Origin of the sequence: Kocuria soli, assembly GCF_003797835.1 — a bacterium.
GTDB classification, from domain to species: domain Bacteria; phylum Actinomycetota; class Actinomycetes; order Actinomycetales; family Micrococcaceae; genus Kocuria; species Kocuria soli.
Map to the genome: position 1 here is coordinate 57,672 of NZ_RKMF01000013.1, position 53,581 is coordinate 111,252.

Genomic DNA, 53,581 nt, shown 5'->3' on the forward strand with positions numbered 1-53,581 from the left:
CGCTGGTCGTGGCGCTGGCCAGCCTGGTGGGTTCGTACGCCTACCTCCTGGACGTCGTCGCCGCCTTGCCCGTGGCCTGGGCCGGCGTGGTCCTCGGCTGCGGTGTGGCCAACCAGGCCGTTCCCGCCATGGCCTACCGCTTCGGGTGGGACCTCGACGAATCCGGGCGCAAGCTCAACTACCGCAACCCGGACCGCAGCGTGGCTTACGCGGACGCCTACGTGGCCCCCGACGTCGACACCACCGCGCGGACGCGCTCCGCCGTCGTTCCGAAGGGTACGGATCACGACGTCGCGCCCGCCGAGATGACCGACGAGTACGACGACGGACCCATCACCGAGGAGATCCCGGTGATCCGCCACAGCGCCGCCTGACCCACTGGCCCACCGCCGGGCGTGAGACTCCAGTTCACGCCCGTGTGCCAAAGGACCGGGGCCGGATCCTTCGAAGGATGCGGCCCCGGTCCTTTTCATGGCTCACCGTGAGATCGGCGCGGGCGCGGGTGGGACGCTCACCGTTCGATCTTCTTGTGCAGGGGCCACCAGATCACCCGCCCGAGGTCGTAGGACAGCGCCGGTACCAGCAGAGACCTGACCAGCAGCGCGTCCAGCAGGACCCCGAAGGCCACGATGAAGGCCAACTGCACCATGAACACGATGGGAATGACCGCCAGGGCCGCGAAGGTGGCTGCCAGGACCACGCCCGCCGAGGTGATGACGCCGCCGGTCAGGACCAGTCCACGCAAGATGCCCGCCCGGGTGCCGTGGACCAGGGACTCCTCCCTGACCCGTGACATGAGGAAGATGTTGTAGTCGATCCCCAGCGCCACCAGGAACACGAAGGCGTACAGCGGCACGGACGCGTCCGAGCCCGGGAAGTGGAACACGTGGTTGAACAGCAGCGCCGAGACCCCGAGTGCCGAGGCGAAGGAGATCACCGTCAGGACGATCAACAGCAACGGGGCCAGGACCGAACGCAGCAGCAGCATCAGGATCAGGGTCACCACCACCAAGATCACGGGGATGATCAGGTTGCGGTCGTGGATCGAGGCGGTCTGGGTGTCCATGGCACTGGCCGTCTCACCGCCGACGACGATCGACGGGTCGATCTCCTTCAAATCGTTGCGCAGCTGCTCGACCGCGGCATTCGCCTGATCCGAGTCCGGCGCGACATTCGTGGTGATCTGGATCTGCACGTCCCCGTCGGAGACCGTGGGTTCCACGCCCTCGAACGGATTGGCCCCACCCGGAGCGCCCTGGAACTGAGCAGCCTGTTCCTCGGCGGCCTTGCCCAACGGCAGTGACCCCGACGGCGAATCGTTGGCGGTCACGGACACGGAATCCGTCACGTCCAGGTCCTCGGCGGCTTGAGCCACGCGGTCCTGGGTGTCCTCGGGGGCGATCACGGTGATGGGTGAACCCGTGCCGCCCGGGAAATGGGCGGAGAGTGCGGCTTGACCATCCGCGGCGGGTGAAGCACCCAGCAGCGTCTCCGACTGCTTGAGCCCCGACGCCTGCAAAGTGGGCGCGAACACCGCCATGGCCACCAGGGCGACCGTTGCCACGATCCACACCGGGCGGAAGCGCCGGGCCACGAACCGCCCGACGCCGGCCCAGAGACCCTTCCCTGTGACCGTCGGCAGCCCTTGCGGGCCCTCGTGGTCGACCACACGAATCGCGTCCGGGCGGTGGGGATCGTACTTGGGGCGGCTCGGCCAGAACGCTGCCCGACCCAGGATGTAGAGCACGGCCGGCAGGAACGTGAGCGCCGCCAGCATGGAGAAGGCGATGCCGGTTGCTGCTGCGGGCCCCAGCGCCTTGGTGGAACCGAGATCGGAGAACAAGAGGCACAGGAGTCCGGCCATAACCGTTCCGCCGGAGGCCAGCACGGGTTCGATCGTTCCCCGCAGGGCGGCACGGGTGGCCGCACCCTTGCTGCGATGCTCCCGCAGGGCCTCCCGGTAGCGGGCCGTGTAGAGCAGGCAGTAGTCCGTCGCGGCACCGACCACCAGGATGAACAGGATGCCCTGCACCTGCCCGTCGATCTGGATCACTCCGCCGGAAGCCAACAGGTAGACCACGATGATCGCCGCGCACAAAGCCGCCATGGCGGTGATCAGAACCAGAACCGGCAGGAACGGGGAGCGGTAGACGATCACCAGGATCACGAACACCACGGCAAGCGCCACCAGGAGCAGCACGCCGTCGATCCCGGAGAAGCCCTCGGCCAGCTCGGTGGCGAATCCCGCCGGCCCGGTCACATAGGTGTTCAGACCCTCCGGGGCGGTGTCTGACATCTCAGCGCGCAGGTCCGCGACCTGTTCGTCGAAGGTCGTCTCGCTCATGGGGACGAAGATCTGCAGTGCCGCGCCGTCCTCAGACTCGACGGGCGGGGACCCGGCCTCCTCGGCCAAGCCCTTGTCCACGAGGCCTTCGCCGAGCTCCTGTGCCCACTGCTTGTCCTCGTCCGTCAGGCCCCCGTCGCGCTGGGCCACGGCGATTCCGGGCAGGTACGGGTCGGCCACGAAATCTTCCGCCCGCTCGGAGACCTGAGTGGATTCCGCGGTCTCCGGCAGGAAGGTGGACTGGGAGTTCTCGACGACGTCGCTGATCCGCCCGAAGAACGGGCCGCCGAGCCCGATGACCAGAACCCACGCGACCAATGCCAGGGCGGGCAGCAGCACACGGACCCAACGGGGGCCTCGAGCGCGGCGCCCCTCGCCGGTGGTGGGCCTGTCGGCGCTCGGCTCAGTGGCAACGTCCTCAGGGCCGACGGACCCGGCGGCGCTCCAAGGGGGCTCGTGGTCCGTGGAACGCGGTGAGGAAGAGGGTTCAGGCGCCAAGGCTGACTCCGATGCGGTGAGAACTGCGGTGAGGACCGCGATGAAGACCGCGGTGAGAACGACGCGAATGCGGAAAGGGCGAGGCCCGTCACAGGCCTCGCCCTCACACTACGTGTAGTTCACGTTTCGTAGTAAATGGCTGCGGCGGCTCACGCCGCTTCAGGTGCCGGGTTCAGTTGAGCTCCATCGGGTTCGGCCCCAGACGGCCGTTCTCCCGCCCCAGTCCGGTCAGGCGCTCGAGCTGTTCCTCATCCAGCACGATGTCCAGGGCGCCCCAGTTCTCCCGGATCCGATCGGGGGTCACCGACTTGGGGAAGACGATGTTGCCGATGGCCAGGTGCCAGGCCAGGACGGTCTGCGCCGGGGTGGCCCCGACCTCCTCGGCGATCTGCGTGACCACGGGGTCCGTGAGCACCTCACCTCCCTGCCCCAGGGGGGACCAGGCTTCCGTGAGCACACCGTGGGAGGCGTTGGCTGCCCGCAGTTCGACCTGGGGGAAGTACGGGTGCAGTTCGATCTGGTTCACCGCGGGCACCGTGCCCGTCCCCACGAGTTCTTCGAGCAGCGGGGCCGGGAAGTTGGAGACACCGATCGACCGGGCACGGCCGCTCTCACGCAGACTCCGGAATGCTTCCCAGCTGTCGCGGTACAGGCCGTTCTCGGGGCACGGCCAGTGGATCAGGTAGAGGTCCACGTAGTCCGTTCCCAGGCGTTCCAGGGACTGGTCGAAGGCGGCAAGCGCCGAGTCGTAGCCCTGGTCCGTGTTCCACAGTTTGGTGGTCAGGAAGATCTCCTCACGGGGAACACCGGATGCGGCGATCGCGCGGCCGACGCCCTCCTCGTTGCCGTAGATCGCTGCGGTGTCGATGTGCCGGTATCCCGTTTCCAGGGCCGTGGCCACGGAGGCTTCGGCAACGTCGGGCTCGACCTGCCAGGTGCCGAAACCGAGCTGGGGGATGCGGTGGTCGTCGTTGAGAACCAGCGTGGGGGACGTGCTCATTTGGTGCTCCAATCGCGCGACGGGTCAGGCCGCAGAGTCTTGACCTCGGTGCAGTCAACCTGTCCAGTCAACCGCGCACGGACACCTTGCACAACTCGGCGGCCCGCTTCCGGACGTTCACAGCTTGGCCATCATGAGGGGCAAGGCCGTCCCCGACGGCAGGCGGACGGTGTAGTCCGCGTACGCGGAGAACTCGGTGGCCTCCGGATTGATTTCGACCACCGGAACACCCAGACCCAGCGCCGCCAGTGGCAGGGAAGCCGCGGGTTGGACGATCCCGGAGGTGCCGATGACCAGGACGAGATCGGCTTCCGTCATGGACTGTTCCGCGGCCTCGAACGCATCCCACGGCAGGGCCTCCCCGAACCACACGACCCCCGGCCTGATCCGCGCGTCGCACTCGAGGCACTCGGGAGGCTCAAGGGGCTGTGGGTCCGTGTCGACAGGAGCGTCCAGGCGCAGTTCCCCGATCTGCCAGCGGTCGGCCGGGCGCTCGCAGGACTCGCAGCGGAATTCGAAGAGCGATCCGTGCAGGTGCGAAAGCACCCGAGAACCGGCTCGCTCGTGGAGGTCGTCCACGTTCTGCGTGCTGATCGTGAGCTCAACGTCCTGCGCCCAGCGCGCAAGGGCACGGTGTCCGGCGTTGGGCTGCACTCCACGCACCATGCGGGCTCGCTGGACGTACCAGGACCAGACAACGGCGGGGTCGTCCTCCCACGCTTCCGGAGTGGCCAGTTCCTGGGGCGAGTAGCGGGACCACAGCCCGGTCTCGGGGGTGCGGAAGGTCGGCACGCCGGACTCCGCCGAGACTCCCGCCCCGGAGAGCACCGCCACGCGGCGTGCTGTTCGGGCCAGATCCAGGACGGCGGGGTCGAAGGCGTCGAGTTGCGAGTTCAGGCGGGCGGCGAGCTCGGCCAGGTCTTGTGTGCTCGAGACGGCGTGGCTCGGTGGTCCGGGATGGCCCGGGGAGGTGGAAACGTCGTCGGACATGACTCCACCGTAGCGGTGCTCCCTCGGAAATCCGGTCGGCCGATTCCAGACCTCCGTCGGTCCTGCCGAGGGTTGGTGCGGGGGGTCGTGTGGTGGAATGGATGCATGAAGTTTGACTTCCGGCGCCTGACCCCCGCACTGGTGACCTCGTTGGCCCTGCTGTTCCTCGCGCTGTTGTGCGCGAGCATCGGCTGGGTGATTCTCGCCTGGATCGTCGGCCTGGCCGGCCTGGCGCTCAACGTGATTGCCGTCGCCGTCGTGCAGATCGACGTGCCCATGGAGTCGAGTCGGACGACCAACGACCGCAAGGCCAGGCCCACGACAACGACCGTGCGCTCCAACCCCTCCGAGGACCGGGCCAAGGACGCACGGACCGCGCTGCGGGACTCCGCCGCGCGGACCGGATCGACCTCGACCTCGGTTTCGTCCTCCACCCCCACCTCCTTCTCGGCATCGGCATCGACGTCGAGTGTCACCGGGGACACCGCCGCCGCCGTCGGCGAACCGAAGATCACCAAGCGCTTCTGACGCTGGCCGACGCATGAGCGAATCCTCGGTGGGCACCGTCCTGAGCGTGAACGTCGGCCGGCAGCGCTCGAATCCGGTGCCCGGTCGGGTCGACACCGGGATCCACAAGGCCTCCGTTGCGGGGCCGGTCAACGTTCGTGCCCCCGGTCTGCGCGGTGACGGGGCGGGATCGGGATTCGTCGGGGACTACATCGGAGACGACAAGCATCACGGTGGAGACCATCAGGCCGTCTACGCCTTTGCACGGGAGGAACTCGATCACTGGGCCACGGAGCTCAATCGCGAGATCCCACCCGGATTGTTCGGGGAGAACCTGACCACCTCCGGTTACGACGTCGATGCCGCCGTCCTGGGGGAGATCTGGCGCATCGGTAACCTGCGGCTCCAGGTGACCGGTGGCCGTACGCCGTGCGCGACCTTCGCCGGTGTCATGGGGGAGCCCGGATGGGTCAAGACCTTCGCACAACGGGGACGGACCGGTGCGTATCTGATGGTCCTCGAGCCCGGGGCCGTCAGTGCCGGGGCCGAGATCGTGGTGGAGTCACGTCCGGACCACGGCATCACCGTGAGCCAGGCCTTCCGCGCCGGGACCACAGAGCGCGCACTGCTGCCCCAACTGTCGGACCTGGGGCCCTACCTGCTTCCGGAATTGCGAGCGAAAGCGGAGAAGGCAGCCGGGCGATCCCGCTGAGAGCGGTCAGTTGAGGGCCGCGCCCCGGTAGATCTTCTGTACGGCCTCGGGCTCCAGCCGGGTTTCGACGGCGGTGGTGGTCTCCGGGCTCCGGCGCAGGTAGCGCACCGGACCGTGCTGGCCGGCCGCCAGGCGCATCGCGTCCAACGTGGCGTAGCGCTGCACGGTCTTCGCCGTGAAAGCCACGCCCTGAACGGGGGAGACGGCCAAGGTGAGCCGGGCCCCGACGCTCGAGAAGTCGTCCTGGCCCCCGGATTCCTCGGGATGTCCGGATTCTTCGGCATCCGCGACCGTGGCGTGATCCGCGGCGTCGTCGGGAACCTCAGGATCGGAGCCTTCGGTGCCGAGCAGCTCGACCTCACGGATGACACCCACGCCGTAACCGACCGAGCCGGAAAGGTGATCACCCAGCACCTGGTGAGCCTGCGACATGACGGCCTTGACCCGAGAGATCCACACCAGGGCGGCAACCACGATCACGACGGCGATGACCGCCAGCCACCAGGCCGAACCCGAGGCGCGCCACTGCAACCAGGCCAAGGCGAGCACGGCTGCGGCCAGGATCGGCACCAGGAGGATCAGGACGTTGCCTTTGACGCCGCCGATGGCCTTCAGCGCTTCCGGGTCCGACCGGAGTTCGTCCATGACCTGGCGGTCGAACTCGCGTTCGGGAGTGCTGCCGCGCGCAGACAGGGGGGCGGGCCAGGTTCCGAGATCGTCCATGGCGCACATTCTGGCAGAACCGCAACACGCCGAAGGCTCCGGGTGGTGCATGATGAGGCCGGAATCACGCCGGAGCCCCTGCAGACGCGGCCCTGACAGGCGGCTACTAGGCAGGCAGCTGATAATTGTGGGCACATGTAGCTACCCGGCACTTGTTGATGCGTCCAACGCAGATATTAAGCACTATGATAATCGTCATGTCAGATACCCAGTGGCTGAGCTCGGACGAGCGTGAGGCCTGGTTGGCCCTTGTTTCAGTCATGTTCAAGACGCCCGGCACCATCGAGCGTCAACTCGTCGAGGACTCCGGACTGAGCTTCGCCGAGTACCTCGTCCTGGCGATCCTCTCGGAGGCGCCCGACCGGCGTCGTCGGATGTCCGACCTGGCGGCCGCGACCTACACCGCGCAGTCCAGGCTGTCACGCATCGTCACTCGCCTGGAGGCCCAGAACCTGGTCGAACGCTACGGCGACGGCGGTGACAAGCGGGTCGTCGTCGCCACGCTCACCGACCGCGGAATGGAGCGCGTGGAAGCCGCTGCCCCGGGGCATGTGGCACACGTCCGGAACGCTGTCTTCGACAAGCTGAGCGCCCAGCAGGTCCGCCAGCTCGCGACCATCTGCCAGACGCTCGCCGGTGCTTCGGACCAGGGGAAGGTCGAAGCCTCCCAGGCCTGAGCGCGGCTGAGACCGGCGTCACCCGGGCCCTCGGCGAAACCGCAATTCTGGCGGTGGAACCGGTCCTAGAGTGTGCGCGTGAGTATGCAAAATTCGCCGATGGCTCTGCTGCACAGCACTGCCCGGAGCCAGCAGTTCAAGGGCAGTCGCGTGTCCCGGGAGACGGTGGGCCGCATCTTCCGTTTCGCTGCCCCGCACCGGCGGATGCTGCTGCTGTTCCTGCTGGTGTCCATAGCCGTGTCAGGCCTGGGCGTGGTGACGCCCGTCCTGGCCGGAGACGTCGTCAACGCCATCACCGGTGGTGGGCCGGTGGACCTCGTGGTGCGGTTGGCGATCCTGATCGCGGTCGTGGCCATCGCCACGGCGGGGCTCGGCGTGCTGAACCGGTGGTTGTCCTCGACCATCGGGGAGGGTCTGATCCTGGATCTCCGGACGGCCGTCTACAACCACGTCCAGACCCTACCCATCGCCTTCTTCACCCGGACGCGAACCGGTGCGTTGGTGTCCCGGTTGAACAACGACGTGATCGGGGCGCAGCGGGCCTTCTCCAACACCCTCTCCGGGGTGGTGTCCAACCTGGTCTCCGTGGCTCTGACCATCGGGGTCATGCTCACGATCTCCTGGCAGGTCACGCTGCTCTCCCTGCTGCTGCTGCCGATCTTCCTGGTCCCCGCGCGACTCGTGGGTGGGCGGTTGGCGGACCTCCAACGGGAGGCGGCGCAGTACAACGCGGACATGTCCACCCAGATGACGGAACGCTTCTCCGCCGGTGGGGCCACGCTGGTCAAACTCTTCGGTGATCCGCACGCGGAGTCCCGAGAGTTCGCGTCCCGAGCAGGTCGGGTCAAGGGGATCGGCGTGCGCGTGGCCATGCTGCAGGCCACGTTCGTGACCGCCCTGACCCTGGTCTCTGCCTTGGCGCTGGCCTTGGTCTACGGCGTGGGTGGCGTGCAGGCCATCCTGGGCAATCTCGACGCCGGGCAGGTGGTCACCCTGGCCATGCTGCTCAGCCAGCTCTATACACCGCTCACCATGCTGGCCAACGCCCGGTTGGACATCATGAGCGCATTGGTGAGTTTCGAGCGGGTCTTCGAGGTCCTGGACCTCAAGCCGCTGCTGACCGAACCAGTGGATCCGCGCGCCATTCCGCAGGGCGCGGTTTCGCTCGCGTTCGACGACGTCGCCTTCACCTACCCGTCGGCGGAGCAGGTGTCCCTGGCCTCCCTCGAGGACGTGTCCGTGCTCGATGCGCGGACCAGTGAGGAGGTCCTCCACGGCGTCGACTTCACGATCGAGCCAGGTCAGACCGTCGCCCTGGTCGGGTCATCGGGTGCGGGGAAGTCGACCATCGCCTCCCTGGTTCCCAGGCTCTACGACGTCTCCGACGGCGCCGTGCGGTTGGGTGGCGTGGATCTTCGGGACACGTCCTTCGAACAGATCCGGCGCACCGTTGGGATGGTCACGCAGGATGGGCACCTGTTCCACGAATCCATCCGGGCGAACATGGCTCTGGTCAGGCCCGGTGCCACCGACAACGACATGTGGTCCGCTCTGCGGCGGGCGCGCATGGACCACGTGGTGCGCGAGCTGCCGGACGGGCTGGACACCGTGATCGGTGAGCGTGGCTACCGGCTCTCAGGGGGCGAACGCCAACGGCTGACCATTGCCCGCCTGCTGCTGGCCGCCCCGCGCGTCGTGATCCTGGACGAGGCCACCTCCGCTCTGGACTCGACGAACGAGGCGCACGTGCAAGCCGCGTTGGACGAGGCCATGACGGGGCGGACCGCCTTGGTCATCGCACACCGGCTCTCCACGGTGCGCAAGGCGGACGAGATCCTGGTGATCGAAGGCGGCCGCGTGGTCGAGCGCGGACCCCACGCGGATCTGCTCGCAGCGGGAGGGCGCTACGCGGAGCTCTACGAAACCCAGTTCGCCGAACAGGAGTGATACGCCGAGACCTCCGTCACGGCCCAAATCCGTGTCGATTGTGGGCTGTAACGGAGGTCTCGGTGGGGACCGGCGTCGGGCCGGGGGTCAGTGCCGTGGGTCGTGGTCGGCGGGAACCGCCTCGTGCCGCCCCGTGGCGGTGGACCCCGGGTGACGGGTGGACATCTGACCCTCCTTGCGACCGGTCATGGCCTTGATCGCGGTGATGACCAGAACCACCACGGCGCCCCAGATCAGGCCCAGGACGGCGGAGAAGAAGGTGTTGACCACCCAGGCCACCGCCCCGGAGAGGAACGGAACCGCATGGGCGGCGGCTTCCTCCGCGTGGTGGACGAATTCGTAGAGCGGGTGCCAGCCGAGTTCATCGAGGCCGACCAGGATGATGTGCCCGCCGACCCACAGCATGGCGACGGTGCCCACCACGGAGATCACCTGCAGGATCTTGGGCATGGCCGCGACCAGCAGACGCCCGAACTTCTGGGCACCGGCGGAGTCCTTGCCGGCCAACTTGAGTCCGACGTCGTCCATGCGGATCAGGGCCGCCACCGCGCCGTAGACCAGAGCGGTGATGGCGATGGCCACCACGATCAGGATGAGAAGGCGATTGAAGAAGGCCTCACTGGCGACCTCGTTCAAGGAAATCACCATGATCTCCGCGGAGAGGATCAGGTCCGTGCGAATCGCGCCGGAGACCATCTTGTCCTCGGGAGACTTGCCGCCGTCCTCGCCGTCGCCCTTGCTCTCATTCTGGCCCTCGTGAGTTTCGACGACGGATTCGATGTGGCTGTCGTGCCCGGAGATCGCGCCCCAGATCTTCTCGGCGCCTTCGAAGCACAGGTAGGTGCCACCCAGCATGAGGATGGGCGTGAGCGCCCACGGCGCGAACTGGCTCAGCAGCAGGGCGATCGGGAGGATGATGACGAGTTTGTTGAACAGCGAGCCCTTGGCGATCCGCCAGATGATGGGCAACTCACGCTGTGGATCCACGTCCTGGACGTACTGCGGGGTCACGGCCGTGTCGTCCACGACGACGCCGGCCGCCTTCGCGCTGGCCCGCCCCGCGGCCGCGCCGATGTCGTCGATGGAGGCCGCTGAGGCTCGCGCCAGTGCTGCGACGTCGTCGAGAAGGGCGATCAGACCGCCGCTCATCGGGTGCTCACCCGTTCGAACATGCTCATGGGGTCAAGCGTAAGGCCCTCTGTGACCTCGAATTGTTAAGTCGCCTGATGATGTCGGACGCGTGACATAGTCTGGTGCGGTCACTCGAGGTCAGGAAAACCTGCCATGGGCAATCACGCCATCAGCTTCCGAGAAGTGCGGAAGACCTACCCGGACGGCACCACCGCCGTCGACGATCTCACCCTGGACGTTCCGGAAGGGTCGTTGACAGTTTTCGTGGGCCCGTCGGGCTGCGGCAAGACGACCTCCCTGCGCATGATCAATCGCATGGTGGAGCCGACGGCCGGCACTGTGGAGGTCAACGGACAGGACGTTTCGACCGTTCCGGAAGCGCAGCTACGGCGCTCCATGGGTTACGTCATGCAGGCCTCGGGGCTGCTGCCGCACCGCACGGTGGTGGAGAACATTTCGACCGTGCCCCGGCTCCTGGGCCAGTCCAAACGCGCCGCACGGGAGCGGGCGGAGGAACTGTTGGAGACCATCGGGCTCGACCGTGGGCTGGGGGGTAGGTATCCCTCTCAGCTCTCGGGTGGACAGCAGCAGCGCGTGGGCGTGGCGCGCGCGCTCGCCGCGGATCCGCCCGTCCTGCTCATGGACGAACCGTTCTCCGCGGTGGACCCCGTGGTTCGCGCGGACCTGCAGCGTGAACTGCTCGATCTCAAGCAGCGCCTCAACAAGACCATCGTCTTCGTGACCCATGACATGGACGAGGCCGTTCTGCTGGGCGACCGGGTGGCGGTCTTTGCGCGGGGTGGGCGGTTGGCGCAGTACGCGTCCCCCGAGAAGATCCTGCGCGAACCTGCGGACCAGTTCGTCTCCGACTTCGTGGGCCGGGACCGTGGCTTCCGGGCGCTGTCCTTCGACACGCACGACATCCCCCTGTCCGGCGTCCTGACCGTTGACGGACAGGGCCACACGGCGGAAGTCGGCGGACCAGCGGGCGTGACCGACTGGGTGCTGGAGGTGAACTCCGCCGGGCAGCCCGTCGGCTGGGTCACCAGCACGCAGTCCGCAGAGATCACGGACCAGGCCCATCGCGTGGGTGGCTCCTTGCACCACCCGGGCGGTTCGCTCCGTTCGGCGCTCGACGCGGCTCTCTCGTCGCCCTCGGGATTGGCCGTGGCGGTCGACGACGACGGGCGGTTGCTCGGCGTTCTGCGGCCCCAGGACGTTCTGGAGGCCATCGACAAGGTGCGGGAGTCACGGCAATGACCTGGCTTCCGGAGAACCTGGACCTGCTCCTGCGTCTGACCGGGACCCATCTGTTCCAGTCGGTCCTTCCCGTGGTCCTGGGCCTGTTGATCTCCGTCCCGCTGGCCCGCATGGCTTCGGGTTCCCGGTGGCTGCGCCCCGTGACCATCAACGGCGCGGCGCTGCTCTACACGATTCCTTCGCTCACCCTGTTCGTGGTGCTGCCGGTGATCCTGGGGACCCGGATCACCTCGATCACCAACGTGATCGTGGCGCTGACCGTGTACGTGATCGCCATCCTGGTGCGCTCCTGCACGGATGCCTTCGAATCCGTGGACCCCGCCGTGCTGCAGGCGGCCACGGCCATGGGGTACACCCGCACCCAGCGGTTCTGGGCGGTCGAGCTGCCACTGGCGGTACCCGTCATGCTCGCGGGCGTGCGCACTGCGCTGGTGGCCAACATCTCCATGGTCTCCGTGGGTGCCGTGATCGGCGTCCAGTCGTTGGGAACGCTGTTCACCGACGGGCTCCGACGCAGCATCGCGGAGGAGATCCTGGTGGGCGTGGTCGTCACCGTCGTCCTGGCGGTGCTCCTGGACCAGGTCCTCCGGTTGGCCGGTCTGTTCCTGACTCGCTGGCAGCGCCCCGGTAGGGTCGACACCCGTACGCGTTTGGCCGCGACGGGGGGTGCGGCATGAACCTCTTGAGCGGAATGTGGCAATGGCTCACGGACCCCACCAACTGGACCGGCACGGGAGCCATCCCCGCGCGCATGTTGGAGCACGTGGCGTACTCGGGAGTCGTCATGCTCGTGGCCGTTCTGGTCGCGGTGCCCCTGGGCCTGCTGGTGGGGCACACGGGGCGCGGGGCCGGCGTCGTCATCGGCGTCTCTGGTGCCCTGCGGGCCCTGCCGACACTGGGTCTGCTGACCTTGTTCTCGTTGCTCATGGGTCTGGGGTTGGTCCCTCCGCTGCTGGCCCTGGTGATCCTGGCCGTCCCGCCGATCCTCACCGCCACATACGCGGGTGTCGCCGAAGTCGACCCCGCCGTCAAGGATGCCGCCAAGGCCCAGGGCATGACCCCCGGTCAGGTGCTCGGGCACGTGGAGGTTCCTTTGGCGCTGCCCGTGGCCATGGGCGGGATCCGTAACGCCGCCCTGCAGGTCATCGCGACCGCCACCGTGGCCGCCTACATCAATCTGGGCGGACTGGGCCGGTACCTGATCGACGGGTTGGCGGTCCGCGACTATTCCCGCATGCTGGGATCGGTGCTCCTGGTCGCCGTTCTCGCCCTGGCCGCCGACGCCGTGCTCGCCGCCCTCCAACGCGCCGTGAGCTCACCGGGTATTCGTACCTCCCCCACCGAAAAATGATGGAGAAATCATGACGACGACGTCACCCACCCCCGGCCCCCGTGCACCCCGGTTCTCGCGGCGCGCCCTGCTACCCGCGGCTGTTGCCGGAGTGCTCGTGTTGAGCGCCTGCGGTTCCTCCGACCCGTTGGCGGAGGACGACCAGAGCGCCGGGTCCGACGACGGTGCGGTGACCGTCGGCTCGGCGGACTTCCCCGAATCGCAGATCATCGCCGAACTGTACGCCGGTGTCCTGCGGGACGCGGGCGTGGAGGCCACCACCGAACCGGGAATCGGCGCCCGTGAGGCCTATGTGAGCGCGGTCGAGGACGGGTCGATCGACTTGGTCCCCGACTACACGGGCAACCTCCTGTTGTACGTGGACTCCGAATCCAAGGCAGCCTCCGCGGACGAGATCATGGCGGAACTGCCCGACGCGCTGCCCGAGGGGCTGACGGTTCTCGAGCCCTCCGAGGCAGAGAACAAGGACGCCATGGTGGTCACGCAGGACACCGCGGACGAGTATTCGCTGACCAGCATCTCGGACATGGCTTCCGTGTGCGGTGAACTCGTGATCGCGGGCCCGCCCGAGTTCCAGGAACGCGCCTACGGCCTGCCGGGGCTCGAGTCCAAGTACAACTGCGTGCCCGAGTCCTTCGAGCCCATCAACGACGGCGGAGGCAGCCTGACGGTGGACACCCTGACGCGGGGGGACGCGGATGTGGCGAACATCTTCACGACCACTCCCGCCATCGAGGAACAGAACCTGGTGGTTCTGGAGGACCCCGAGAACAACTTCATCGCCCAGCAGGTCATCCCGTTGGCCGCCGAGGACCGACTGCCCGAGGGAAGCGAGGACGCACTCAACGAACTGTCCTCGAAGTTGACCACCGAGGATCTGATCGAACTCAACCAGGCGGTCTCGGGCGACGGAGCCGTGAGCCCGCAGCAGGCCGCGCAGAAGTGGCTGGAGGAGAACGGGTACGACGCCGCTTGAGCGTGTCCTGTTGAGTGTGTACCGGCCGATGCGTCCGGTTACCCCCGAGCACGCCCTGACCGGGACCCATCCACAGGTTGTGGACAACTCTGTGGAGAGGATGTGGATACTTGTGGACGAGGCAGGGGTCTGCAAAAAGTAGGACTCGTCACTAAGATGGCGGCAGAACCGACCGCGGCGTGCACCACCCGATCCAGCGGAACCTTGTGCTGCAGCCGACATCACTCGACCTCGGAGTCAATGGCGATCCTGAGTCCGGTACGCATGGGGGCCTTGTGCGTCCTCACGCCGATCCCAGGGAGTCACCATCACTCAACACGTCCAGTCACACGTTCCCTCCGACCCGCTGAGTCTGGAGTACCTCCTGCCTGACACGGAATTGGGCAGCGGTGGCGGGGCACGCCGTGCTCGTCGAGGCGACGGGGCTGTGCAGGTCCAGGACCGTCCCCAGGAGCAGGATCCTGTGTTGGCGGACCTGCTGGACGTGGTCCGCGGGCGTCTCGGGGAAGTCGATCTGCGGCAACAGGCTCAGCGGGACGAGTTCCAGAGGCGCCTGGATCGCCATCTGCGGCCGCTCATCTCCATTGTCCGGGACCTCTACGGTGGCGGAGTTTCGCCCGAGGAGCTGCGTCGGGTGGCGGGAGACCTCGGGTCGCTGATCGTCCACGCCTGGGTGACCCGTTCCGATTACCTCCGCGGGGTCGATTCCGACCGGGAGAACCAGGCGCCGTGGTGGAACTCGCGCCACGCCGTCGTCGCCGCGTGTTATGCGGACCGGTGGGCGGGAGGCTTTGCCGGCGTCCGGGACCGCATTCCGTACCTGCGCGAACTGGGTGTGACGCACCTGCGGTTGCTCCCCCCGTTCCGTGCCTCCGACACCCATGACGACGGCGGTTTCTCGGTGGCCTCCTACCGGGAGACCAACCCGAATCTGGGCAGCATCGAGGAACTGGCGGAGCTGGGCCAGGTCCTGCACGAGAACGGCATTTCCCTGATGCTCGACGTCGTGCTCTCCCGTAACGCGCCCGAGCACCCGTGGTCATTGGCTGCGGCGCGGCACAACTCCTTCTTCGAGAAGTTCTACTGGATCCAACCGGACGGCCCCACCGGCGAGGCCTCGCAACGCTCCGTGTGGGCACAGGGGCCGGCGTGGGAGCGTGTGGTCCCCGACGACCCCACCGACCGGCGTCGGGTCCGTACCTCCGAACACGCCCACCAGTGGGACCTGGACTGGACCAACCCGCGGGTCTTCGTGGCCATGGCGGGAGAGATGCTGCACGTCGCCGGACTGGGAGCGCAGGTGCTGCGCGTGGGTTCCCCGTGGCACCTGTGGCGACCCGTGGAAGGCGCCGGGGATGTGCTGTCGCGCGGGCGAACCGTGCTCCGCGCGCTGGACGTGCTGCTGCAGATCGTTGCGCCGTCCGTGGTGCTCGAATCGAACGACCCGGCCGAGTTGCAGGTCCCGGCCGGCGGCGTCCACGTCGCCGATGGACTGGACCGGTCCGCGTTGATCTGGAGCTCGATCGCCACGCGGGACGCCACGCTGCTGGCCGAACACATTCGCCGGGACAAGAACCTGGTCCGGGGCAAGGGACGTCTGCAGCCGGTCCGCAACCATGACGCCCTCCAGTGGGCCTTCCCGGACGAACTCGTGGTGGCAGCCGGGCTGAATCCCGACGCCCACCGCCGGTTCCTGGGGGAGTTCTATTCCGGGCGTTTCGAAGGGTCATTTGCGTCCAACCCCGCGGTTCCGGCCCGTTCCGGCCGGGTGGGGGCGGCCGTGTGCGGGACGTCCGCATCCCTGGCGGGAGTACGGAACGAACCCGGCCCGGGGGCGGACCGGGTGATCCTGGCCCACGCAGTGGCCTTCTCCCTGGGGGGAGTGCCGGAACTGTGGCTGGGCGACGAACTCGGTGTGCTGGACGATCCCCTGTGGTCCCTGGAGACCGGGCACGACAAGGACCCGCGGTGGGCCAACCGCCCCCGGGTGGATCAGGCCACCATCGACTCCCGCCACGACCTGTTCTCCGTCTCCGGTCGGCTGTACGGATCGATCCGGCGGCTGCTGGAGTTGCGCGGTGCCGCCCCGGAGTTCGACGGGCAGGCCGTGATCGATTTCGACACGCGCAACGAACCGGTGCTGGGATACCAGAGGCCCGGTTCGGACGGCAGTGTCCTGCTGTGCCTGGCGAACTTCTCCGACTGGACGCAGTACGTCACCGGTGAGACGTTGTCCGGATTCCAGGCCCGGGCCCTGCGGCTGCAGGACGAGGCTGAACTGGACTTGCGTGACGGTGTGTTGTTGGAGGCCCACGGGTGGGCGTGGATCCGCTGCACCCCGCGTAGGTCCTTGGATGACTGAGCCTCCGCTACTGGCGGAAGGGCCTTGACCAACCGCCCCCGTGGTCGATTGGATTGAAGGGTTGGTTCCTACAGGAAGGGAAATCTCATGGCTGAGAAGTACGTTCTGCCCGAACTCGATTACGACTACGCCGCGCTGGAGCCGCACATCTCTGCGCGCATCATGGAGTTGCACCACTCCAAGCACCACAACACCTACGTGACCGGTGCGAACACGGCGCTCGAGAAGATGGCCGAGGCCCGCGAGAACGGCGATTCCGCCGGTGCCGCCAAGCTCTCCAAGGACCTTCAGTTCAACCTGGGTGGCCACGTCAACCACTCGATCTTCTGGAAGAACATGTCCCCGGACGGTGGTGGCAAGCCCGAGGGTGAGCTGGCTTCCGCGATCGACGACGCCTTCGGCTCCTTCGACGCTTTCCAGGCACAGTTCACCGCCGTGGCCACGACCATCCAGGGTTCCGGCTGGGCGATCCTGGCCTACGAGCCGATCGGCGGGAACCTGGTCATCGAGCAGATGTACGACCAGCAGAACGGTGTTCCGCTGGCGACCATCCCGCTGCTGCAGCTGGACATGTGGGAGCACGCCTTCTACCTGGACTACCAGAACGTCAAGCCCGACTACGTCAAGGCCTGGTGGAACGTCGTCAACTGGCAGGACGTCGCCCAGCGCCTGGAGAAGGCCCGCACCGGCGCCGCTTCGATCATCTGATCGATTCTTTTCTGCCAACCGCGGCCATCGACGTTCGTCGTCGGTGGCCGCGGTTCTTTCTTGCCCCGTCCACGCGTGAAGCCCCTCATGGGCGACCCTTACAGTGGGGGTGTGTCCCGAACAGTCAACACCGGGTCGAACGGGCTCTCGCGAGTTCACAGCGGGCCGTCCCCCACTTTGCCCGCCGGGCTCAGCCTGCCCGAGGCCTTCCACTGGCTTCTGGAGGCGGGACACAAGGACCTGCTCGGGGTTTCCGAGCAACTCCTGATGGTGGACAGGGAGCCCGCCAAGGTCTTGGCCCTTTTCGGTCACCGTGAGCTGTGGGCCTGGGCGCACGACCAGACCCAGGCCGTCATGGGCTGGCAGCCGTTGCCGTTCCTGGACGGGCGGCCCGTTCGGCTGCTGTGGACGCAGTGGACAACGCTGGGTGCGATTTCGGGGGCGATCTTCGCCCTGGGCGCCCCCGACGTCGAGCAGGCCACACCCGCGCAGGAACCTGCCGAGCGCCCCGGCGACATCTTCGCCGACGTTGTTCCCGGCACCAGCCCGGCCGCCACGGCGATCCGCGGGCAACTTGCCTCCTGGGTAGGAAGGTGCCTGTGCGTTCGCGTGACCGGACCCCGCGGTGTGGGGAAGGACTACGTCGCCCGCGCCTTGCTGAGCACACAGGAGCGCCTGGCGCCGGGTCGGTTGATGGACCCGTTGGTGGTGGACGACCCCAAACTCATCATCGGGGAGATCTGGTCCACCCGCGTGCGTGATGCCATCGAACGCGGGCGGCCCTTGTTCATCCGGGATCTGCACTCGGTCCCGGATCGGGACGTGCACGTCGTGTTCGAGTGGGTCACCAGGGCCGTCGCGTCCGCCACGCCCCTGGTGGTCAGCCACGCACCCTGGGCCTCGGATTTCAGCGCTCGCCGATGGGAGCAGGTCCTCCCGGAGCAGATTCGGATCCCGGAACTCGTGAGCCGCCCGGAGGACTTGCCGGAACTGGTGCGCGCACTCGGGCACGCGACCTTCGGGCAGCGCTGTGATCTCAAGCTGACGGCCGGCGCGTTGCGCCTCCTCAGCGGCGTGCGCTGGGTGGGCAACACCGCTGAACTCGAGGCGGTGGTCATCGACGCACGACGACGCAGTGGCACGGACCGCCTGTCCGAGAACTGGATCCGGCTGCCGTCCGGGGCAACGGGCGGTGCCGGGCTGGCGGATCTGGAACGCCGTGCGGTCCAGGACGCGCTGGAGCGCACGGGCGGCAACCGCACGGCAGCGGCCGCGCTCCTGGGGATCTCCCGTTCCACACTGCACCGGCGGCTCAAGGCGCAGGGTGTGTGAACGGTGCTTTCGAAAGCGGCTCACGGTCCCGGCACGTGTGAGCCGAGACCGTGAGCACTCTCAGTGTTTGTGGTGATCCTGCGGGTATTCAGTGGTGTTCAGAACGGTCAGGCGAGAGTTGAACGGTAGGACCAAGGGCTCCTGGGTGGTGTCGTCCCAGCCGAACATGCGTCCGATTGAACGTTGTTCGCGGAGATCGATCAGCAGCACGGATTCGATGGTCATGACGTGCTCGGTCCAGAAGAAGATGTACAAGTCCTCGGCCACCTCGAACGTCAAGGTGCGGTCGACGTCGGCCAGCCCCTTCTCGCCACCGCGCAGGCAGTGCCACACGAAGGTCCCGGCGTTGAGATAGATGTGCTCGTACGCCTCGACGTCGCTGTAGCGGTAGTAGATCCGTTTGCCGACCAGTGCCGTCGAACGGTGGTGGAACGGTGCGTCGGTCCCCTCGATACGGGCCTGAGTGAACTCGGTGCTGCCCTTGACGGCGCTGCTCTCCAGGTGCAGCGCGGAGACCGCAACCGTGGCCGCGCCGATGTTGCGGTCCACGATCACGGTCACGTCGCACATCTGTTGAGCTGCGCCGTGGACGAAGTCGATGATGAATATCCCGGGGCGGGCTTCAATCGCCTTGTAGGTGGCGTCCGCACTTGCGTCGTCGTCCGAACCGGTGCCGGTGGTCCAGGTGAGCGACGAGGCATCGTTGAAGGCCAGGACGAAGTGTTGATCCTGTTCCCCGTGAAGGACGATCGTGGTGCCTGCCAAGGCCGGGGACGCGGGGAGGGTTTGGTCCCCGAATCCGTCGATCATGGTGGACACGGACGGCCACTGGTCGACGGGCACGTAGTCCTGGAACGATTCGTCGGTGGTCATGACTGCTTCCTCTTCCTTGGCCGAGGCTGTGGTGGCGCTCGTTCGCCTCGGGGTGGTGCGCGGCGAGGCTTGAGGCCTTGAGTGCCCACGAGTATTCGCCTCGGGTAGCCGGGCCTGCTTGCTCCACGGCGAACAGGACCTGTCCGTGGGCGCACAAACTGTGTCGGCAGTTGTAGTTGGGTAAATGCTGGCCGCTGGCCTGCCGAGTCATCGCTTGGATCACAACGTGATTCACATGTATCAATCAAGGACTTTTCAGACCTAATCCCGCATGACCAGCGGTGAGGCATTCCCCGCGGCCGGCTGTGTCAAATTGGCACAGCCGGTCTGTGATTCGTGACACATACCGTGGCTGCATCGACGGCGCAGAACTGAAGTTTCCAAGCCTCCGCCGTCAGACATCAGGTCCGAGGCCAAAGGTCACCGGACCAATCGACACCCCCGCAACCACGGAAGGAGTCACGGTATGAGCCCCGAGTCCACGGCAACCGACGCAGCTGCCACAGTGGATCCGCGCAGGTTGCGCAATGCGTTCGGAACCTTTGCCACGGGAGTCACCGTGGTGACCTGCAGAACCCCGGACGGAACCCCCCCACGGCGCCACCGTGAACGCATTCACCGCAGTCTCCCTGGATCCCCCCTTGGCGCAGGTCACGCTGATCCGCAAGAACAAGGCGGCGCAGTTCCTGGAGGACGCCCCGTTCGCAATCAACATCATGGCCGAGGAGCAGTTGGACGTCTGCCTGAATTTTGCGGGCAAGCCGATGTCCTCGCCCGTGCAGTGGCGCCCCGACGGCCCCGAGTGCGTACCTGTTCTGGATGGCAACGCCGCCACCATCGAGTGCCGCCCCTGGAAGATCTACGACGGCGGAGATCACGTGATCGTGATCGGTGAAGTCGTCGACGTGGAGCTCACCGAGCGCAGGCCCCTGGTCTTCTACAAGGGCAAGTTCCGGCAGATGGGCCCGTTCTGCGGCGGTACGCCGTGGGAAGGCTCGGCCGATGCGCCGTCGTCGGGTTGGTTCGAAGGTTCGACGTCGTTCCTCAGCCTCGACTGACCCCCGCAAGCCCCGATTGCACCCCTGAATTCACGCGAAAGGACCTGCCATGACTACAACTGCCGAGAATCCGTCCACCGACAACCAGCCCACCAAGGGTGGGGACCGTTCGATGTCCGAGCGGACCACGCCCAAGAACCCCAAGTTGCCCATGACCGGTGACGAGTACATCGAATCCCTCAAGGACGGCCGCGAGGTCTACATCCACGGCGAACGGGTCGACGACGTCACCACTCACCCGGCCTTCCGGAACTCCGTGCGCATGGTCGCCCGCCTCTATGACGGCTTCCACGACCCGGAGACCTCAAAGGAGCTGCTGACCGACACGGACACCGGCAACGGGGGCCAGACCCACCCGTTCTTCAAGGTCCCCAAGTCGGTTGACGACCTCAAGGAGTCCCGCCGCGCGATCGAGACCTGGGCACGCATGACCTACGGCTGGTTCGGCCGTTCCCCCGACTACAAGGCCGCCTTCCTGGGCACCCTGGGTTCCATGCCGGAGTTCTACTCCCCGTACCAGGAGAACGCTCAGCGCTGGTACAAGGAGTCCCAGGAGAAGGTTCTGTACTGGAACCACGCGATCATCAACCCGCCGGTTGACCGCCACCTCCCGCCGGACGAGGTCGCGGACGTGTTCATGAAGGTCGAGAAGGAGACCGACAACGGCATCGTGGTCTCCGGCGCCAAGGTGGTTGCCACCGGCTCGACCATCACGAACTTCAACTTCATCTCCCACTACGGGCTGCCCATCAAGAAGCCCGAGTACGCGATGATCTGCACCGTTCCCATGGACGCCCCGGGCATCAAGCTGATCTCCCGCCCCTCCTACGCGCAGAACGCCGCCGTCACCGGCACTCCGTTCGACTACCCGCTGTCCTCCCGGATGGACGAGAACGACGCCGTTTTCGTGTTCGACAAGGTCGAGGTGCCGTGGGAGAACCTGTTCGCCTACGGGGACCCGGACCAGATCAACGGCTTCATGCCCAAAACCGGGTTCATCCAGCGCTTCACCTTCCAGGGCTGCATCCGCCTGGCCGTCAAGCTCGACTTCATTGCCGGCCTGCTGCTCAAGGCGTTGGAGATCGCCGGTACCCGTGACTTCCGCGGTGTGCAGGCCCGTGCCGGTGAGGTGATCGGTTGGCGAAACCTGTTCTGGGCGATCGTCGACGGCATGACCCTGAACCCGGACGAAGGCCCCAACGGGTCCGTGCTGCCCAAGATGGACTACGGCTTGGCCTACCGCATGTTCATGGCCCAGGGTTACCCGCGGATCAAGGAGATCATCGAGCAGGACGTGGCTTCCGGCCTGATCTACCTGCCCTCCGGTGCGCTGGACTTCAAGAACGCCGAAATCCGCCCCTACCTGGACAAGTACGTGCGTGGCTCCCACGGCGTGCAGGCCGTGGACCGGGTCAAGCTCATGAAGCTCCTGTGGGATTCGATCGGCTCCGAATTCGGCGGCCGCCACGAACTCTACGAGCGCAACTACTCGGGCAACCACGAGAACGTGCGCGTGGAGATGCTGATGAACGCCATGAACAACGGCGTGGTGGACTCCATGAACGGCATGGTCGAGCAGTGCATGTCCGAGTACGACCTGGACGGCTGGACCGTTCCGGACCTGTTCAACAGCGACGACGTGAACGTCTACATGAAGAAGTAACCGTTCCCGTTCGCCGACGCTGCCGAGTGCGCAGTTTGATCGCCCCTCGCCACCTGAGCAGCGATCAAACTGCGCACTCGGCGTATCTGGGCCACCGGGTGCCGGACCGGGGCGAGGTGACACACTGGTGAGTACCCGCAAGTGTGAGACAGAAAGGTGCCACCATGCCGTCATTCCTTTTCACCGCACCCCTGCCAGGTCCCGCTGAGGACATGCTGCGCCAGGCCGGCGACGTCGAGATCGGCAACGGCTTCACCGCCGAAGACCTCAAGGAAGCGGCACACAGCGGTCGCTACGACGTGCTGATCACCCAGCTCTCGGACAAGGTCACGGCCGATGTGCTCAACGGGTCCAAGCTCAAGGGTGTGGCGAATTTCGGCGTGGGCTTCAACAACATCGACGTCGAAGCGGCCACGGCCAATGGCATCTTCGTGGGCAACACCCCCGACGTTCTCTCGGACGCTTCCGCCAACATCGCCATGCTCCTGCTCCTGGCCGCCGCCCGGCGTGCCCACGAAGGTGAGGAGTTGGTGCGCTCCGGGCAGTTCAAGGGGCTGACCCCGGAACTCCTGCTGGGCGCGGACATCACCGGAACTCGGCTCGGCATTGCGGGACTGGGGCGCATTGGTAAGGCCATGGCCCGCCGCGCGTTGGGCTTCGGCCTGGAGGTCGTGTTCGTCCAGCGGCCGCCCCGGGACCGCCCCGTGAACGACGACGAACTGGGCGATCTGGCCGGTCGCATCAAGCAGGTGTCCTGGGACGAGTTGCTGGAAACCTCGGACCACATCTCCTTGCACGTGCCGCTGACCCCGGACACCACCCACCTGATCGGCGCGGAGGAACTGGGCCGGATGAAGTCCACCGCCGTGCTGGTGAACACTGCCCGCGGCCCCGTCATCGACGAGGCGGCGTTGGTAACCGCCCTGCGTGAGGGCACGATCGCCGCCGCCGGCCTGGACGTGTACGAGAACGAGCCTGCGCTCGCGCCCGGTCTGGCCGATCTCCCGAACACCTTCCTGCTGCCGCACATCGGTTCGGCTGAGTTCGGCACCCGCGCCCGCATGGGGGAGATGTGTGCCGAGAACGCGATTGCCATGGCCAAGGGAGAGGTCCCGCCCTACCCGGTGAACCCGGAAGCGGCCCGGTAGGCGCCCGTCGTCGTCCCCACGCTGCCCGCGCACCCCGCCCGTCTCGCTCACGCATCCCGTCGAAACCTCCGGAAGGACCCGAAATCCCCCGCCGATCGGGCCCTTCCGGAGGTTTCGACGTTCCCGGACCACCGCCGAAATCGTTGGCTCAAATAATCGTTGAAAAAATCAATGATTGGCTCTAGTCTTGCCCCTGTGAGGTAGCTCACGCCCTTCCTCAGGCTGCGGGCGCCTCTATCTACCGGTTTCGGGGGCCAGGGTCCCCACCCAGAGAGAGGGGAGCGGCCTTGAGCGCAGCCACCCACCATTCAGACCTGCAGGACATGTCGACCACCGAGCGGCAGAAGGAAGCCCGCCGTGTGGTCATGTCCAGCTACCTCGGCTCGACCATCGAGTTCTACGACTTCCTGCTCTACACCGCGGCTGCTGCCCTGGTGTTCCCGCAGGTGTTCTTCGCGGACATGACTCCGCTGGCGGGAACCATCGCCTCCTACCTGACCTTCGCGGCCGGGTACGTGGCTCGCCCGATCGGCGGCATGATCTTCGGGCACTTCGGTGACCGCCTGGGCCGCAAGAAGATGCTGGTGCTCTCCATGTTCGTCATGGGTGGCGCCTCCACGTTGATCGGCCTGATCCCCGGGTCCGCGACGATCGGCATGGCGGGTGCGTTCATCCTGCTGACGCTGCGCCTGCTGCAAGGCATCGCGATCGGCGGCGAGTGGGGCGGCGCCGCCCTGATGGCCCTCGAGCACGCGTCGCCCAAGAGCCGCGGTTTCGCGGCGTCCTTCGTCAACGCCGGTGCACCCTCGGGTGCGGCCCTGGGTACGTTCGTCCTGGGCCTGTTCGCCTCCATGCCGGAGGAGCAGTTCTTCAGCTGGGGTTGGCGCATCCCGTTCCTGGCCTCCGCGCTGCTGCTGGCAGTCGGCCTGATCATCCGCCTCAAGATCAGCGAGTCCCCGATCTTCGAAGCTGCGGTTGAGCGCGACGAGGCCGCCGAGAAGCCCCGCGACATCCCCATCCTCAGCGTCATCAAGCGCCCCAAGAACCTGCTGCTGGTCATGTTCGGCGGTGCCGCGGGCTTCGCGCTGCAGACGCTGCTGGCCACCTTCACGGTTGCCTACGCGGTGGCCCACGGAGCCGAACGCCAGTCGGTGCTCTACGCCTTCGCTTGCGCGTCCGTGCTGTCGATCGGCATGGTGATCCTGGCCGGAAAGGTGTCGGACCGGATCGGGCGTCGCCCGCTCATGCTGCTTGGCATGGCCCTGTTCATGGCTTTCGCCTACCCGCTGTTCGCGCTCATGCGCACCGGTGACACGTTGCTGATCTTCGTGGGCTTCACCGTGGCGTTGCTCTGCCACTCGACCATCTACGGTCCGCTGGCGGCGTTCATCTCCGAGCAGTTCGGAACCGCCGCCCGTTACACCGGTGCCTCCGTGGGCTACCAGATGGCCACGCTGCTGGGCGCGGGCTTCACGCCGACCATCCTGGCCGCGATCTACGGCGGCGACGGGAAGATCGGCCCGGTGGTGATCTACCTGATCGTGCTGACGGCCATCTCCGGCCTGGCGGTCCTGCTCACCAAGGAGTCCAAGGACATCGACCTGGAGACCTACGAGCACTGATCCAAACCTCCCGACGACGGCGGGGTGCGCTCACCAGCGCACCCCGCCGTCGTCGTATGCCCCGCGTGAGCAGAACTTTGAACACGGAATTCGGCCCACATCAGGCAAGATGTGGGCCGAACTCCGTGTTCAAAGTTGGGGTAGGGGCCCCGCCAAAGAATGGTGACCGTGGGATCCCCAACGGTCCACGGTCACCATTCACAGTGTGGGTTGCCCACACAAAGAGGCGGGGCAGGTGGTCCGCCCACCTGCCCCGCCAGACACCTCACGCGTAGAAGCGGTTCAGGAACGTGGCCACCACGGCCGGGCGCTCCTGGCCCTCGATCTCGATGGTGCCGTCGGCCACCAGGTGCAGGCCGTTGCCCTTGACCTCCTGGACGTCCGTGATGGTCACCGTCAGGCGCACGCGGGAGCCCACGGGGACCGGTGCGGTGAAGCGGCACTTGTCCAGGCCGTAGTTGACCTTGGTGGACACGCCGGTGACGTCGAACAGCTCGGACCACATCGGGATCAGCAGCGAGAGCGTCAGGAAGCCGTGGGCGATGGTCCCGCCGAACGGACCGTCCTTGGCACGCTCGGGATCCACGTGGATGTACTGGTGATCGTCCGTGGCATCGGCGAACAGGTTGACCTGCTCCTGGGTGATCTCACGCCATTCGCTGTAGCCCAGGTTCTTGCCGATCAGGTCCTTGACCTCGTCGAAGCTGACGACGGTCTTGGCGGTGGATTCGGGGGTGGTTTCGGTCATGGTGTGTGTTCCTTTCAGACGGACGACGGCGCGGGTTCGCGCAGTCATGGAGTGATCAGGCGAACGCGGAGACCCCGGAGATGGAACGCCCGACGACGAGCGCGTTGATCTCATGGGTGCCTTCGTAGGAGTAGACCGCTTCCGCGTCGGCGTGGAAGCGGGCGACGTCGGTGGCCAGCGTGATCCCGTTGCCGCCCACCACTTCGCGGGCCAGCGCCACGGTTTCGCGCAGGTGCAGGCTGATCCACATCTTGGCCAGTGCGGAATCCTCGTCCCGGTAGATGCCCTCCTGCTGCTTCTCGGCCAGGCGGGACACCATCGACAGGGAGGCGGTCAGGTTCCCCAGCATGCGGGCCAACTTCTCCTGAACCAGCTGGAAGCTGGCCAAGGGGCGGCCGAACTGCTGGCGCTCGCGGACGTAACGCACCGCGGCCTCGTAGGCCCCGGCCTGGATACCGCAAGCGATCCATGCGACGTCGGAGCGCATCTGCCGCAGCATGGCCGCCACGTCCTTGAAGGAGTTGCAGTTCTGCAGTCGCGCAGATTCAGGAACCCGCACCTCGGAGAGGGTGATGTGGGCGTTCTGCATCATCCGCAGGGAGGTCTTGCCGTAGATCTTCTCGAGAGTCACCCCGGGCGCCTCGCGGGGCACCAGGAAGGCCTTGACCTGGGAGTCCTCGGTGTCGCGGGCGAACACGCACAGGTAGTCGGCAGTGAAGGCACCACCGATCCACCGCTTCGCGCCGTCGATCACCCACTCGTCCCCGTCGCGTCGGGCCGTGGTGGACAGCCCACCGGCAATGTCCGAACCGTGTTCGGGCTCGGTCAGGCAGAACACGCCCTTCATCTCGAAGGACTTTATCTTGGGATCCCACTCGGCGAACTGCTCCTCCGAACCACCCACACGGCAGGCGGTCCGGAACAGCCCGGCCTGAGCCGTGTAGAACGTCGCCACGGAGGCGTCACACCGGGCGAGTTCGAAGATCCGGAACCCGTGGTACAGCGCCCGCGGGGTCTGGTCGGCCAGCTCCGGCGGGTGCATGAGCTCGAGCGCCTGCAACGCGGGACCCACGGATTCCGGGAAGGTTCCCGCCTCCCAGTGCTCCGCCAGCTGCGGGTAGGCCTCCGATTCGAGAACGGCCCGCAGCCGCAGCAGCGGCGCCCGCTCGTCCTCCGTCAGCGCGTCCGCGATCCCGTACGGATCGCAGTCCGGGTACAGCTCACTCATCTTGAACCTCCTGGCTCAGACCGCAAGCCGCACGGCCGCGGGTTCCGACGACGGACAACGCCGTGGTTCAGTTGCCCAGGCCGAGCAGCCTGACCGCGTTGTCCTTGAGGATCTTGGGCCGGACCTCGTCCTTGAAGTCGGCCTCCTGGAACGCGCCCAACCACTTCTGCGGAGTGATCAACGGATAGTCCGTACCGAAGAGCACCCGGTCCGGGAACATGCGGTTGGCCGCGTGCACCAGCGACTGCGGGAAGTACTTGGGGGACCACCCGGAGAGGTCGATCCACACGTTGGACTTGTGGGTGGCGATCGAGTTGGCCTCTTCCTGCCACGGCACCGACGGGTGCGCCATGATGACCTGCAGTTCGGGGAAATCGGCCGCGACGGAATCCAGCAGCAGCGGGTTGGAGTACCCGAGCTTGATCCCGTAGCCACCGGGCAACCCGGCGCCCATGCCGTTCTGCCCCGTGTGGAACAGCGCGGGTACGCCCAGGTCCTGAATCGCCTCGTACAGCGGGTAGAACTGCTGGTCGGAGGGGTCGAAGCTCTGCAACGACGGGTGGAACTTGAAGCCCCGCACGCCGAACTTCTCCACCAGGACCTTGGCACGCTCCACGGCGGCTGCGCCCTGCAACGGGTCCACGGACCCGAACGGGATCAGGACGTCGTTGTTGCGCGCGGCCCCGGTGGCGATCTCCTCGATCGAGTTGGGCTCGTGCTTGAGCGCGGTGGTGGCATCCACCGTGAACACCACGGCCGCCATGTTCCATTCGCGGTAGCGTTCGGCGATCGTGTCCAACGACGGCGACCGGTCCTCCGCCTTGAAGTACTTGGAGGAGGCATCCACGAGCGGCTGGGGCAGGGACAGGTGTCCGTGCTCCGAGCACTCGATGTGCACGTGCATGTCGATCGCATGGATCTTCTGCAGGTCGATGCCGAATTCGTAGCTGTTGTCTGCCTGGGACATGGCGGGTCAGCCCTGCTTCGGGTGAAGGTCTTCGGGCAGCTGCGGCATGACTTCGCCGCACTTCTGCAGGTTGCCCTCGGCCAGGCTGTGGAAGTCCGCGGCCAGGTCGTCGTAGCTCCAGCCGCCTTCCTTGTACTCGGTCACCACGGGGGCCGGGTGGGAGAACAGCTGCAAACGGTCACCACCGGCGCCGATGGCCTGGCCGGTGATGTCCGCGGCGTCGTCGGAGGCCAGGAAGGTGATGAGTCCGGCGACGTCGTCGGCGGTGCCGAAGCCGAGGTCGTGGCGGAAGAACGCGGGCATGGCCTCGCCGGCTTCGTCGGCCTCGACAGCCTTCTCGAAGAACGGGATGGTCTTGGTCATGGCGGTGGCCGCCACGGGAATGACCGCGTTGACGGTGACACCCGCCTTCTTCATCTCGAGCGCCCAGGTGCGCACCATGCCCACGATCCCGGCCTTGGCGGCGGCGTAGTTGGTCTGACCGAAGTTGCCGTACTGGCCGGTCGGGGAGCCGATCGTGATGATGCGGCCGGCCACGCCGTTCTCCTTGAAGTAGCGGTACGCCTCACGGACACAGGTGAACGTGCCGCGCAGGTGGACCTGGATGACCAGGTCGAAGTCCTCGTCGGTCATCTTCAGCAGCGACTTGTCCCGCAGGATGCCCGCGTTATTGACCAGGATGTCCAGGCCGCCGAACGCGTCAACGGCCCCCTTGACCAGGGCCTCGGCGGTCTCCGTGCTCCCCACGGGAGCGACGACGGCGGTGGCCTTGCCTCCGGCGTCGACGATCGAGGCGACAGCTGCATCGGCGGTGGCCTGATCGACGTCGTTGATGACCACGGCGGCTCCGCGGCGGGCGAGCTCCTGGGCGTAGGCCAGGCCCAGACCCTGACCCGAGCCGGTGACGACGGCGACCTTGCCGGCCAGGGGGGTGGAGGTCGGGGCCGATGTTGCTGCGGAAGTCTCGGTCATGGTGCGCGCTCCTTTGCGGCTTGCTGCTGCGGGGATCGGCCGCAGCGGGAACTCGATCGGGCGACCGTGACGCGCGCCACGATCTCTGCCTTCATCTCAGTCGAAACCGTTGAAAATGTCAACGATTAGGGCAAGGGTGCCGTGGGGGAGAATGGAGAACCCCGGGCGTTGAAGGTGCGAGGCCCCGGGGTCGAGATGTCTGAACGGAGGAGCGATGGTGGCGGTTGATCAGGCGGTGGAGGATCTGGTGCAGCACCAGAACGAGCGATTCGTGGACGCCCGGTTGGCGCAGGAGTCGATGTTCCTGATGAATCGCTTCGGTTCACTCGCCTCCGCGTTGACCAACGGGTACCTGCGCGACCTGGACCTCAAGGTGCGGCACTACTCGGTGCTCTCCCTGGCCAGCGAGGAACAGCCCCCCACACAGCGCGAACTCAGCGACTTCCTGGTGTTGGATCCGAGTCAGGTGGTGGCGCTCGTGGACCACCTGGAAGGTGCCGACCTGGTTCGGCGTGAACCCGATCCGCGCGATCGGCGGTCCAAGATCATCGTCCCCACGGACCGCGGCCGCGAGGTGCTGCTGCAGGCGGAGGCCCAGGTCGGGGCCGCTTCGGACCGTCTGCTGTCCAACCTGACGGAGGCCGAGCAGGCCGAATTGCAGGGACTTCTGCGCAAACTTGCCTCCCGCTGACCCTGGACCTGTGACGGGTGGCACATCTAGGATCGCCAATTAGTTGAAAAGTTCAACGATTGCCGGTTGCGGTGGCGCTCCTTCGAACGCGGGGTTGGCCTCGGTGTGCCGGCGGCGGAGGAGGACGCGTGCGCAACACCGGCATCGGATCATGGTTGGACCGCCGATTGGAACGTTCCGGTTCCAAGACGGCCGTGATCGACGGCGAGAACACCCTCACCTACGTGCAACTGCGCGACCAGGCAGCGCGGATCGCCTCCGCGCTGGACGCCGCGGGCGTGCGACAGGGCGACCGGGTTGCGCTGCTGGGGGAGAACAGCGCCGAGTTCGTGACCGCCTTGTTCGGCACGGAAATGCTCGGTGCGGTGTTCGTTCCGCTCAACACCCGACTGGCCCCGGCTGAGATCGCCTTCCAGCTCGAGGACTCCGAGGCCAAGGTGCTCATCCACGACGTCGCGCTGACGCAGCTGGCGGCGGCCGCCGTCGCGAATCTCGGCACCGACCTGCCGCGGTGGACCACGCAACCCAACCAGGACGGAACCCCATCCCTGGGGGAACTCACCGCCGAGGTGCAGCCGTGGGCCGAAGATCGTGAAATCGGGCTGGACGACCTGGCCGTGATCCTCTACACCTCCGGAACCACGGGTCAGCCCAAGGGTGCGTGCCTCACGCACGGCAACTTCACCTGGAACGCCTACAACGTGCTGGTGGACTTCGACGTCGCCTCCACGGACGTCTCGCTGCAGATCTCGCCGATGTTCCACGTGGCCTCGCTGGGCATGGGGGTCCTGCCGGTGCTGCTCAAGGGCGCCACCCTGGTGGTCGAGTCCAAGTTCATCCCCGGCCGCGCGCTGGAGCTGATCGAGCAGCACGGCATCACCTGGCTGGCGGGTGTGCCCACCACGTACCAGATGCTCACGGAGGACCCCGCGTGGGAGACCACGGACATCTCCACGGTCACCAAGATGACCTGCGGGGGTTCGGCCGTGCCCATGCGGGTCATCGAGGCCTACGAGGAACGCGGTCTGCACTTCACCAACTGCTACGGCATGACCGAGACCTCACCCGGGGTCACCACGCTGCCCGCGGACCGCTCGCGCGAAAAGGCCGGGTCCTCCGGCATCTCCCAGTTCTGGACGGACTTCCGCATCGTGGACCCCATGGGGGAGACGGCACCCTCCGGGGAGCCGGGCGAAATCCTGGTGGCCGGCCCCAACGTCATCAAGGAGTACTGGAAGCGACCCGACGCCGTCACCTCCTGGGAGGACGGCTGGTTCCGTACCGGGGACATGGGTTACACCGACGACGACGGCTTCCTGTACATCTCCGACCGGATCAAGGACATGATCATCTCCGGCGGTGAGAACGTTTACCCGGCCGAGGTCGAGGCCGCGATCCTGCGTATGCCCTCCATCCAGTCCGTCGCCGTGGTGGGAGTCCCGCACCAGAAATGGGGCGAGGTCCCGCACGCCGTCGTGGTGCTCCGGGACGGCGCACAGCCCATCACGGACCAGGACCTCCAGGACCACCTGGCTGACAAGCTCGCCCGCTACAAGGTGCCCAAGACGCTGACCATCGTGGAGGAACTGCCCCGGACGGCTTCCGGCAAGATCCGCAAGAACCTCCTGCGCGAACGCTTCTCCTGACCCTTCACCGGAGGGCCCGGCCTTGTACGGGCCTTCCGGGGCGGGCGGCCCGCGGTTACATTGAGGCCGTGGAGCTGGACCCGTACGTCGAGCGATTCGCCCTGACGACCTCTCGCATGATCGGCGAGAACCTGCACACCGGCGTCAGCGTCGGTGAACTGGCCGATGCCGCCGGCTACAGCCCGTTCCACTTCAGCCGCCTGTTCGCCAAGGTCTTCCGGACCTCACCCACGCGCTACGTGAGCGCGGTCAGGTTCCATCGTGCCAAGCAACTGCTGTTGGCCCAGGACCACCCCGTGATCGACGTGTGCCACGAGGTCGGCTTCAATTCACTGGCCACCTTTTCCCGGCGCTTCCTCCAGGCCGTGGCGGTCACGCCCGGCAACCTGCGCTGCGTCGCGGACCGTCTGGGGGAGACAGAGATCCCCGCGTTCGCGCTGGGGGACCAGGCGGCCGTGGCCACCGGGCGGGTGATCTTCACTCCCGAGCAACGTGCGGCCCTGCGGGACGACCTGGTGCACCGGGAGCCGCTGGTCTGGATCGGAACCTACCCGCAGCCGGTTCCACTCGGGCGGCCGGCCAGCGGAGTTCTGCGCCGGGGAGAGGGCGAGTTCTGTCTCCCGATCACGACGACGGCGCCGTGGGTGCTGGCCACCGCGTACCCCGCATCGGCGGACCCCGCGCAGCAATTGGCGGCCTCGGTGCCCATGGTCGGCATGTATCCGGGCCCCGTGCGGGTGACGCCGGGAGAGGTCAGAGGCGGGACGGACATCCACTTCCGGACCGCGCTGCCCTGGGATCACCCCGTGTTGACCGCCCTGCCCTCCCTGGCCGGGGCGCCGTCGTAACCGTCCCCTTCCCGCGGCCGTCCCCGCCGCCCCCGAAACCACGCCGAGACCTCCGTTCCGGCCCATTCCGGGGCTCGGATCGGGTCGGAACGGAGGTCTCGGCACAAGGCGGCCGTGATCAGGAGAGCAGGATCGGACAATCACCCGGGGGTAGCTCTTCTTAGGCTGACAGTGTTCACCTCAAGAGGCCGCTCGGACAGGCCCAGAAGCGTAGGAGTGAGAACCATGTCGGCATCACCACGTCCCACCGGAGTACCCACGTGGCTGGACCTCATGGTCCAGGACGTAGAGCGCGCCAAGACGTTCTACGGCGAACTCTTCGGCTGGGAGTTCGAGGACCAGGGCGAGGACTACGGGCACTACACGATCATCCAGAAGGACGGCGTACCCGTGGGCGGCCTCATGGCAGCCATGGATCAGCAGGGCAACCCGGTCGAGGCGGATTCCGTGTGGACGCTGTACCTGGCCGTCGAGGACATCGAAAAGACGGTCGCCGACGTGCAGGCAGCCGGGGGCAATCTGTGCATGGGCCCCATGCGGGTCCCGGGTTCGGGTCACATGGCGGTGATCAGTACGCCTTCCGGGGCTGCGGTGGGCCTGTGGCAAGCGGTCGAATTCAGCGGCTTCGAACTGCCCCTGAAACCCGGGACGGCCGTGTGGTTCGAGGCCATGACGTCGAACTTCGACGCCGACCTGGCCTTCTACCGTGACGTGTTCGGCTGGGACATCGCCTGGATGGGAGCGGAAGGCGGAACGGACGAGTTCAAGTACGTGACCAACGGGGCCGGGGAGAGTTCCGTCGCAGGCCTGTGCGACGCGCACATGTTCTTCGACGACGGCCGGTCCTACTGGCGCACGTACTTCATGGTCGAGGACACGGCAGCCGCCGTCGAGAAGCTCACGGCCGCGGGTGGCCGGGCCACCGACGGTCCGGAGGACACCGAGTTCGGGCGCATCACCACGGTCCCGGATCCGGAAGGTGCGACCTTCCAGCTGCAGCAACCGCTGTGACCCGCGCGCAGTACGTCCGCACTTGACCGGCTCCATCGGTTGCCCAGCACTTTCTGTGGCAACCGATGGGGCCGCGGTTCAGCCGCCCCGTGCCCCCACAGTCCGTCGTCAACCCGTTCAATTCCACGGACTAGGGTGGGTCGGGTGCTCGCCTGGATCGAATCCCTGCCCTTTCTGTGGGCGGTGCTGTTCTTCTGGGCGGTGGGGATCGTGCGCACGTCGATCGTGTTCGGTCTGGGGCGCGCAGCCGCCGAGGGTTCCCGCCGCAGCATGGGCTTCGTCCAACGGGTGATCGAATCCCCGGCCTACATCCGGGCTGCGGGGTTCGTGAACCGCTGGGGTGTCCTGGCGGTTCCGGCCTGCTTTCTGACCGTCGGGTTCCAGACCGCCGTCATCCTCACCACCGCGTTGACCCGGATGCCGCTGACGCGCTGGATCCCGGCGATGCTGGTCGGCACGTTCCTGTGGGGCTGTATCTACGGAACGGTCGGCATGGCCGTCGTGCGGGCCTGGCTGGCCAATCCCGTGATCACAGCCGCAGTGGTCGTGACCCTGGCGTTGGCCGGGGTGGTGGTCCACCTGGTGACCCGGGATCGGTCGAACGCCGCTCCCGAGGACACCTGATCACACACCCATTTCCTCGTACAGTCCGGCGATGCGCGTGCGTTCGTCGTTGAGGAAGGTCTCGAGTTCGGGCCCGTCGAGGTAGTTCTCGGTCCACGAGTTGCGGTCCACCGCGTTTTGCCACTCGGGGGTCTCGATGGTTTCGCGGACCAGTTCGGTCAGGTTCTCGCGTTCCTCGTCGCTGATTCCGGGAGGGGCCACGATGGCGCGCCAGTTGGCCAGGTCGACCTCGTAACCCTGCTCGCTGAGCGTGGAGATGTCCACGCCGTCCATGCGCTGGGGTGCGGCCAGACCGAGAGCCTTGAGGCGCCCCGATTCGATCTGGTCCGCGACGTCCTGGTACCCGGAGGTGGCTGCGTCCGCTGTTCCCGTGATCAGCGCCTGCGTGGCCTCGCCGCCGCCGGAGTTCGGGAGGTAGGAGGTCTTGGCGGGATCCACCTCGGCCGCCAGGGCGAATTCCGACATCACCAGTTGGTCGAACGAGCCGCCGCCCGTCCACACGATGGACCCCGGATCCTTCTGCCAGTCGGCCACGAGGTCGTCGATGGAGTCGTAGGGCGAATCAGCGGGCACGACGACGACGTCGTACTCCTCCACCACCCGTGCGATCGGGGTGACGTCGTCGTGAGAAACCGGGGAATTGAGCTGTTCCACGCCGGCCACCAGGCCGGCGCCGGTCACCATGATCGAGGACGCATCGCCCTCCATGGTCGAGATGCGACCCAGGCCGATCGTGCCGGCAGCGCCCGGAACGTTGACCACCTGCACGTTGCCCACCAGGTTGTTGGAGGTGTCCGCCTGCTGCATCTCACGCATGAACGTGTCCCAGCCGCCGCCGGGGCCGGCCGGAGCCAGGTAGGTCATGTTCGCCCTGATGTCCTCCCCCTGTTCCGCCGCCCGGACGGAGAAGGCCGTGGCCACCCCGACCACGACGACGGCGAAGATGGCCCAGATGACCAGGGGCAGAGGGCGACGCTGGCCGGTGGCGGGCTTCGTCTCGGTAGGCGTGCTCACAGTAGGTCCTCGGACTCGAACGGACGTGACAGGTCGGCGCCGTCATATGACACGGCTCACATTGGGGATCACTGTACGTGCTACCAGGCCCATCACGCACATGTGCGGCGGGTGCGCCCCCACCCAAACGTCATGCACTCTCGACCAACTCGTACGGTGTGTGCGACATCACACTGTGGGCATGGGTGAGACACAGCAGACCAACAGTTCCTACGTGGTCGTCGGTGCCGGGACGGCGGGCTCGATCGTCGCCCGCAGACTCGTTGAGGCGGGCCACCGCGTCACGGTGTTCGAGGCGGGCAGCAACGACGACAATCCCGCGATCCACCAGGTCTCCCGGCTGGGCGAGCTGTGGCACTCCGAACAGGACTGGGACTACCGGACGGTTCCCCAGAAGAACTCGGACGACCGCGTGATCCACTGGCCCCGGGGCAGGGTGCTCGGTGGTTCCCACGCCCTGAACGCCGCGATCTGGGTCCGCGGGGCGGCCTCCGACTACGACGGTTGGGCGGATGACGGCTGCCCCGGATGGTCCTGGGCCGAGGTCGAACCCTGGTTCAAGGCGCTCGAAACCTACACCCCTCCGGCGGGGCAGCAGCCCGCGCCCACCCGCGGGACCGATGGCCCGGTGCCCGTTCGACAGGACTACGTGCGCAACTCGATCTTCGATTCGATCATCGAGGCGGCCGGGCAGGTCGGGGTGGAGTACAACCCCGACTACAACGCGGGGACCCTGGACGGGATCTCCCAGCAGCAGGTCAACGTCCGCGACGACCGCCGGTTCAACACGTGGATGGCGTTCCTCAAACCGATCCTGGACAACCCGTTGCTGACCGTCATCACCGGCGCCCACATTCAACGATTGGTGATCGAAGACGGCGCCGTGCGCGGTGTGCGCTACTCGCCGCTGGAGGACCCCGACGGCGTGGGTGAGGAGCTGCGGGCGGACGAGGTCATTCTGTGCGCGGGCGCCCTGGACACCCCCAAGATTCTGCTGCGCTCCGGTGTGGGCCCTGCTGAGCATCTCCGGGACGTCGGAATCACCGTGGAGGCGGACCTTCCCGTGGGGGAGAACCTGCACGACCACCTGTTGGCCCCGGTCATCGCCGAGACCACGGGGCGGGAGATCGAGCACCCGGAGACCGACTGGTCCGTGACCCAGACCCACCTGTTCTGGCGCTCGCGGCCTGACCTGTCCGAGCCCGACACCCAGCCCATTCACTTCTCCGTGCCGATGTACGACGACGGCATGGAGGGTCCCGCGAACGCCTTCACCTTGCACGCGGGTCTGGTCCGCCCCTACTCGCGGGGCACCGTGCGACTGACCGGCGCCAAGGTCTCCGACCCTGTCGAGCTGGATCCCAACATCTTCGAGGACCCACGGGACCTGCCCGCTCTGATGGCCTCCTTCCGGCAGGCGCGGGACATGGTTGCCGCGCCGGCGCTGGCGGAGGACTGGGGCGCCGTCGAGGTCTATCCGGGGGCCGAGGTCTCCGCGGGAGATGCAGAGGAGACCTACGTCAAGCGGTGGGTGACCACCTACCACCACCAGGTCGGAACGTGTCGGATGGGATCCGGGCCGGAAGCGGTGGTCTCCCCCGAGGACCTGCGGGTCCGCGGACTCGGCGGGGTGCGGGTGATCGATGCGTCGGTGATGCCCACCGTGCCCACGGGCAACACCAACGCACCCACGGCGATGATCGCGCTCAAAGGGGTCGCTGCGGTCTTGGGGATCGTATCGCCCGAGACTGCGCGCCCGGAAACGGGTGAGCTGTGACGGTGCAGGTCTGACCCACCCCGTGGGCGCGGCCCCGTCCGGTAGCGTGAACTGCGCCTCGGGCAGGTCGCGTCCACTTTCGAGTGTGCACTGCGCGAGGGGTCCGTCGCCGAGCCCGGAAGGTCCAGAATGCGCGTGCTGATCGCCCCCGACAGCTTCAAGGGAACGTACACCGCGGTGGAAGTCGCCCGCGCCATCGCGGCCGGGGTACGCGAAGCGGGTGGCCAGCCGGTGGAACTGCCGGTCGCCGACGGCGGGGAGGGCACGATGTCGGCGGTGGCATCGACCACCGGTGCCACCCTCCATTCGGTCCAGGTGACCAATCCCTGGGGAGCGCCCGTGACGGCCGAGTACGCGATCACCCGGGACGGCACGGCCGTCGTCGAACTCGCCCAGGCCAGCGGGATCACCGTTCAACACGACGGCGCACGAGACGCCTTCACCGCGGACACCTACGGCACGGGGCAGGTCATCGTGGACGCGATCAAGCACGGGGCCCGGCGCATCCTGGTCTCGGCCGGTGGTTCCGCCACGAGCGACGGGGCCGAAGGAGCCATTCGGGCCATCGAGGAGGCCGGCGGCCTCGCGGGCGTCCCGATCACCGTGCTCACGGACGTCACCACGCCCTTCGAACGCGCGGGAGAGGTGTTCGGCCCCCAGAAGGGGGCGGATCCGGAAACGGTCGAACGGATCACCGCCAGACTCCGTGACCAGGCTGCGGCATTGCCACGTAATCCGCTGGGTGTTGCCCGCACGGGGGCCGCCGGTGGATTCTCCGGTGGCATGTGGGGCCGCTACGACGCCGAACTGGTCTCCGGTGCCGAATACGTCCTGGACTTCGTGGACTTCGACCACGCGGTGGCGCAGGCCGACGTCGTCGTGGTCGGAGAGGGCCGGCTGGACTCCCAGACGGGGGAGGGCAAGATCATCGACGCGATCCTGAACCGAGTCAACAGCGTGCGTCCGGGACTGCCCGTGGTCGCGGTCGTGGGATCCGTGGACGAGGACCTCGGCGCGTACCGCGAGAACTTTGCCGACGTGATCGTGGCGACTGATGCCGAGCGCATGCGGGCCGCGGGCCTGCGCATCGCGAGCAGCTGAGGGATGGCACGCAATGCACTGACCTGGCTGTGGATGCTGTGCCTGGCCGGCGCCCTGACCCAGGGTGGACTGAACCTGCTGCGGCCCGTGACCAGTTACAAGCTGATCGCGCTGGGGGCCGGTCCGGTGACCATCGGTCTGGTGACGGCTGCCTACGCGCTGCTGCCGTTATTCGCGGCGGTGTGGTTGGGACGTGTGTCCGACCGCATGGCCTCCCTGCGGCTCATGTTGAGTGCGGGGGTTGCGGCCCTGACCCTGGGCGGCGTGGCCCTGGCCCTGGCCCCGAACATTGCGGTGGTCGCCGTTGCCAGCGCGCTGTTGGGCATGGGGCACCTGGCCTTCACCGTCGCCGGGCAAACCACGATCGCACGCACCGCGGCCAATGACGCCTTGGACGCCGGGTTCGGGTGGTTCACGGCCTCCTACTCCATGGGGCAGATGATCGGCCCGTTGCTGGGCGGCGCGCTCCTGGGGACGGCCTCCGTTGCGGTGGAGCCGGAGAGCATGGGGCGGGTGAATCTGGCGTTGTGGGTGGGTGCGCTGTTGGCCGCGGCGGCGCTGGGCCCGGTCGCCCTCAAGTTCGGTGGCGCGCCCTTGCGCGATGTCACCGCCTCCGCGGAGGAGGACGGCAGGCCGTCGGTGGCCCGCATCCTGGGCATGGGCGGTGTGGTGCCCTACATGGTGGCCTCCATGGGGCTGCTGGCCATGCTGGACATCCTCACGGCGTTCCTGCCCGTGGTGGCGGAACAGGCGGGCGTGGCGCCCGTCGTCGTCGGTGTCTTGCTGGCTATCCGTGGAGGGGCGTCGATCCTGTCGCGTGTGGTCCTGCCCTGGCTGTCCCGGCGCTTCCGGCGGACCGCCATGCTCAAGGCGAGCCTGGTCATCTCGGCCACCACCCTGGCCGTGCCGCCTTTGTTCATCCAGAACGAATGGCTCGCGGCGCTCTTCCTTGCCGCGGGCGGGTTCTTCCTTGGCCTGGGGCAGCCGCTGACCATGACCATGATCACGACGACGGTCCCGGACAGTTGGCGGGGTTCGGCCCTGGCCGTGCGCCTCATGGCCAACCGACTGGGTCAGGTCGGAATGCCAGTCCTGGCCGGCGCGGTGGCCGCACCGTTGGGTCCTGCGGCGGCGATCTGGATGACCTGCGCGGTCCTGGCGGGTTCCGGGGTGGAACGGATTGTGAGAGACCGGCCACAGTCAGGGGTCTGAGTCCCGGTCGCCTCGAACCCGCTGACCAGGGCATTTGGGTGCCGCCCAGAACGAATCCAGGGCGTTCACCGGTCCCGTCGATCGGAATCACCGAAGCATCCCACGATGTGTCCATAGGGCCCGAGCACACTTCAGTGCACGCCCACCGTTCGGGTGATGCACGGGGATGAACGATCCCGGTGTGCCACAGCACCCGCCCGGTGGGCTGCCAAGCCCCATATTGGAACCGACCCCCAGGAGTCACCGTGGCCGCCCTGACCCGCGCCGTACAGAACGCTCGCACGAGCACCCGATCCGAGTTGACGGGGAGGGTGGTGAAAGTACTCGGCCCGCACTGTGCTGCCCTGCTCGCCGAGCGCACCGGCAGCGGTGACACCTTGGACGAGGAAGTCGTGCTGCACGGACCCGAAGGTTGGACGCGGGACCTGTGTGCGGGACAGTCCGTGCACGCCGTCGGCGAGTGGGCGGAGATCGATTGGCGTGCCTGGAGCACTCGCGAGCGATCCCGGTTCCTGGGTGTTCCTGATCGGCTGCAGTTCCGGGTGAACACCGCCGATGTCCACGGCATCCCCGTCCCCCGGGCGGCCTGAGGCGCGCTCCGGTCCGGCCCGGTTTCAGGCGGGCCCGGCGGACCCCGCCGGGTAGTCCTGCACCGGCACCGCACCGTTGGCGATTCCCGTGATCGCGGGCTCCACGATGCGCCATCCCTGTTCCGCGGCGTCCCCGTGGACGGAGAAGGCCGGATTGCCGTCCAGCAGCCACCGCACGACGTTGCCGTAGGCGCCCAGCGTCTGAGTGCCCGTCGAGGAGGACAGGGACAGCCGCGTGAGACCACGGACGTCGAAGGGCCCACCGGCGTTGACTTCCATCGTGATCTCACCGTCCTGGAAACCCAGACGGAGGACGTTCGGAGCCCCCTCGCTGACGCCGTCGATGATCTGGGGCGCCGGTCGGAAACGCACGACGATCTCCTGTCTGGGAGAGCCGATGGCCTTCCCCGAACGCAACGTGACGGGCACGCCGTTCCATCGCCAGGTGTCGACCTCCACCGTGATCTGGCCGAAGGTCTCCGTGCGGCGGGACGGGTCCACGCCCTCCTCCGCGACGTAGTCCGGGAGGTCGCGACCGCCGACCGATCCGGCGGTGTATCGCCCGGCCACCACGGAGTCCTCGACCGCACCCGCCAAGTGGGTGTGGCGCAGGACGTGGCTGACCAACGCGGGGATTTCGTCGTCGTCCAGGGCCGCGGGCGGGCTCATCATCAGCACCCCCATCACCTGGAGCAGGTGTGACTGGAGCATGTCCCGGATCGCTCCGGTGCTGTCGTAGAACTCGGCCCGGCCTTCCAGCCCCAGGGTTTCGTCGAAGGTGATCTGGATGGACTCGACGTGCTCCCGGTTGAGTACAGGCTCCAGGATCCGGTTGGCCAGACGCAGTCCCACCATGTCCAGTACGGCGGGCATGCCCAGGAAATGATCGACGCGCAGGATCCGGTCCTCCGGGACGATGCGGGCGGCCGCCTTGTTGAGCGCTGCCGCACTCTCCTGGTCCGTCCCGATCGGCTTCTCCAGGGCGATCCACAAATCGTCCAGTCCCTCGATTTCCGAGAGCGTGCCCAGTGCTTTTTCGGTGACGGCCGGGGGCAACGCGTAGTACAGCACCACGCGGCCCTCGACGACGGCGAGCAGGTCCCGTAGGTCGGACAGATCGGTGGTGTCGCCCTGGACGTAACGAGTCTTGGCCAGCGTCCTCTCCACGGCCGGTCCGTGGGCCTCCACCGACTCGAACGCCTCGCGGACGGTTTCCGCCCAGTTCGGGTGTTCCCTTCGCGCCGTTCCCACGACCAGGACCTCTCGATCCGGTTCCAGCGTGAGCACTTGTCCGAGACCGGGCAGGAGCAAGCGTTCGGTCAGGTCGCCGCTGGCCCCGACGATCACCAAGGTGATCGGCCGGGCATGGTTGCGATGACGGGCGACGCCGTGCGAGGTGTCCATGAACAGGAGCCTACTTATCAATGCGGTAGGTACGCGTCATCCGCCCCTGGGCATCAGGCCGGGTCGCCCGCCGCGGCGCGCTGCATGACCGAGGCGTCCAGGCGGGTCATGGTCATCATGGCCTCGACGGCGCGTTTGGCGGCCGCGCGGTCCTCCAGCATGAACAACTCGTTGACCCCTGGCGGCACGATCTGCCAGCTCAGCCCGAACTTGTCCTTGCACCACCCGCAGGGAGCCTCGGACCCTTCACGGGTCAGCTCGGTGTAGTACCGATCCGCCTCCTCCTGCGAATCGCACTCGAGCACGACGGAAACGGCTTCGTCGACCGCGAAGTGCGGTCCGCCGTTGATGATCTGGATGTTCTGGTCGCCGATCCGGAAATCCACCACCAGGACCTGCCCCTCCGTGGTGTGCGGGTTGCCGCCGGGGTCGGTCATGACGTTCGTGATCTCGCAGTCCTCGAACACGGACGCGTAGTACTCGGCGGCCTCCAGACCGTTGTCGTCGAACCACAATGACGTCGCGGTTTTGCGTGCCATGGCTGCTGCTCCTATTCGGCGTCGTCGTGACTGGTGCTTCCGGGGAGTCCCGTCACGGTGGTCAGCAGGAACACGGAGTCCTCGTGCGCCGTGACGCCGTGGCGGTGATGGGTCAGGGCGGCGATCTGTCCTTGGGAGAGCTCGTCCGTCTCCTGGGCCGTGACGGCGAGCCTTCCCTCGAGGACCAGAATGCTCGCGGCCGGCGGGGAGTTGTGTTCGGCCAACTGGGTGCCCGCGGTCAGGGCCAGCAGCGTCTGCCGCAAGGGTCCGTCGTGGATCAGGAGGCGAGCTGCCCGACCGTTCTCGTTGGAGCGGGCCTCGGCCATCAATTCGCGTGCTGTGCTCTGAAACGTGTCCATGGCCACAGTCTTCCTCAGGTGGTGGGCCTCACGCATTCTGTGCCCGGGCGGGTGCGCGGGGAAACCCGCGCACCCGCCCGCAGCGGCCGTGTCAGTGGTACTGCGCAGGAATTTCCAGGAGCTGGAAGGAGGCCCCTTGAGGGTCGGCCACGGTGGCCAACCGCCCCCAGGGGGAGTCCACGGGCCCGTCCAGCAGGGCAGCGCCCAGGGCGTCGACCTGGGCCAGGGACTCGTCCAGGTTCGCCACGCCGAAGTACACCCGCCAGTACGAGTCGACGTCGTCCGGCAGGAAACCGGCCGCGTCACACATTCCAGCCGCAGTGCGCTCGCCGGTGCCGTGCGTGACGTACCTGAAGTCGGCGTCGTCACCGGGCATCGCGTGAAGATCCCACTCAAGTGCGTCCCGGTAGAAGACCGACGCCGCGTCGAAGTCCTTGGTCATGGTCTCGAACCACACGGGTGCACCCAGGGTGGCGCAGATTTCCAGGCCGTCGAACGTGTCGGGCTGCCACAGACCCACGACGGCGCCCGCGGGGTCACTCAGAACCGCCATGCTCCCCAGGTCGCCGACGGGCATCGGCGGGATGAGCAGCTGACCGCCGTGTTCCGTGACGGCTGCGCAACGGGCCTCGATGTCATCCGTGCGCAGGTACACCGTCCAGTTGGTGGGTGCCTGCGGCTTTTCGGTGGGTCCTTCGGGCCCGGAGAGCGAGGTCATGGCGCCCGCGACCGGGAGCCCGTCCTTGAGCACCACGCGGTAGCCGCCGAATTCGGGGTTGCCCTCCGGGAACTCCCACCCCAGCAGCTGCGAGTAGAACGCGATCGCGCCGCCCACGTCGTGCGTGGTCAAACCGATCCAGACCGGGCCGCCTTCGACGGCCACCGGTTTCTGCGCGGGCATGCGCACTCCTTCCGTCCTGACCGGGGCCGATCCCCGGCGAGTGAGGATCAGGATAGGGCCAGGGCACGGGTGGGCTCGGAGGAATCTCTGGAAAGATGTCGCCTGACCCGTAAGGAGTACCGTGAGCCTTCCTTCCTTGAACCTTCCCGCCCTGTCGCATCCCGACGGGTCACCCGTCCGGGTGCTGGTCGTCGACGACGAACCCTCCCTGGCGGATCTGGTGGCCATGGGGTGCCGCATGGTCGGGTGGGAGACCCGCATCGAGCACGCCGGCCGCGCCGCCGTCGAACAGGCCAAGGAATTCGTGCCCGACGTGCTGGTCCTGGACTGGATGCTCCCCGAATACGACGGCCCGGAGGTGTTGGCCAAGATCCGTCGCACACAGCCGCACGTCCCCGCCCTGTTCCTGACGGCCAAGGACTCGGTCGAGGACCGGATCGCGGGCCTGTCGGCCGGGGGCGACGACTACGTCACCAAGCCGTTCTCCATCGAGGAGGTCCTGCTGCGTCTGCACCGCCTGGTGGAACGCTCCGGAGTGACCGCCCAGGAGGCCGACGAACTCGTCGTCGGGGACCTGGTGCTCAACGTCAGCACCCGGGAATGCACCCGCGGCGGGGAGCAGATCGAATTGACGGACACCCAGTTCCAGCTGCTGCGCTACCTCATGGAGAACCCCAGGGCCGTGCTCTCCAAGTCCCGGATCCTGGACGCCGTGTGGGACTACGACTTCCAGGGGCAGGCCAACATCGTGGAGCTCTACATCTCTTACCTGCGCAAGAAGATCGACGCCGGGCGCAACCCCATGATTCACACGGTCCGGGGTGCCGGGTACGTGATCCGACCCGCGTGAACGGCACGTCCGCATGAGCCAGAGACTCCCGTTCCGCAGGACCTTGGCCTTCCGCACGGTTGCCGGTGTGGTCCTGTTGCTGGCGGCGGTGCTGACCGTCACCGGACTGGCCATCACGGCCACGGCCGAACGCACCCTCGACTCGCAGCTCGATGATTCGGTGCGGCAGGCCATGGCTCGCTCGGCTGCGTTCACCGGCGGGGACCCGGCGCTCGCGGAACAACCGGCCGCGGGCCCGTCGCCGGGCGCATCGCCGATGCCCACGCCGGGGAGCACGAGCACGGCCCAACCGGAGGAGTCGGGAGGGGACAGCGCTCATTGGGACCGCGATCCCCTGGAGACCCCGGGGCAACCGGTGGGCGTCGTGTCCGTCGTCGTGGAGAACGGCAAGGTCCAGCGGGCCACCTGTCTGAGCGACGAAGGCTCCGCCGAGGAGCTGTCCGATGCGGACATCGAACTCTTGACCACCGCGGGAATCGTCAACGACGTGTCGGCCGCGACTCCGGAGGAGATTGAGCACGCCCCGCTGAAGGACATCGAACTCTCCAGAGGGGATTACCGCGTGGGGGTTGCGGGGCCACTTTCCCAGGCCGGAGCACCGGCCGCTCCCACGCAGGACACGGACTCCGGCACCGCTGAGTCACAGCGGTACGTGATCACCGGCCTGCCCTCTCAGCAGGTCGATCACACGCGGGACGTCCTGTTGGCCACCATCCTGGGCGGTTCGGCCGCAGCGCTCCTGGTCACCGCTCTGCTCGGATTCTGGTGGATCCGGCGATCACTGCGTCCGCTGGCCAAGGTGTCGGAATCCGCCGCTGACGTGGCCGCCCTGCCGCTGGAGTCGGGCGAAGTCCCGGTTCGGGACCACCTGGTCCGCGGTGACCTGGCCCAGCCGGGTACGGAGATCGGCGACGTCGGGTATGCGCTGAACCTCCTGTTGACCAACATCGACGACGCACTGCAGCAACGCAACGCGTCGGAGGCCCAACTCCGCCAGTTCGTGGCGGACGCCTCCCACGAGCTCCGGACGCCGTTGGCCTCCGTGCGCGGCTACGCGGACATGCTGCGGTTGAGCGAACAGCTCTCTCCGCAGGGGCGGGCCTCCCTCGACCGTCTCCTGGCGCAGGCCCAGCGGATGGGTGGCCTGGTCGAGGACCTGCTCCTGCTCGCCCGGCTCGACGCGGGCCGGGCACCGGAGTGCAAGCAGGTGGACCTGGGGGAGATCGTGGCCGAAGCGGTCATGGACGCCAGCGCCGCCGGAGCCGATCACCGATGGGACCTGGACGTCCCGCCGGAACCAGTCACGGTTTCAGGGGATTCGCGGCAGCTGGCCCAGGTGGTGGCCAACCTCTTGTCCAATGCTCGCAAGCACACTCCCGCGGGCACCCGGGTGACCGTCACCCTGGAGTCCGCCGGGCCCCAGGCGATCCTGCACGTCGACGACGACGGCCCCGGTGTGGCGGCGGAGTTGCAGGAGCACCTGTTCGACCGGTTCGCGCGGGGTGACCAGGCACGGACTCACGCACCGTCAGGTGATGAGACACGCGAGGGCACCGGTGAAGATTCGACCGATTCCGCAGTGGAAGGTTCTACGGGACTGGGCCTGGCGATCGTGCGGACCGTCGTGCAGGCCCACGGGGGCGAAGCCACGGTCATCTCGCCGCGGCCCGGTTCCCGTCGCGGGGCCCGTTTCACGGTGCGGTTACCTCTCGCGTGACCTGACCAGGGAGGCCTCAGTTCACCTGGTCGACTTGACCGCCAGGACCGGCGCGTTGGCCTCGAGCAGCAACTGCTGTGCTGCGCTGCCCAGGAACAGCTTGCCCACGGGGCTGCGGTGCTTGATCCCGACGACGATCAGCGAAGCATCCACCTCACCGGCCACATCGAGCAGGTCACCCGTGGCGTCGCGGCCGCGGGGCTCGGGGAAGCGGTGGGTCACCGACACTCCCTCCAGCTCCGGGGTGTCCGGGTCCAACTGCTGACCGTCCAACTGGAAGATCACAGCGTCCTCGCCGCGGTGCTTGGCTTCGACAAGCCCTGCCGCCAGGGCGGCTTCACTCTCGGGGCTGTTGCTACGGGCGATGACGACGGTCATTGGTCCTCCATGGTCCGGGCTGGCAGTATGCTTCCCTGTGACCTGCATCATACTGGTGCGGCGGGGGTGATTTCCTCGCATCGTTCCGGTAGGTCCTCGCACCACTTCGCGGCCCTGTAACCCACGGATCACCCCAAGGACCATTGTGAGCCCATCCTCCACGAACAACGCTCCGGAGCATTCCGGGCACCCGCCCGCGGTCCGAGTGCCGGAGGCGGACGGCCCCGTGGCCGTCGGTGAACCGCGGACGTCTCAGACCCCGGAGCGCTCCGGGTTCATGGCGGGTCGCAGCGGCTTGGTGGTTCCCCTGGTCCTGGCCGGAATCAGCACGTATCTGGTGTACGGCATCGTGACGATGTCCGTCCCCGAGGACACGGAGTTCCCCGGCCCCCGGTTCTACCCGCTGCTGCTGGCGGTCGCGGGTTACGTGTTGGCGCTGCTGCTGGTTCTGGAGATTGTGCGCAAGCCGTCCCCGCCGGACGAGAGCAACAGCCTGGGTGTCTACCGCTTCCATTCGGACTGGACAGCACTGGCCTGGCTGGTCGGCGGGTTCCTGGTGTTCTCCGTGGGCCTGGAGTTCCTGGGGTGGATCATTGCCGCGGCGCTGCTGTTCTGGTGTGTGGCGCGCGGGGTTGGTAGTCGGCGTCCGCTGTTCGACATCTCCCTGGCCCTGGTGGTCTCGAGTTTGATCTATCTGGCCTTCGCCGTCGGCCTGGGGCTAAATCTTCCGTCCGGCTTGTTGGGAGGGCTCTGACATGGAATCACTGGGCATGTTGGCCGAAGGTTTCCAGGGCGCACTGACGCCCATGAACCTCCTGTGGGTGCTGGTCGGGTGTCTCCTGGGCACCGCGGTGGGTGTTCTGCCCGGGCTCGGTTCGTCCATGGCCGTGGCGCTGCTGCTGCCCATGACGTTCGCGCTGGATCCCACGGCGGCGTTCATCATGTTCGCCGGCGTCTACTTCGGCGGTCTCTTCGGCGACTCCACCATGGGCATCCTGATGAACACCCCGGGGCAGGGCTCTGCCATCGCCTCGACCTTCGAGGGGCACAAGATGGCCCTCAACGGGAGGGCCCCGCAGGCCTTGGCCACCGCGGCGATCGGTGCGTTCATCGGCGGCATGACGGCCTCGATCGTGGTGGTGTTCCTGGCCCCCAAGCTCGCCGAACTCTCCGCGCTGTTCGGCCCGCAGGAGTTCTTCGCCTTGGCCCTGTTCGCCTTCGTCGCCACGTCGTCGGTGGTGTCCGACTCCGCCATCAAGGGCCTGGCCTCCTTGGTCATCGGACTGGCCATCGCCACGATCGGTATCGACGCGATGTCGGGTGTGGAGCGCTTCACTCTGGGCGCGCCGCAGATCTTCGACGGGATCTCGCTGGTCACCGTGACCGTCGCGATCCTGGCGCTGGGCGAGGTGCTGCAGGTCGCGTCGCGGATCAAACGCGACCGCGACGGCAAGCAGGTCGATGCCTCCGGGCGCCCCTTCCTGAAGGCTCATGAGCTCAAGGAGGCCGCCCCGGCCTGGGCCCGTGGCACCGCGATCGGTCTGCCCTTCGGCGTCATTCCCGTCGGAGGATCGGAGGTCCCCACCTTCATGGCCTACGACGTCGAACGCCGCCTGGACCGCCGTCGGCACGACCCGCAGTTCGGCAAGGGCGCGATCCGTGGTCTGGCCGCGCCCGAAGCTGCGGGCAACGCGACCACCGGAACCGCCATGGGTGCGCTGCTGGCCCTCGGGTTGCCGGTGTCCTCGACCGCGGCGATCATGCTCGCGGCCTTCCAGCAGTACGGTCTACAGCCCGGTCCGTTGCTGTTCGAACGAGCGCCGGATCTGGTGTGGGCGTTGCTGGCCAGCTTCTTCGTGGCCATGGTCGTCCTGCTGATCCTCAACCTGCCGTTCGCCCCGCTGTGGTCCAAGCTGCTGCTGATCCCCAAGCCGTACCTCTACGCGGGAATCACCGTGTTCTGTGGTTTGGGCGTCTACGCGACCTCGGGCCGGATCTTCGACCTGCTCCTGCTTCTGGGCCTGTCCCTGCTCGGCTTCCTCATGCGCCGCTACGACGTGCCGTTGGCACCGCTCATGATCGGCATGGTCCTGGGGCCGCTGGCCGAGTCCAGCCTGCGCGATGCGCTGCTGAGTTCGGGCGGTGACTGGTCCGTTCTGGTGACCGGACCCATCCCGCTGGTGCTGTACGGCGTGCTGCTGATCATCATCGCCCTGACCGTCCGGTCCAAGGTGGTCAACCGCACCGCTCGGGACGTCTGACCCCGCGGTCGACGTCGCGCGTTGCTCGCGTCCCCGGCTGATGGCGGTGCGAGGTCCTCAGTCAACGGTCGAGGTGGCGGTGGAGGGTGCTCCTTGTGTTGCGGCGCCGGAGGTGACCGTGAGCGTGCCTGCCAGGCCGAGCGCCCATTGCCGGGCAGGCCTTGGGGCCCGCGGTGACAGTGAAGTCGCCCTGTGCAGGAGACAACCACCGAGCACCATGTCGGCCAGGGCATCAGCCTGGGGCTGGTCCGCTCCCGCCAGCTCTCCGCGTGTGACCGCGCGGTCGAGGATCTCGGCGAGGACGTCACGGGTGGGTTGCAGCAGAACCTCGTCCAACACCCCGAGCAGTTCGGGGTCGTGCTGGGCCTCGGCGAGCAGCCCGAGGATGACCGGGCCGACCTGTGCCATCAGCTCCTGCAAGCACTCGATCTCGGCCGTCAGATCGCCGACCAGGGACCCGGTGTCCCCCAGGTCACTCCCGTCGTCGTTGTTGACGGGGGAGAAGGTCCGTGCGGCGGCGAGCACCAGGTCTCGTTTGCTCGGCCACCTGCGGTAGAGGCTGGCGGTCGAGGCGCCCACGTGCTTGGCAATGGCCGCCATGGACACGGCACGGTAGCCGTGGGTGGAGATCAGTTCGACGGTTGCCTGGAGGAAACGGGCCTCCAGGGTTGTGTCCACGGGTCTGCCCATGGGGCGGCTCATGCCCGTGTGCCTTCCAGCTGGGTCATCATCTCGCGCAGACCGTTGTCGAGGCTTCGGTAGGTGACGCCGAGCTCGTCCTGGGTGCGCGTGGTGGCCAGGTGAAGGGGGTGACCGATGTTGTCGCGCGCGTAATCCCGGGTCAGCCCGATGAGTGGCGCGATGAGGACGGCAAGGGGCTTCGGCAGCGCGCGGGTGGCCACGAGTCCCGGCCGTGCCGCGTGTGGTCGGAGCAGCCGTCCGACGCGCACCAGGTCGCTGGCTTCTGCGGCCACCAGGTATCGGCCGTGGGCGGTGGGGGTGTAGGCGGCGGCCAGGTGCGCGGCAGCGACGTCACGGACGTCGACGAACGTCATGGCCAGGTTCGGCACCCCGAATCGGCCGCGGCCATCGGTGAGTTGTCCCACGATGGTGAAGCTGTCGCTCGTGGGCTTGTCGTTGAGGGAGGGGCCCAACACCAGGGCGGGATTGACGGTGACCAGGTCCCACCGGCCCTGCCCCTCGGCGAGGTCCCAGGCAGTCTTCTCCGCCATCGTCTTGGAGTACGAGTAGGGCTCGTGGGTGAGGCTGGACGTCGTGTTCCAGCAGGATTCGTCCAGCTTGCCGTCGGTGGTGGACAGTTCGGCGGCGTCGCCATACATCGCGGCGACCGAACTCGTGAGGACCACGCGACGCACGCTTGGGGTGCGGTTGGCCGTGGTGAGGACGTTCGTCGTTCCCCGGACGGCCGGATCGACGAGATCCCGCTGGGCGTCCTTGACGTCCCGCACGAACGGGGAGGCGGTGTGGAAAACCACCCGGGTGTCCTGCATGGCCCGGTCGAAGGAGCCCTCGGTCAGTAGGTCTGCATCGAAGAAACGGATCTGCCCGGGGGACTGATCGGCAATGGCGGTCAAATGCGCCAGTCGCGCGGAATCGGAGGAATCGCGCACTGTGGCATGAACCGTCACGCCCGCCTCGAGCAATGACTTGATGATCCATCCGGCAACGTATCCGGTTGCGCCGGTGACAAGGGCGGGGGCGGTGGTGTCGACGTGGTGGTTCACGGCTTCTCTTTCATCGGGTGTGAACCAGACTGCCTCCCAATAGAAAAGAAATCAAGTCGTTTCATAAGTGATAGAGTCGGCGCAGGAGCGGGATCAGTTGCCTACCCGCCGCGATTCCGATCGATCGGAGAGTGTCATGGACACATCAGCCAACCGCCGCATCATCCTGCTGGGTGCCACCGGATACACCGGAGGCCTGGTCGCCCAGGAGTTGGTCGACCAGGGCGCTCGACCGGTGCTCGCCGGCCGTGATGCAGGTCGACTGCAGGACCTTGCAACCCAACTGGGCGGCCTGGAGACCGCAGTGGCCGACGCGGGTGATCCGGACAGCCTCCAGCCCCTCATGGGCCCCGGGGACGTGGTCATCTCCACGGTGGGTCCCTTCGAGCGGTTCGGGCACCACGTGGCGGAGACCGCGGCACGTGCGGGCAGCCACTACCTGGATTCGACCGGCGAGGTCGGCTTCGTCCAAGGCCTGGTGGACAACCTGGACGGCACGGCCAAGGCATCGGGCTCAACCATGCTCCCGGCCTTCGGCTTCGACTACGTCCCGGGGCTGCTCGCCGGTGCGCTCGCGGCCCGAGACGCCGGTCCCGAGATCGACACCCTGCGTATCGGCTACTTCCACATCGGGCCCATGAACCCCCTGGTGGACCTGAGCGCGGGGACGCGGCAAACCCTGCTCGACGCCGGCGGAACACGCATGCCCATGTGGCGCAACGGCACCTCGGTTCAGGTGCGCCCCGGGTCGGCCAGTGCAACGTTCACGGTGGCCGGGCAGCGGCGGAGAGCCGTCAGGCTGAGTGGAACCGAGGTCGTTTTCCTACCTCGTGGTGTTCCCGGTCTGCGCACCGTGGACGTCTACAACGGATGGTTCCCCGCTCGCCCGGCCCAGGCGTTGATGGCCGCATCCGGTGTGACGGCCAAGCTCCCGCGAGTGCCCGGGGCTCTTGCCGACAAGGTGAAGGGTCGGATCGTCGGCCACGGCGGGCCCGATGCGCAGCGGCGTGAGCGCCAACGCATGGGCGTTGTGGCAGTGGCCCTCGCGTCCGACGGCACCGAGCTGGCCGAGGTGCACCTGGAAGGCCCCAACACCTACACCCTCACGGGGCGCCTGTTGGCCTGGGGTGCGCGGGAACTCGCGGCCGACACCTTCCCCCATGGCGTGTGGAGCCCCGTGGAGGCCTTCGGGCTGCAGCGGCTCAGCGACGGTGCAGCGCAGCTCGGACTGACCCGTGTGGATCACTGACGACTCCCAGCAGGTGGGCCGTTGACTACGCCGCGCGCGTGGGCCGCTGCGCCGCTTCCTCTGCCGCCTCCAGTCGATAGCCCACGCCGCGGACCGTTTTGAGGCAGTTCTTGGTGTCGTGCTCGGCCAGTTTGGTTCGCAGCCCGGACACGGCCTGATCGACCACGTTGGACTCGAGTTGCTCGGCCGGATCCCAGACGGATTCGAGCAGCTGGTCCCGCGTCAACGTCCGGCCCGCGTTGCGCACCAGGACCGTGAGGAGCCTGAACTGGACCGGCGTCAGGTCGAGTTCCCGGTCGTGGGCCAGGGCCCGATGCCCCATGAGGTCCACTCGCAGGGGCCCGTTGCTGAGTTCATCGGGTTCCCACGTTGCCGGCCGCCGCGTCAGTGCTCGCAGACGTGCGCGCATCTCCACCACGCTCACGGGGGTGGGGACGACGTCGTCGGCACCGGCTTCCAGCGTCTTGGCCACGGCTTCGCCGTCGGCCTCGTGCGCCAGGACGAACACGGGGGTGTGAATTCCGTCCGCGCGCAGGGTTCGGGTGACCAGGGTGTCGTAGGTGCCTGCAGCCTCGACCGTGATCACGACGGCGTCGGGTTGGAGGTCCACGCAGGACCAGGAGAGTTCCGAGGGGCGTTCGATCCGCTGCACGGTGTCCGCGGCATCGGCCCATTCTGGCGTCGTCGATCGGCTGGCACCCGCGGAAGTCAGGTCCACAGTGAAAACTCGCATGAAAAAAATATCGACGGACTTCCTGTGCCGAGCCTGTGGCGGTTGCTTGCCCTGCCTGAGCACTTCTCCACCGCTCTGACCAAGGCGCACGGCGGTGGAAAGGGCCCACACGTTCGGCCGGGCTGATGACGACGGCGTTCCGGGGGGGCCTGTTCCTGTCGGCGCGACATGTCCTGGACATGTCAAAGACACGGAGGGGCCGAAAGGTTGTCGTCGTTCCTGCGGCCCATGTGGTCGCGACGACAGGTGCCGTTGCCACGAGACAGCATTCGAGGACGCGGTGCCGGACTGATGTACACCGAAGAACTGGAGAAGAGATGACCACCATGACCACGCCCATGACCCGCCGTCGCGCCCTGCTCCGCCGGGGAGCGGTCGGCCTGGGTGGCGCAGCCCTGGTGCTCGGCGCGGGCTTCGCTGCCGCACCCGCGCAGGCTGCAGACACGGGTGTCTCCACCCTGGAACAGATCAAGAGCTGCGAATCCGGCGGGAACTACTCGGCAGTGAACGCATCCTCGGGTGCTTCGGGGGCCTACCAGTTCCTGGATTCCACGTGGCAGTCCCTGTCCGCTTCCGCCGGGTACTCCACTGCGGCAAGCGCCCCGGAATCCGTGCAGGATGCGGCCGCCCTGGAGCTCTACAACGCTCAGGGCACCAGCCCGTGGGCGGCTTCCGAGTCCTGCTGGGCCAGCGCTTCGGGTGAATCGACCTCGAGCACGACTTCGAGCGCCGATTCCACCACTGCCTCCACCGCCGAGTCCTCCACTGCGTCGACTGACTCCTCGCAGACCTCTGTCACGGTCCAGGACGTCGCGACCACCGAGACGGCCGGGGCCTCCTCGGAGCAGGCTTCGACCACGCCTTCCGCGACGGCTGAGGCTCCCGCGACCGGTGCCGTTCAGCAGCCGATCCAGGGTGCGCCTGCCGAGCAGGCCGTCGTTGCCGGTGAATTCGGGCAGGCTGCTCCAGCGCAGCCCGCCGCCGGTGCACCGGCGGGTGACGCTCAGGTCCCCGCAGGCGCTGCCTGCTGACCTTTCGCCGCGGTCGGTCCTGATTCATCCGATCAGGCCAGGCCGCCCGGAAGAATCCGATCCCCGTGGGAGCTGTCGAGGTTGCTCCCACGGGGATCGTCCATGTCCGCGGTCGGCGGTCAGTCCTGCCCGTGGTCCAGAATGGCCCGCGCCCGGGCGACCACCGGGGCCTCGACCATGGAACCGTCCACCGACGTCGCGCCGTCCTCCGCGTGGATGACGGAACGGGCCCACTCGATCTCGTCGGCCGTGGGTTCGAAGGCTTGGGTCACGGCCGGGACCTGGTCCGGGTGGATGCAGGCCTTGCCCGTGAATCCGTCCTCCTTGGCCAGACGGGCTGCGACCTGCACCGGACGGAGGTCCCGGAACTGCGGGGTGGGGGAGTCAAGGGGGCCTGCCAGCCCCAGCGCTCGTGACACGGTCACCAGTCGCGCGCGGGCCGCGTCCATGGTTCGTGAGTCCAGTGTGCAGCCGAGATCCTGTGCCAGGTCCAAGGTGCCGGTCGCGAACCGGATCAGGCTGTCCTCGGCCGCCAGGTCCTCCAGGCGCAGGAGTCCGGCCGCGGATTCGATGGTCCCGACGATGCCCTGGATCTGCGGCAAGGTGCTTCGTACGGCCCGGATCTGAGACGGCTCTTCGAGCTTGGGAACGACGACGGCGTCCAGCAGCCCGAGGTCGCCGATCCCCGCGAGCATCCGAAGATCTTCGCTCCCTGCCTGCGTGCGGGGGGAATTGACGCGAACTCCCACGGGGGCGGACAGAGCGCCCACCTCGCTGTTGCCCGTGAGCAACTCCGCGAGGTTCTCACGCGCCTGGCTCTTGTCCTGGAGGGCAACCGCGTCCTCGAGGTCGACGATCACCACCTGCGCCCCCGAGCTCTGGGCCTTGAGCACCCTGTCCGGGCGGCTGGCCGGGGCGAACAGTGCGGTTCGAGCGGTGCTCAACAGGGGCGTCGTCGTCATGGCCCAAGCCTAGATGTACCTGGCCATGACGTTGGTAGCAGCGGGTCGGGTTGAACGAGGGAGAACCTCCGAGTGGGATGTGGCTTGTCTAAGGCCCACTCCACCCCGGAGGTTCTCATGTCCCACGGTAGTGCCCGCCTG

Annotated in this window: 51 protein-coding genes (1 of these 51 running past the window's edge); 31 read left to right on the forward strand and 20 right to left on the reverse strand. The window is 67.3% G+C overall.

The genetic code is table 11. From position 1 onward, the window contains the following. On the forward strand, positions 1-374 hold the end of the coding sequence (locus EDL96_RS10370) for a hypothetical protein (RefSeq protein ID WP_123825834.1). Its footprint begins 547 nt before the window's first position; 374 of the gene's 921 nt are visible here — the last part of the coding sequence; its start codon lies beyond the left edge, outside the window; its stop codon occupies positions 372-374. A 137-nt stretch (positions 375-511) separates the two neighbouring features. Here EDL96_RS10370 and EDL96_RS10375 read toward each other — a convergent pair whose 3' ends face one another. From EDL96_RS10375 to EDL96_RS10385, 3 genes are all read right to left on the reverse strand, one after another. Next, positions 512-2,683, reverse strand: a complete 2,172-nt coding sequence (locus EDL96_RS10375; RefSeq protein ID WP_123825836.1) for an MMPL family transporter — start codon at positions 2,681-2,683, stop codon at positions 512-514. Between the two features lie 331 nt (positions 2,684-3,014). Next, a complete protein-coding gene (locus tag EDL96_RS10380) occupies positions 3,015-3,842 on the reverse strand; it encodes an aldo/keto reductase (RefSeq protein WP_123825838.1) in 828 nt (275 codons plus the stop codon). 117 nt (positions 3,843-3,959) lie between these two features. Then, positions 3,960-4,832, reverse strand: coding sequence for an SIR2 family NAD-dependent protein deacylase (locus tag EDL96_RS10385; RefSeq protein WP_123825840.1), 873 nt, complete (start codon positions 4,830-4,832; stop codon positions 3,960-3,962). 105 nt (positions 4,833-4,937) lie between these two features. Between EDL96_RS10385 and EDL96_RS10390 the strand changes: the two genes are divergently transcribed. Then, the gene (locus EDL96_RS10390; protein ID WP_123825842.1) at positions 4,938-5,360 is read left to right on the forward strand and encodes a hypothetical protein; all 423 of its coding nucleotides are present in this window, start codon (positions 4,938-4,940) and stop codon (positions 5,358-5,360) included. Between the two features lie 13 nt (positions 5,361-5,373). Further along, positions 5,374-6,051, forward strand: a complete 678-nt coding sequence (locus tag EDL96_RS10395; protein ID WP_123825844.1) for an MOSC domain-containing protein — start codon at positions 5,374-5,376, stop codon at positions 6,049-6,051. Between the two features lie 6 nt (positions 6,052-6,057). On the opposite strand, the gene EDL96_RS10400 is transcribed toward EDL96_RS10395, so the two are convergent. Further along, positions 6,058-6,774 carry a hypothetical protein gene (locus EDL96_RS10400; RefSeq protein ID WP_123825846.1) on the reverse strand — a complete coding sequence of 239 codons (717 nt, stop codon included), beginning with the start codon at positions 6,772-6,774 and terminating at the stop codon, positions 6,058-6,060. A 197-nt stretch (positions 6,775-6,971) separates the two neighbouring features. Between EDL96_RS10400 and EDL96_RS10405 the strand changes: the two genes are divergently transcribed. Next, entirely contained in the window at positions 6,972-7,451 is a 480-nt protein-coding gene (locus EDL96_RS10405) for a MarR family winged helix-turn-helix transcriptional regulator (protein WP_123825848.1), read from the forward strand. Positions 7,452-7,535: 84 nt separating this feature from the next. Then, entirely contained in the window at positions 7,536-9,398 is a 1,863-nt protein-coding gene (locus EDL96_RS10410; protein ID WP_123825942.1) for an ABC transporter ATP-binding protein, read from the forward strand. Between the two features lie 87 nt (positions 9,399-9,485). On the opposite strand, the gene EDL96_RS10415 is transcribed toward EDL96_RS10410, so the two are convergent. Continuing rightward, positions 9,486-10,547: a DUF808 domain-containing protein gene (locus tag EDL96_RS10415; RefSeq protein ID WP_123825850.1), complete on the reverse strand. Its 1,062-nt coding sequence runs from the start codon at positions 10,545-10,547 to the stop codon at positions 9,486-9,488. 135 nt (positions 10,548-10,682) lie between these two features. Here EDL96_RS10415 and EDL96_RS10420 point away from each other — a divergent pair, with 135 nt between their 5' ends. From EDL96_RS10420 to EDL96_RS10450, 7 genes are all read left to right on the forward strand, one after another. Next, on the forward strand, positions 10,683-11,789 hold the full coding sequence (locus EDL96_RS10420; RefSeq protein ID WP_123825852.1) for an ATP-binding cassette domain-containing protein: 1,107 nt from the start codon (positions 10,683-10,685) through the stop codon (positions 11,787-11,789). Further along, positions 11,786-12,466: an ABC transporter permease gene (locus EDL96_RS10425; RefSeq protein ID WP_123825854.1), complete on the forward strand. Its 681-nt coding sequence runs from the start codon at positions 11,786-11,788 to the stop codon at positions 12,464-12,466. Before EDL96_RS10420 ends, EDL96_RS10425 begins: the two co-directional genes overlap by 4 nt. Further along, entirely contained in the window at positions 12,463-13,140 is a 678-nt protein-coding gene (locus EDL96_RS10430; RefSeq protein ID WP_123825856.1) for an ABC transporter permease, read from the forward strand. The genes EDL96_RS10425 and EDL96_RS10430 overlap by 4 nt, the downstream gene beginning before the upstream one ends. A 10-nt stretch (positions 13,141-13,150) precedes the next feature. Then, the gene (locus tag EDL96_RS10435; RefSeq protein WP_123825858.1) at positions 13,151-14,116 is read left to right on the forward strand and encodes an ABC transporter substrate-binding protein; all 966 of its coding nucleotides are present in this window, start codon (positions 13,151-13,153) and stop codon (positions 14,114-14,116) included. A 427-nt stretch (positions 14,117-14,543) separates the two neighbouring features. Next, entirely contained in the window at positions 14,544-16,478 is a 1,935-nt protein-coding gene (locus EDL96_RS10440; RefSeq protein ID WP_123825860.1) for an alpha-amylase family glycosyl hydrolase, read from the forward strand. Between the two features lie 87 nt (positions 16,479-16,565). Beyond that, the gene (locus EDL96_RS10445; protein WP_123825862.1) at positions 16,566-17,186 is read left to right on the forward strand and encodes a superoxide dismutase; all 621 of its coding nucleotides are present in this window, start codon (positions 16,566-16,568) and stop codon (positions 17,184-17,186) included. Positions 17,187-17,297: 111 nt separating this feature from the next. After that, positions 17,298-18,518 carry a helix-turn-helix domain-containing protein gene (locus EDL96_RS10450; RefSeq protein WP_158609587.1) on the forward strand — a complete coding sequence of 407 codons (1,221 nt, stop codon included), beginning with the start codon at positions 17,298-17,300 and terminating at the stop codon, positions 18,516-18,518. Between the two features lie 60 nt (positions 18,519-18,578). On the opposite strand, the gene EDL96_RS10455 is transcribed toward EDL96_RS10450, so the two are convergent. Then, positions 18,579-19,391, reverse strand: coding sequence for a MoaF C-terminal domain-containing protein (locus EDL96_RS10455; RefSeq protein WP_123825866.1), 813 nt, complete (start codon positions 19,389-19,391; stop codon positions 18,579-18,581). A 605-nt stretch (positions 19,392-19,996) separates the two neighbouring features. On the opposite strand from EDL96_RS10455, the gene EDL96_RS10460 reads away from it, so the two are divergent. The 4 genes from EDL96_RS10460 (at position 19,997) to EDL96_RS10475 (ending at position 24,882) form a co-directional block, all read left to right on the forward strand. Then, positions 19,997-20,449: a flavin reductase family protein gene (locus tag EDL96_RS10460; RefSeq protein ID WP_233568842.1), complete on the forward strand. Its 453-nt coding sequence runs from the start codon at positions 19,997-19,999 to the stop codon at positions 20,447-20,449. A 49-nt stretch (positions 20,450-20,498) separates the two neighbouring features. Next, positions 20,499-22,112 (forward strand): 4-hydroxyphenylacetate 3-hydroxylase family protein, encoded by a 1,614-nt coding sequence (locus EDL96_RS10465; protein WP_123825868.1) that lies wholly within the window; start codon positions 20,499-20,501, stop codon positions 22,110-22,112. A gap of 164 nt (positions 22,113-22,276) precedes the next feature. Beyond that, complete coding sequence (locus EDL96_RS10470; RefSeq protein ID WP_123825870.1) at positions 22,277-23,260, forward strand: 2-hydroxyacid dehydrogenase; 984 nt, start codon at positions 22,277-22,279, stop codon at positions 23,258-23,260. 323 nt (positions 23,261-23,583) lie between these two features. Beyond that, the gene (locus EDL96_RS10475; protein WP_123825944.1) at positions 23,584-24,882 is read left to right on the forward strand and encodes an MFS transporter; all 1,299 of its coding nucleotides are present in this window, start codon (positions 23,584-23,586) and stop codon (positions 24,880-24,882) included. Positions 24,883-25,147: 265 nt separating this feature from the next. Here the strand turns inward: EDL96_RS10475 and EDL96_RS10480 are convergent, their stop codons facing one another. The 4 genes from EDL96_RS10480 to EDL96_RS10495 form a co-directional block, all read right to left on the reverse strand. Continuing rightward, on the reverse strand, positions 25,148-25,630 hold the full coding sequence (locus tag EDL96_RS10480; RefSeq protein ID WP_123825872.1) for a MaoC family dehydratase: 483 nt from the start codon (positions 25,628-25,630) through the stop codon (positions 25,148-25,150). Between the two features lie 55 nt (positions 25,631-25,685). After that, a complete protein-coding gene (locus EDL96_RS10485) occupies positions 25,686-26,858 on the reverse strand; it encodes an acyl-CoA dehydrogenase family protein (RefSeq protein WP_123825874.1) in 1,173 nt (390 codons plus the stop codon). Between the two features lie 67 nt (positions 26,859-26,925). Next, positions 26,926-27,825, reverse strand: a complete 900-nt coding sequence (locus tag EDL96_RS10490; protein ID WP_123825876.1) for an amidohydrolase family protein — start codon at positions 27,823-27,825, stop codon at positions 26,926-26,928. A gap of 6 nt (positions 27,826-27,831) precedes the next feature. Further along, complete coding sequence (locus EDL96_RS10495) at positions 27,832-28,797, reverse strand: SDR family NAD(P)-dependent oxidoreductase (RefSeq protein WP_123825878.1); 966 nt, start codon at positions 28,795-28,797, stop codon at positions 27,832-27,834. A gap of 217 nt (positions 28,798-29,014) precedes the next feature. Between EDL96_RS10495 and EDL96_RS10500 the strand changes: the two genes are divergently transcribed. The 5 genes from EDL96_RS10500 (at position 29,015) to EDL96_RS10520 (ending at position 33,617) form a co-directional block, all read left to right on the forward strand. Next, complete coding sequence (locus EDL96_RS10500; protein ID WP_233568843.1) at positions 29,015-29,488, forward strand: MarR family winged helix-turn-helix transcriptional regulator; 474 nt, start codon at positions 29,015-29,017, stop codon at positions 29,486-29,488. A 128-nt stretch (positions 29,489-29,616) separates the two neighbouring features. Then, on the forward strand, positions 29,617-31,134 hold the full coding sequence (menE, locus tag EDL96_RS10505) for an o-succinylbenzoate--CoA ligase (RefSeq protein WP_123825882.1): 1,518 nt from the start codon (positions 29,617-29,619) through the stop codon (positions 31,132-31,134). A 68-nt stretch (positions 31,135-31,202) separates the two neighbouring features. Then, positions 31,203-31,982, forward strand: coding sequence for a helix-turn-helix transcriptional regulator (locus EDL96_RS10510; RefSeq protein WP_123825884.1), 780 nt, complete (start codon positions 31,203-31,205; stop codon positions 31,980-31,982). A 225-nt stretch (positions 31,983-32,207) separates the two neighbouring features. Then, positions 32,208-32,993 carry a VOC family protein gene (locus tag EDL96_RS10515; RefSeq protein ID WP_123825886.1) on the forward strand — a complete coding sequence of 262 codons (786 nt, stop codon included), beginning with the start codon at positions 32,208-32,210 and terminating at the stop codon, positions 32,991-32,993. A gap of 144 nt (positions 32,994-33,137) precedes the next feature. Then, positions 33,138-33,617 (forward strand): DedA family protein, encoded by a 480-nt coding sequence (locus EDL96_RS10520; RefSeq protein WP_123825888.1) that lies wholly within the window; start codon positions 33,138-33,140, stop codon positions 33,615-33,617. Here EDL96_RS10520 and EDL96_RS10525 read toward each other — a convergent pair whose 3' ends face one another. Beyond that, positions 33,618-34,631 carry a tripartite tricarboxylate transporter substrate binding protein gene (locus EDL96_RS10525; RefSeq protein WP_233568844.1) on the reverse strand — a complete coding sequence of 338 codons (1,014 nt, stop codon included), beginning with the start codon at positions 34,629-34,631 and terminating at the stop codon, positions 33,618-33,620. Positions 34,632-34,812: 181 nt separating this feature from the next. Between EDL96_RS10525 and EDL96_RS10530 the strand changes: the two genes are divergently transcribed. The 4 genes from EDL96_RS10530 (at position 34,813) to EDL96_RS10545 (ending at position 39,311) form a co-directional block, all read left to right on the forward strand. Next, the gene (locus tag EDL96_RS10530) at positions 34,813-36,408 is read left to right on the forward strand and encodes a GMC family oxidoreductase (RefSeq protein WP_123825890.1); all 1,596 of its coding nucleotides are present in this window, start codon (positions 34,813-34,815) and stop codon (positions 36,406-36,408) included. 129 nt (positions 36,409-36,537) lie between these two features. Beyond that, on the forward strand, positions 36,538-37,509 hold the full coding sequence (locus EDL96_RS10535; RefSeq protein ID WP_123825892.1) for a glycerate kinase: 972 nt from the start codon (positions 36,538-36,540) through the stop codon (positions 37,507-37,509). A gap of 3 nt (positions 37,510-37,512) precedes the next feature. Continuing rightward, positions 37,513-38,721 (forward strand): MFS transporter, encoded by a 1,209-nt coding sequence (locus EDL96_RS10540; protein ID WP_123825894.1) that lies wholly within the window; start codon positions 37,513-37,515, stop codon positions 38,719-38,721. A 245-nt stretch (positions 38,722-38,966) separates the two neighbouring features. Beyond that, entirely contained in the window at positions 38,967-39,311 is a 345-nt protein-coding gene (locus tag EDL96_RS10545) for a hypothetical protein (protein WP_123825896.1), read from the forward strand. Between the two features lie 24 nt (positions 39,312-39,335). Here EDL96_RS10545 and EDL96_RS10550 read toward each other — a convergent pair whose 3' ends face one another. The 4 genes from EDL96_RS10550 to EDL96_RS10565 all read right to left on the reverse strand — a co-directional run bounded on the left by EDL96_RS10550 (position 39,336) and on the right by EDL96_RS10565 (position 42,514). Beyond that, the gene (locus tag EDL96_RS10550; RefSeq protein WP_123825898.1) at positions 39,336-40,715 is read right to left on the reverse strand and encodes a glucose-6-phosphate dehydrogenase; all 1,380 of its coding nucleotides are present in this window, start codon (positions 40,713-40,715) and stop codon (positions 39,336-39,338) included. Positions 40,716-40,768: 53 nt separating this feature from the next. Beyond that, positions 40,769-41,254 carry a VOC family protein gene (locus EDL96_RS10555; RefSeq protein ID WP_123825900.1) on the reverse strand — a complete coding sequence of 162 codons (486 nt, stop codon included), beginning with the start codon at positions 41,252-41,254 and terminating at the stop codon, positions 40,769-40,771. Between the two features lie 11 nt (positions 41,255-41,265). After that, complete coding sequence (locus EDL96_RS10560; protein WP_123825902.1) at positions 41,266-41,613, reverse strand: cupin domain-containing protein; 348 nt, start codon at positions 41,611-41,613, stop codon at positions 41,266-41,268. Between the two features lie 91 nt (positions 41,614-41,704). Next, positions 41,705-42,514, reverse strand: coding sequence for a VOC family protein (locus tag EDL96_RS10565; RefSeq protein WP_123825904.1), 810 nt, complete (start codon positions 42,512-42,514; stop codon positions 41,705-41,707). A gap of 121 nt (positions 42,515-42,635) precedes the next feature. Here EDL96_RS10565 and EDL96_RS10570 point away from each other — a divergent pair, with 121 nt between their 5' ends. Next, positions 42,636-43,364, forward strand: coding sequence for a response regulator transcription factor (locus tag EDL96_RS10570; protein ID WP_123825906.1), 729 nt, complete (start codon positions 42,636-42,638; stop codon positions 43,362-43,364). A 13-nt stretch (positions 43,365-43,377) separates the two neighbouring features. Then, positions 43,378-45,081 (forward strand): sensor histidine kinase, encoded by a 1,704-nt coding sequence (locus EDL96_RS10575; RefSeq protein ID WP_123825908.1) that lies wholly within the window; start codon positions 43,378-43,380, stop codon positions 45,079-45,081. A 21-nt stretch (positions 45,082-45,102) separates the two neighbouring features. On the opposite strand, the gene EDL96_RS10580 is transcribed toward EDL96_RS10575, so the two are convergent. After that, positions 45,103-45,459 carry a universal stress protein gene (locus tag EDL96_RS10580; protein ID WP_123825910.1) on the reverse strand — a complete coding sequence of 119 codons (357 nt, stop codon included), beginning with the start codon at positions 45,457-45,459 and terminating at the stop codon, positions 45,103-45,105. A gap of 145 nt (positions 45,460-45,604) precedes the next feature. Between EDL96_RS10580 and EDL96_RS10585 the strand changes: the two genes are divergently transcribed. Both EDL96_RS10585 and EDL96_RS10590 read left to right on the forward strand, forming a co-directional pair. Continuing rightward, on the forward strand, positions 45,605-46,213 hold the full coding sequence (locus tag EDL96_RS10585) for a tripartite tricarboxylate transporter TctB family protein (protein WP_325049556.1): 609 nt from the start codon (positions 45,605-45,607) through the stop codon (positions 46,211-46,213). A gap of 1 nt (position 46,214) precedes the next feature. Then, positions 46,215-47,720: a tripartite tricarboxylate transporter permease gene (locus tag EDL96_RS10590; RefSeq protein WP_123825912.1), complete on the forward strand. Its 1,506-nt coding sequence runs from the start codon at positions 46,215-46,217 to the stop codon at positions 47,718-47,720. Between the two features lie 57 nt (positions 47,721-47,777). On the opposite strand, the gene EDL96_RS10595 is transcribed toward EDL96_RS10590, so the two are convergent. Then, on the reverse strand, positions 47,778-48,422 hold the full coding sequence (locus EDL96_RS10595; RefSeq protein WP_123825914.1) for a TetR/AcrR family transcriptional regulator: 645 nt from the start codon (positions 48,420-48,422) through the stop codon (positions 47,778-47,780). Further along, entirely contained in the window at positions 48,419-49,465 is a 1,047-nt protein-coding gene (locus EDL96_RS10600) for an NAD-dependent epimerase/dehydratase family protein (protein WP_123825916.1), read from the reverse strand. Before EDL96_RS10600 ends, EDL96_RS10595 begins: the two co-directional genes overlap by 4 nt. A gap of 136 nt (positions 49,466-49,601) precedes the next feature. Here EDL96_RS10600 and EDL96_RS10605 point away from each other — a divergent pair, with 136 nt between their 5' ends. Beyond that, the gene (locus EDL96_RS10605; RefSeq protein ID WP_123825918.1) at positions 49,602-50,714 is read left to right on the forward strand and encodes a saccharopine dehydrogenase family protein; all 1,113 of its coding nucleotides are present in this window, start codon (positions 49,602-49,604) and stop codon (positions 50,712-50,714) included. Between the two features lie 25 nt (positions 50,715-50,739). Here the strand turns inward: EDL96_RS10605 and EDL96_RS10610 are convergent, their stop codons facing one another. Further along, positions 50,740-51,447 (reverse strand): response regulator transcription factor, encoded by a 708-nt coding sequence (locus EDL96_RS10610; RefSeq protein ID WP_123825920.1) that lies wholly within the window; start codon positions 51,445-51,447, stop codon positions 50,740-50,742. A gap of 317 nt (positions 51,448-51,764) precedes the next feature. On the opposite strand from EDL96_RS10610, the gene EDL96_RS13905 reads away from it, so the two are divergent. Then, complete coding sequence (locus tag EDL96_RS13905; protein ID WP_325049557.1) at positions 51,765-52,478, forward strand: transglycosylase family protein; 714 nt, start codon at positions 51,765-51,767, stop codon at positions 52,476-52,478. Positions 52,479-52,597: 119 nt separating this feature from the next. Here EDL96_RS13905 and EDL96_RS10620 read toward each other — a convergent pair whose 3' ends face one another. Continuing rightward, on the reverse strand, positions 52,598-53,440 hold the full coding sequence (locus EDL96_RS10620) for an HpcH/HpaI aldolase/citrate lyase family protein (protein ID WP_123825924.1): 843 nt from the start codon (positions 53,438-53,440) through the stop codon (positions 52,598-52,600). Positions 53,441-53,581: the final 141 nt, after the last annotated feature.

Coding starts and splice junctions, on each gene's coding strand:
- EDL96_RS10380 (WP_123825838.1), bottom strand. CDS start 3,842: ATGAGCACGTCCCCCACGCTGGTTCTCAACGACGACCACCGCATCCCC.
- EDL96_RS10385 (WP_123825840.1), bottom strand. CDS start 4,832: ATGTCCGACGACGTTTCCACCTCCCCGGGCCATCCCGGACCACCGAGC.
- EDL96_RS10390 (WP_123825842.1), top strand. CDS start 4,938: ATGAAGTTTGACTTCCGGCGCCTGACCCCCGCACTGGTGACCTCGTTG.
- EDL96_RS10395 (WP_123825844.1), top strand. CDS start 5,374: ATGAGCGAATCCTCGGTGGGCACCGTCCTGAGCGTGAACGTCGGCCGG.
- EDL96_RS10400 (WP_123825846.1), bottom strand. CDS start 6,774: ATGGACGATCTCGGAACCTGGCCCGCCCCCCTGTCTGCGCGCGGCAGC.
- EDL96_RS10405 (WP_123825848.1), top strand. CDS start 6,972: ATGTCAGATACCCAGTGGCTGAGCTCGGACGAGCGTGAGGCCTGGTTG.
- EDL96_RS10410 (WP_123825942.1), top strand. CDS start 7,536: ATGCAAAATTCGCCGATGGCTCTGCTGCACAGCACTGCCCGGAGCCAG.
- EDL96_RS10415 (WP_123825850.1), bottom strand. CDS start 10,547: ATGAGCGGCGGTCTGATCGCCCTTCTCGACGACGTCGCAGCACTGGCG.
- EDL96_RS10420 (WP_123825852.1), top strand. CDS start 10,683: ATGGGCAATCACGCCATCAGCTTCCGAGAAGTGCGGAAGACCTACCCG.
- EDL96_RS10425 (WP_123825854.1), top strand. CDS start 11,786: ATGACCTGGCTTCCGGAGAACCTGGACCTGCTCCTGCGTCTGACCGGG.
- EDL96_RS10430 (WP_123825856.1), top strand. CDS start 12,463: ATGAACCTCTTGAGCGGAATGTGGCAATGGCTCACGGACCCCACCAAC.
- EDL96_RS10435 (WP_123825858.1), top strand. CDS start 13,151: ATGACGACGACGTCACCCACCCCCGGCCCCCGTGCACCCCGGTTCTCG.
- EDL96_RS10445 (WP_123825862.1), top strand. CDS start 16,566: ATGGCTGAGAAGTACGTTCTGCCCGAACTCGATTACGACTACGCCGCG.
- EDL96_RS10455 (WP_123825866.1), bottom strand. CDS start 19,391: ATGACCACCGACGAATCGTTCCAGGACTACGTGCCCGTCGACCAGTGG.
- EDL96_RS10465 (WP_123825868.1), top strand. CDS start 20,499: ATGACTACAACTGCCGAGAATCCGTCCACCGACAACCAGCCCACCAAG.
- EDL96_RS10470 (WP_123825870.1), top strand. CDS start 22,277: ATGCCGTCATTCCTTTTCACCGCACCCCTGCCAGGTCCCGCTGAGGAC.
- EDL96_RS10475 (WP_123825944.1), top strand. CDS start 23,584: ATGTCGACCACCGAGCGGCAGAAGGAAGCCCGCCGTGTGGTCATGTCC.
- EDL96_RS10480 (WP_123825872.1), bottom strand. CDS start 25,630: ATGACCGAAACCACCCCCGAATCCACCGCCAAGACCGTCGTCAGCTTC.
- EDL96_RS10485 (WP_123825874.1), bottom strand. CDS start 26,858: ATGAGTGAGCTGTACCCGGACTGCGATCCGTACGGGATCGCGGACGCG.
- EDL96_RS10490 (WP_123825876.1), bottom strand. CDS start 27,825: ATGTCCCAGGCAGACAACAGCTACGAATTCGGCATCGACCTGCAGAAG.
- EDL96_RS10495 (WP_123825878.1), bottom strand. CDS start 28,797: ATGACCGAGACTTCCGCAGCAACATCGGCCCCGACCTCCACCCCCCTG.
- EDL96_RS10515 (WP_123825886.1), top strand. CDS start 32,208: ATGTCGGCATCACCACGTCCCACCGGAGTACCCACGTGGCTGGACCTC.
- EDL96_RS10530 (WP_123825890.1), top strand. CDS start 34,813: ATGGGTGAGACACAGCAGACCAACAGTTCCTACGTGGTCGTCGGTGCC.
- EDL96_RS10535 (WP_123825892.1), top strand. CDS start 36,538: ATGCGCGTGCTGATCGCCCCCGACAGCTTCAAGGGAACGTACACCGCG.
- EDL96_RS10540 (WP_123825894.1), top strand. CDS start 37,513: ATGGCACGCAATGCACTGACCTGGCTGTGGATGCTGTGCCTGGCCGGC.
- EDL96_RS10550 (WP_123825898.1), bottom strand. CDS start 40,715: ATGGACACCTCGCACGGCGTCGCCCGTCATCGCAACCATGCCCGGCCG.
- EDL96_RS10555 (WP_123825900.1), bottom strand. CDS start 41,254: ATGGCACGCAAAACCGCGACGTCATTGTGGTTCGACGACAACGGTCTG.
- EDL96_RS10560 (WP_123825902.1), bottom strand. CDS start 41,613: ATGGACACGTTTCAGAGCACAGCACGCGAATTGATGGCCGAGGCCCGC.
- EDL96_RS10565 (WP_123825904.1), bottom strand. CDS start 42,514: ATGCCCGCGCAGAAACCGGTGGCCGTCGAAGGCGGCCCGGTCTGGATC.
- EDL96_RS10575 (WP_123825908.1), top strand. CDS start 43,378: ATGAGCCAGAGACTCCCGTTCCGCAGGACCTTGGCCTTCCGCACGGTT.
- EDL96_RS10580 (WP_123825910.1), bottom strand. CDS start 45,459: ATGACCGTCGTCATCGCCCGTAGCAACAGCCCCGAGAGTGAAGCCGCC.
- EDL96_RS10590 (WP_123825912.1), top strand. CDS start 46,215: ATGGAATCACTGGGCATGTTGGCCGAAGGTTTCCAGGGCGCACTGACG.
- EDL96_RS10595 (WP_123825914.1), bottom strand. CDS start 48,422: ATGAGCCGCCCCATGGGCAGACCCGTGGACACAACCCTGGAGGCCCGT.
- EDL96_RS10605 (WP_123825918.1), top strand. CDS start 49,602: ATGGACACATCAGCCAACCGCCGCATCATCCTGCTGGGTGCCACCGGA.
- EDL96_RS10610 (WP_123825920.1), bottom strand. CDS start 51,447: ATGCGAGTTTTCACTGTGGACCTGACTTCCGCGGGTGCCAGCCGATCG.
- EDL96_RS13905 (WP_325049557.1), top strand. CDS start 51,765: ATGACCACCATGACCACGCCCATGACCCGCCGTCGCGCCCTGCTCCGC.
- EDL96_RS10620 (WP_123825924.1), bottom strand. CDS start 53,440: ATGACGACGACGCCCCTGTTGAGCACCGCTCGAACCGCACTGTTCGCC.